Raw genomic sequence first — 56,666 nt, forward strand, 5'->3', positions numbered from 1 at the left:
GAACAGCGCCGCGACGACCACCGCCGCGCCCGCGGCCCAGTAGGTCCGGGACACGCGCCGCGCCTGCGGCGGGGTCACTTTTGGGCCAGCCCGTTGGTGCAGGCCGCGCCCGGCTCGGGGGTCTGCGGGCCCTGCACGTACTTGGTGAAGAACTGCGCCACCCGCGGGTCGGCGGCGTCGGCCACGGTCAGCTGCTTGCCCCACGCACTGAGCATGATCGTCCCGGCCTGCGTCTTGTCCGGGCTCATCAGCGTGTACGGGGTCTTGCGGACCTTCGCGGCCAGCGTGTCCACGTCGGCCTTGGCGGCCTTCTCGTTGTACGTCACCCAGACCGCGCCGTGTTCCAACGAGTGCACCGCGTTCACCTCGGGCAGCGGGTTGGGGTAGACGTCGCCGTCACAGTTCATCCAGCGCGGGTTGTGGTCACCGCCGACCGGCGGGTTCATCGGGTAGGTGACGGGGGTCTCGACGTGGTTGCGGCCCAGCGTCTTGGCGTCCCAGCTGCGCTCGCCGCTCACGGGCGCATTGCGGGACGCGGCGGCGTCCTTCTCCTTCTGCTTCTGGCTGATCAGCATCCAGGAACCGAAGCCGATGAGGGCTGCGACGACCGCGGTGGAGGCGGTGATCGCGATGATCTTGTTGCGCCGGTCGCGTGCTTTCTCCGCGCGGCGCATCTCGGCTATGCGGGCCTGTCGCGCGTTGGTGTCGGTGGTGGTCTTGCCGGACTTGCTGGCCATGTGCCCTGTTCCTTCTGCTGAGGGGGGTGGAATGCGGTTCCGCTACGAGGGGCGCGCGTCCGGCGCGCCCGACGGCGTCAGGTCCGCAGTACCTGGAGGGCGTGCAGATCGGGGGCGCGCGCGAGCGTCCCCGGTGCCCGGACCGGACCGGCGCACGCGGGGCGCGCGCCCACCACCGCCCCGGCCCCCACCGCGGCGAGGGCCGACGGCGGGACGGGCAGTACGGCAAGGGGCGTGTCGGAACGAGGGGAACAGCCCGGCAGCTCGGACGGGGCAACGCAGTCGGCATGGGCCGGGCCGCGCGCCGGGCCCCGCGCCGAAGCGTGTGCCGCACGGTTCGCCGATCCGCGCGCCGGGGAACGCGCCGCGCCCGTAGCCTGCTCCGTGCCGCGCGCCGTGCCGTGCTCCGGGTCGTGCGCCGGCGCGAGGGCCGCCCGGAACCCGTGGGCCGCCACGTTCCCCGCGCAGGGGAACGCGGCCCCCCACAGCAGCACCCCGAGGGCGAGCGCGGCGGCCACGGCGGCCGGTGCGACCGACCGGGCGGCACGCCGGGGCGGGGGACCGCCGTGGCCCCCGAGCTCCGTGTGCTTCCAGCCCCCCATGGCCGCAGATGGTAATGCTCATGACGGGCCCGAGGTCAGTGCGGGGGTGCCACGACCTTTCAGGGGTGCGTAATGTGGCGGAAACCACGGGTGGCGATACTGGGCCGGCCCGACAGTGCTCCCCCTCCGGGGGTCGGTGGTGCACACGCCGTCTGAACTGCGAGGATGAAGGCATGGACAAGCAGCAGGAATTCGTCCTCCGGACGCTCGAGGAGCGCGACATCCGCTTCGTGCGCCTGTGGTTCACCGACGTGCTGGGCTTCCTGAAGTCCGTCGCGGTCGCGCCCGCGGAACTGGAGCAGGCCTTCGACGAGGGCATCGGCTTCGACGGCTCCGCGATCGAGGGCTTCGCGCGGGTCTACGAGTCCGACATGATCGCCAAGCCGGACCCGGGCACGTTCCAGATACTGCCGTGGCGCGCCGAGGCCCCCGGGACCGCCAGGATGTTCTGCGACATCCTGATGCCGGACGGCTCCCCGTCGTACGCGGACCCCCGCTACGTCCTCAAGCGCATCCTCAACAAGACCTCCGACCTGGGCTTCACCTTCTACACCCACCCGGAGATCGAGTTCTTCCTGCTCAAGGACAAGCCGCTGGACGGCACCCGGCCGGTGCCCGCGGACAATTCCGGCTACTTCGACCACACCCCGCAGAACGTCGGCATGGACTTCCGCCGCCAGGCGATCACCATGCTCGAATCGATGGGCATCTCGGTCGAGTTCAGCCACCACGAGGGCGCCCCCGGCCAGCAGGAGATCGACCTGCGCTACGCCGACGCGCTGTCCACGGCCGACAACATCATGACCTTCCGCCTGGTCATGAAGCAGGTCGCCCTGGAGCAGGGCGTCCAGGCCACCTTCATGCCGAAGCCGTTCTCGGAGTACCCGGGCTCGGGCATGCACACCCACCTCTCCCTCTTCGAGGGCGACCGCAACGCCTTCTACGAGTCGGGCGCCGAGTACCAGCTCTCGAAGGTCGGCCGCTCCTTCATCGCCGGCCTGCTCAAGCACGCCGCGGAAACCGCCGCCGTCACCAACCAGTGGGTGAACTCCTACAAGCGCATCTGGGGCGGCTCGTCCCGCACCGCCGGCTCGGGCGGCGAGGCCCCCTCGTACATCTGCTGGGGCCACAACAACCGCTCGGCCCTGATCCGAGTCCCGATGTACAAGCCGGGCAAGACCGGCTCCTCCCGCGTCGAGGTCCGCTCGATCGACTCGGGCGCCAACCCGTACCTCACGTACGCCGTCCTCCTCGCGGCGGGCCTCAAGGGCATCGAGGAGGGCTACGAACTCCCGCCCGGCGCCGACGACGACGTCTGGGCCCTCTCCGACGCCGAACGCCGCGCCATGGGCATCGAACCCCTGCCCCAGAACCTCGGCGAGGCCATCTCCTTGATGGAACGCAGCGAACTGGTCGCCGAAACCCTCGGCGAGCACGTCTTCGACTTCTTCCTCCGCAACAAGAAGCAGGAGTGGGAGGAGTACCGGAGCGAGGTCACCGCCTTCGAGCTCCGCAAGATGATGCCGGTGCTGTAGCCGCCGAGCGGATGCGCCGAAGGCCCTGCCTCCCGGGGATCGGGGGGTGGGGCCTTCGGTGTGGCGGGGGTCAGGGGCGGGGGGTGGGGAGGGGGAAGACCGCCGGGTGCCAGGTGGGGCGCGGGGTGCCGATGGGCGGGGTCGTGGTGGTGTGGAGCGCGGCGTCGAGGCCGAGCACCGCCGTCGTGGCGCCGCCCGTGCGGTCGAGGCCGGCGGACGGGGCGCCGGTGTAGAGCATGGCGGACTCCACCCAGGCCGGCGGGCCGCCGATCGAGGTGGTGCTGACGGTACCGGTGTCGGCGCGGCCCGCCATGAGCCGGCCCGCTACGCCGACCGCGCCGTAGCCCGCCCGGCCGCCGGCCTCACTGATGGCGGACACCTCCGGCTTGCCGGGGCCGGCCGTGACCAGGGCGCTGCGGACCACGCCGGAGTCGGGGCGGCGGAAGTAGAGCCGGACGCCCGCGGCGTCGGGGACCGCCGTGATGGGGACCGTGGTGGCGGGGAGGTTCGTCTGGAACGGTCCCTGGAGGGGGGCGTCCGGGGCGGCCTGGGTCCAGGCGAGGACGGAGGTGGTGGTGGTCCCGTACACGTGGCGGCGGCCCGCGGTGTCCACCGCCACCACCGGGTCGCTCTGCAGGTCGGCGCCGCCCAGGTGCTGCCACTCGCCGAAGGCGCCCGAGGGCTGCTGGACGGCGGCGCGCAGCGTGCGGTGGGAGTCGCGCAGGTACACCGTCAGGCGGCCGTCCGCGCCGACCACCGCCGCGGGGGCGCTGATCGCCGAGGTGCCGGTCTCGTCCGTCGCCTCGGGGGTGCCGAGCGACTGCCAGGCGCCGAAGGGGCCGCCCGGCGTCGACTGGGTGAGGGTGACGACCTCGCGGAGGTAGTCCTTGCCCCGCCGGCCGAAGGAGGTGCGGGTGGCGACGACCGTGATCCGGCCGTCGGGGAGGCGGGTGGCGAAGACGCCGGGGTCGATGCCCTCACCGGGCAGCAGGGTCGGGCCGGTCCAGTTGCCGGAGGGCTCCCGGGTCCAGAGGGCAAGCCGGCCGTCGAGCGCCGCGAAGGCGTAGAGCCGGCCGAGGGCGCCCTCCGTCATCCAGGAGGTGTTGTCGGCGCGGGCGTAGCGCAGCGACTGGGCCCAGTTGCGGCCGGTGGGGCTGCCCGCGACCTTCCGGTCGCCGCAGCCGGCGACGCTGCCACAGTAGTTCTCGTGGTCGAGCCAGGCGTAGGTCTTGAGGTAGCCGATCTTCGTCTCGGCCGTCTGCGGGTCCAGCGCGTGCGGGAGGCTGCCGGTGTGGTAGCCGAGGTAGTTCTGGATGGCGAAGTGGGGGCGGTCGCTGATCTGGCGAGCGTACGCGGCGTACCCGGCCTGCACGAAGCGGGCGCCGTACATGTGGTCCTGGTGGTCGGTGTACTTGCCGGAGAGTTGCTCCCGGCCGGGGGTCGGGTCCTGCATCCGTATCGTCGTCGGACGGTACTTCGTCAGGACCCCGGCTATGACCTGGACCACCTGGTCCTTGGTGTACGTGAACGGCTGTGTGACGGGAGAGCCCGAGGCGAGCTGGGCCTCCAGGGCGGGTATCTCGCCGTTCCACAGGCCGCGCAGGCTCTCGGGGGTCTCCGCGGTGGTGGTGCGGGCCTCGCGCAGTTGGAGCCAGACCAGGTTGATCTGCGGGTGGCCGACGAGGACGTCGACCTCGGCCTGGCCGCCGCCGACGGTGGGTATGACCGTACGCTGCCACGCGCTGGTGCGGTCTCCGGTCACCATCTGCGCGTACGCGCAACGTATGCCGTTCTGCCGGGCCTCCGCGTAGTGCGCGCGGTCGGCGGGCTGCTCCGGGTCCTTGGCGGCGCCGCCCGCGGCCTCGTTGCGGCCGTCGGCCTCGCCGGAGGTCAGGTAGACGGTGGTGAGCGGGATGCCCGCGGTCAGGGACCGGCTGAGGTCCGGGTTCATGAAGAAGAGGTCGTCGTCCGGGTGGGCCACGATCTGGACCACCGCTCCGGCCGTGGTGCTCGCGGGTACGACGGGCGCGGCGGGGTGCTTGTCCTGGCTGGCCTCTGCCGATGTCTGCTCGCCCGAGGCGATGGCGAGTACGCCAGTGGTGCCGACCGTCAGGACGGGCAGCAATGCGGCAGCCATCAGCAGGCGGCGGCGGGTCATCGGCATGGTCACGCCTTGGGGTCGTTCCGGGCGGGAAGAACCGCTAAGCGGTCACTCAAAGAGAGGTCAATCCGGGCGACTTGGTTCATCGATGTCGCCGATGACTCGTGCTTTCCGAAAAACGACCGGATGTGATTGTGCCTTGCGCGGGTTCGATCGAGGCAATTGCCCGCCATGCGGACGCCTTTGTCCCGTCCAGTGGGCCAACTTACGTCACCGTATGCGGCGTTGAAGACGTTATGTGCCACTTGTCCCGTTTGTGTTGATTTCAGCTGTATGGGGCTCGCCGGCACCGGCCCGCGCACGGGCCCCGACCGGGGTACGCACCGCCCCCGCGCCGCCCGGCCGAGGCACGTTTGCGCCGGTCACCGCGATGGGTGGCGTCCCGACGGGGCGCCGGGGCGACCGGCGCGCCGTCCGACATCGCGGCGCCGCCGGCGCGCGGACCACCGAGCCTGTGAGGTTGTTCACGTCGACCCCGCCCACCGGAAGCGGGCGCCGCCCTTCCGCCGGGGCCGGCGCGCCCCGCGCCCCGGTGAGCCGCCCGCCCGCTCCGGCTAGGCTCGGCCCAGGCCGGCCGGGCCACCCCCGGCAGCGACGCACGCGCGGGAGGCGGCGGGATGACAGTCCCGGGACGCAGGAGCAGCACCTTCATCCGGCTGCTGCGGAGCGGGTTCACCGACCCGTCCGCCGCCGCCCGGCTGCTGGAGAGCGCGGTGCTGGCCTCCGTGCGCACCGATCCCGTGCTCCTCGACGCGCTCGGGGGCACCGCGGACCCAGACCTGGCCCTCCTCGGGCTCGTCCGGCTCGCCGAGGCGCAGCAGCCCGACGAACTGCCCGTGCTCCTCGACACCCTGCTCAGCGCCAAACCGCTGCGCGACCGGCTGCTCGGCGTACTCGGCGCCTCGGAGGCCCTCGCCGACCACCTCGCCCGCCACCCCCGCGACTGGCACGCCCTGGTCACCTACGAAGCCGTCGACCTCCACCCGGGCCTCGCCGACTTCGAACGCGGCCTCGCCGACGCCCACGACCCGGTCACCCTGCGCATCGCCTACCGCCGCTGCCTGCTCTCCATCGCCGCCCGCGACGTCTGCGGCACCATCGACCTCGCGGAGACCGCCGCCGAACTCGCCGACCTCGCCACCGCGACCCTCCGCGCGGCCCTGCGCATCGCGAGCGCCGCCGCCCCCGAGGACGCGGCCCGGTGCCGTCTCGCCGTCATCGCCATGGGCAAGTGCGGCGGCAACGAACTCAACTACGTCTCCGACGTGGACGTCATCTTCGTCGGCGACGCGACCAAGGGAACCGACGAGGGCAAGGCCATCCAGGCCGCCACCCGCCTGGCCTCCCACCTCATGCGGATCTGCTCCGAGACCACCGTCGAGGGAACCATCTGGCCCGTCGACGCCAACCTGCGCCCCGAGGGCCGCAACGGCCCGCTGGTGCGCACCCTCGCCTCCCACCTCGCCTACTACCAGCGCTGGGCGAAGACCTGGGAGTTCCAGGCCCTGCTCAAGGCGCGCGCGGTCGCCGGCGACCCCGAACTCGGCGCCCAGTACATCGAGGCCATAACTCCGCTCGTGTGGCAGGCCGCCGAACGCGAGAACTTCGTGGCCGACGTCCAGAAGATGCGCCGCCGCGTCGTCGACAACATCCCCGCCGCCCAGGTCGACCGCGAACTCAAACTCGGCCCCGGAGGCCTGCGCGACGTCGAGTTCGCCGTCCAACTGCTCCAGCTCGTGCACGGCCGCAGCGACGCCACCCTCCACTCCGGCACCACCCTCGACGCCCTGCACGCCCTCGCCGCCGGCGGCTACGTCGGCCGCGCCGACGCCGCCCAGCTGCACGACGCGTACCGCTTCCTGCGCTCCATGGAACACCGCATCCAGCTCTACCGGCTGCGCCGCACCCACCTCGTCCCCGAGGACGAGAACGACCTGCGGCGCCTCGGCCGGTCCATGGGCCTGCGCACCGAACCGGTCGCCGAACTCAACAAGGCGTGGCGCCGGCACGCCTCCGTCGTCCGGCGCCTCCACGAGAAGCTCTTCTACCGGCCGCTGCTCGACGCCGTCGCCCAGCTCACCCCCGGCGAGACCCGCCTTTCCCCGCGCGCCGCCGGCCAGCGCCTCGAAGCCCTCGGCTACGCCGACCCGGCGACCGCCCTGCGCCACCTCGAAGCCCTCGCCTCCGGCGTCAGCCGCAAGGCCGCCATCCAGCGCACCCTGCTGCCGGTGATGCTCGGCTGGTTCGCCGACTCCGCCGACCCCGACGCCGGACTCCTCAACTTCCGCAAGGTCTCCGACGCCCTCGGCCGCACCCCCTGGTACCTGCGGCTCCTGCGCGACGAGGGCGCCGCCGCCGAGAACCTCGCCCGAGTGCTGTCCGCCGGGCGCCTGGCCCCCGACCTGCTGATGCGCGCGCCGGAGGCGGTCGCGCTGCTCGGGGACCCCGAAGGCCTCCGGCCCCGTACGCACGAGGCGCTCGAACAGGAGGTCCTGGCGGCCGTCGGGCGGGCCGAGAACCCCGAGACCGCCGTCGCCGCGGCCCGCGGGGCCCGCCGCCGGGAGCTGTTCCGTACCGCGGCCGCCGACATCATCGCCTCCTACGGTACGGAGGACAGCCCCGCCGAAACGGACCACGGCGCCCTCGTCGACCGGATCGGCCGGGCCGTCTCCGACCTCACCGCGGCCACCATCGGCGGAGCCCTGCGAGCCGCCGTACGGTCCCACTGGGGCGAAACGCTGCCCACCCGCTTCGCGGTCATCGGTGTCGGCCGTTTCGGCGGGCACGAGCTCGGTTACGGCTCCGACGCCGACGTCCTGTTCGTCCACGAACCCCGCGAGGGCGTCGACGAGCAGGAGGCCGCCAAGGCCGCCCAAGCGGTGATCGCCGAGATGCGCAGGCTGCTCCAGCTGCCCACCGCCGACCCGCCGCTGCTCATCGACGCCGACCTGAGGCCCGAGGGGCGCTCGGGCCCGCTGGTGCGCACCCTGGCCTCCTACGCCGCGTACTACCGGCGCTGGTCCCTGACCTGGGAGAGCCAGGCCCTGCTGCGCGCCGAGCCGGTCGCGGGCGACCCCGAACTCGGCTCCCGCTTCATCGAGTTGATCGATCCGATGCGCTACCCGAAGGACGGCCTCGGTGAGAACGCGGTCCGCGAGATCCGCCGGCTCAAGGCCCGCATGGAGACGGAACGGATGCCGCGCGGCGCCGACCCCACCCTCCACACCAAACTCGGCCGCGGCGGGCTCAGCGACGTCGAGTGGACGGTCCAGCTGACGCAGATGCGTCACGCCTGGCACGAGCCGGGCCTGCGCACGACCCGGACCCGCGAGGCCCTGGCCGCGGCGCAGGCGGCGGGTCTCGTCCCGGCCGAGGAGGCGCAGATCCTGGACGAGGCCTGGGTGCTGGCCACCCGCGTCCGCAACGCCGTCATGCTGGTCCGGGGCCGCGCGGGGGACACCTTCCCCTCCGAGGCGCGCGAACTGGCCGCCGTGGGCCGCTACCTCGGCTACGCGGAGGGCACGGTCGGCGAAATGCTCGACGACTACCGCCGTATCACCCGTCGCGCGCGGGCGGTGGTGGACGAGCTGTTCTACGGCGGCTAGCCCGCGCTCCCCTGGCCCGCTCCGGCCGGGCGCGCCGGGCGGGGCGCCGGTGGCCGGGTGGTGGACCGGTCGTTGGGGGTCAGCGCTCCGACAAGCCGCGCGCGTAGGTGAGGAACGCCGTCAGGGCCAGTTCGAACGCGGCGTCCGCGCGGGCGGGGCCGACCGCGGCCAACGCGCCGGCCAGCAGCGGGGTGCGCGGCGACGGCTCCCACACGGCCTGGGGCGCCGCCACTGGCGGGTCGGGGGCGTCAAGTTCTTCATGGACGGCACCGTCGAGGGAGGCGCAGCCTGGCTGGAACACGCCGACTGCCACGGCCAGGGCACGGCCGCCTTCTGGCCGGACCCCGAGGCCTACTCCCACGCCGTACGCGTCCTCGACGCGGCCGGGGTGGGCACCGCGACCCACGCCATCGGCGACGCGGCGGTCCGGCACGTCCTCGACACCGTGGCCGCCCTGGGCCCGCAGGCCCGGATGCGGCACCGCGTCGAACACATCGGGACCGTTCCCGACGACCGGCTTCCCCGCTTCGCGCAGCTGGGCGTGATCGCCTCGATGCAGCCCCCGCACACCGCGTACACCCGCGCCGACCACACCGACGAGTGGTCCAGGCGCCTCGGCGACGACCGGGCCCGCCGGGCCTGGCGCTGCCGGGAGCTGCGCGACGCCGGCGCCGTCCTCGCGCTCTGCTCGGACTGGCCCATCGCCCACCACGACGCCCGCCAGGTCCTGGCCACCGCCAGGAGCCCGCGCGGCGCGGCCGCGGGCGGGCCCGCCCTGACGGGGCTGATGGCGCTGGAGGGCATGACCTCGCACGCCGCTTCGGCGGCCGGGGAACAGCGGGTGGGGGGGCAGGATCGCCGCCGGGTACCGCGCGGACCTGACGGCCTTCGCGCTCGACCCCGTGCGGTGCTCGCCGGACGAGCCGGCGCAGGCCCCGATCCGGCTCACGATGTCGGGCGGTCGCATCACGTACCGGGAATAGGGGCCTCTCACCTACCGGGAGTGGACGAACCGCCCCCGGGCCGCCCGGTGAGCCCCGGCGCGGGGAAGCGTGGAGGTAGGACGACCTAGCGTCGGAAGCGGTGCACCAGCGCGGCCGTCACCGGGTGCGGGTCCGTGGCCCGGGGGCGGCGCGGCAGGCGGTGGGGGAGGGAGCGGTACCAAAGGCCCGAGACCGCGTACCCGAACGCCAGGCAGAGCATGCCGCCCGCGGCGTCCAGCCAGAAGTGGTTCGCGGTGGACACGATGACCACCAGGGTCGCCGCCGGGTACAGCAGTCCGAGGACGCGTGCCCACGGGGCGGACGCCACGGCGAAGATCGTCAGCCCGCACCAGAGCGACCACCCTATGTGCATGGACGGCATCGCCGCGTACTGGTTCGACATGTGCTTGAGGTTCCCCGAGGCCATCGAACCCCAGGTGTGGTGGACGAGCACCGTGTCGACGAAGTGCCGGCCGTTCATCAGCCGGGGCGGCGCCAGCGGGTAGAAGTAGTAGCCGAGCAGCGCCACGCCCGTGGTCGCGAACAGGACGAAACGGGTGGCGGCGTAACGACCGGGATGGAAACGGTAGATCCAGACGAGTACGCCGATCGTCACGACGAAGTGGAGCGTGGCGTAGTAGTAGTTCATGCCCACGATCAGCCACGTCACGGAGTTGACGGCGTGGTTGACGCCGTGCTCCACGGCGATGCCGAGCGTGTTCTCGGCCCTCCAGATCCAGTCGGCGTTCGCCAGCGCGGCCGCCTTCTGCTCCGGCACCGCGTTGCGGACCAGCGAGTAGGTCCAGTAACTGATCGCGATCAGCAGGACCTCGAACCAGATCCTCGGGCGACGCGGCGTCCGCAGACGGGCGAGGAGAGAGCCCTGCGACCCCGGGCGGGTCTCCTGCTCGGTCACGATGGGTGACGAGACGTCCGTCCGGGTTTCCAGTGTCTTCACGCTCGCTTCACCCATGGGGAAAGAGTCTGCCAGATGGCTTCCTGCCCACGATCATCCCTCGGGACGGTCTTGAGCGCAGCCGCTCAGCCCTGGGGAGTAGACGCACCCCTTACGTGGCCCGCCGCTGCCTGGGCCCGGAAGCGGTCGATCCGCGCACCACCAGCTCCGGCAGGAACACGAACTCGCTGTGCGGAGCCGGTGTACCACCGATCTCCTCCAGCAGCGTGCGGACCGCCGCCTGCCCCATGGCCTGCACCGGCTGCCGGATGGTGGTCAGCGGCGGATCGGTGAACGCTATGAGCGGGGAGTCGTCGAAGCCGACCACCGACACGTCCTGCGGCACCCGCAGCCCCTGCTGCCGCGCCGCCCGGATCGCGCCGAGCGCCATCATGTCGCTCGCGCAGACGATCGCCGTGCAGCCCCGCGAGATCAACGCGGCCGCGGCGGCCTGACCGCCCTCCAGCGAGTACAGGGAGTGCTGGACCAGCTCCTCCGTCTCGGCGTCGCCCAGACCGAGCCGCTCCCGCATGCCGAGGCGGAACCCCTCGATCTTGCGCAGGACCGGCACGAACCGCTTCGGACCGACCGCCAGGCCGATCCGGGTGTGCCCGAGGGCGCTCAGGTGCGTCACGGCGAGCTGCATCGCGGCCCGGTCGTCGGGGGAGACGAACGGGGCCCGCACCTTGTCGGAGAAACCGTTGATCAGTACGAAGGGGACGCCCTGGCCGCGCAGTTGGTCATAGCGGCCCATGTCGGCGGTGGTGTCGGCGTGCAGCCCCGAGACGAAGATGATCCCGGAGACCCCGCGGTCGACCAGCATTTCCGTCAGCTCGTCCTCGGTGGACCCGCCGGGCGTCTGCGTCGCCAACACCGGCGTGTACCCCTGCCGCGTCAGCGCCTGACCGATCACCTGGGCGAGCGCCGGGAAGATGGGGTTGTCCAACTCGGGGGTTATCAGCCCGACCAGACCGGCGCTGCGCCGGCGCAGCCGTACGGGCCGCTCGTAGCCGAGCACGTCGAGCGCGGCCAGCACGGACTCGCGGGTGCCCGCGGCCACACCGGGCTTGCCGTTGAGCACGCGGCTGACTGTGGCTTCGCTGACCCCCGCCTGGGCTGCGATGTCGGCTAGCCGTGCGGTCACGGCATTGGACTGTACCGGTCGCACGTCACAATGCCCACCACGTGCACGACTCCGCCGGCAACAGCGCCGTGCGCCCGTCCGTCTCCACCGGCGCGCTCGACAGCACGGGCCGCCCGGGCGCGGGCAGTTCGAGCGGCGCCGGCCGGCTGTTGAGGGTGCAGGCGAAGCCGGGCCGGGTGAACAGGAGCACCCCCTCGGGCGCCGGTAGCCACGTCAAGGCGCCGGCGTCCGGCGAGCCCAGCCCCGGCAGCGCGCGGCGCAGCTCCAGCGCGGCCCGGTACAGCTCCAGCGTCGAATGCGGGTCACCGGTCTGGGCGGCGACGCTGAGCCCCGCCCAGTCCGCCGGTTGCGGCAGCCAGCTGCCGCCGGGGCCGAAGCCGTACGGGGGCTCCTGGCCGGACCAGGGCATCGGGATGCGGCAGCCGTCGCGCAGACCCTCCTGCCCGGCCGAGCGGCGGAACGCCGGGTCCCGGCGCACGGCGTCCGGCAGGTCCACCACCTCCGGCAGGCCGAGCTCCTCGCCCTGGTACACGTACGCGGAACCCGGCAGCGCGAGCATCAGCAGCGCGGCGGCCCGCGCCCGGGCCAGGCTCCCGTACCGGGTCCGGTGCCGTACGACGTCGTGGTTGGACAGCACCCACGTCGTCGGCGCCCCCACCGACGCGGTGGCCGCCAGGGACTCGTCGATCACCGTCCGCATCGCCGCCGCGTCCCACGGGCAGTTCAGGAAACGGAAGTTGAAGGCCTGGTGCAGCTCATCGGGCCGGACGTACAGGGCGAGCCGCTCGGAGGTCGGCGCCCACGCCTCCGCGACCCCGATCCGCGCGCCGTCGTAGGAGTCGAGCAGCCGCCGCCAGGAGCGGTGGATCGCGTGCACGCCGTCCTGGTCGAAGAACGGCAGCGGCTGGGTGCCGATCAGCGTCGCCTGCGCGCCGTGCCCGATGTCCGGCAGGCCGGGGGCCTTGACCATCCCGTGCGCCACGTCGACCCGGAACCCGTCCACGCCGAGGTCCAGCCAGAACCGCAGGACGGAGGCGAACTCCTCGGCCACCTCGGGGTGGTCCCAGTCGAGGTCGGGCTGCTCGGGCGCGAACAGGTGCAGGTACCACTGGCCGTCCGCGACCCGGGACCACGCCGGCCCGCCGAAGACGGACTCCCAGTCGTTGGGCGGCAGCGAGCCGTCCGCCCCGCGCCCCGGTCGGAAGTGGTAACGGGCGCGCGCCGCTGGGTCGGTGAGGGCCTCGCGGAACCAGGGGTGCCGGTCCGAGGTGTGGTTCGGCACCACGTCCACGATGACCCGCAGCCCGAGGTCGTGGGCGGCCCGGACGAGGTCGTCGGCGTCGGAGAGGTCACCGAAGAGGGGGTCGACGGCGCGGTAGTCGGCGACGTCGTAGCCGCCGTCCGCCTGCGGGGAGACGTAGAAGGGGGTCAGCCAGACGGCGTCGACCCCGAGCCAGGCCAGGTGCGGCAGCCGCTCGCGCACGCCGCGCAGGTCGCCCACGCCGTCGCCGTCGCTGTCGGCGAAGGAGCGGACGTACACCTGGTAGATGACGGCATCGCGCCACCAGCCGCCGTTCGCGGTCCCGTCGCTGGAAGCGCTTGCAAGCCGGGACGCGGTCAGCTCATGGGTCATATCGGGGTCAACGCGAGCACATGGCCCCTGGTTGCGGGCCTGACGACTCGAAGGTGGGTCGCACGAACAGCAAGCCGCGGCAACCGTACGGACACACGGATGTAACGATCACCAACGCTTGCAGAAAATTGCCGCAAGGTCTTTCGGTCGGCTTTCAGTCTTGTTACGTTCCTGGCAACTCGGGACCGCGAGGGCGCGGCCGGGATCATCGAAGGAGTTCATATGCGGCGTGGCATAGCGGCCACCGCGCTGGTCGCGACCCTGGCACTCGCGGCGACGGCTTGCGGCGGTGGTACCAAGGACAACGGCGGCGACACCCAGTCCGGCGGGGAACTCTCCGGGACCGTCACGTGGTGGGACACCTCCAACGACGCGGAGAAGGCCAGCTTCCAGAAGATCGCCGAGGCGTTCACCGCGAAGCACCCGAAGGTCACCGTCAAGTACGTCAACGTGCCCTACGGCGACGCCCAGAACAAGGTCAAGAACGCGTTCAGCAGCGGTTCCGAGGCCCCTGACGTGATCCGCGCCGACGTCGGCTGGGTCGCCGACTTCGCCTCACTCGGCTACCTCGACGAGGTCCCCGCCGACACGGTGAAGAAGGTCGACGCCGAGTTCCTGCCCCAGGCCGCGGCCAGCGGCAAGTACGAGGGCAAGACGTACGCCGTCCCCCAGGTCATCGACACCCTCGGCCTCTTCTACAACAAGAAGATGCTCGCCGACGCCGGCGTCCAGCCCCCCAAGACGCTGGAGGAGCTCAAGACCGCCGCCGCCGCCATCAAGGCGAAGACCGGCAAGGCCGGCCTGTACCTGCGCGGCGACGACTCCTACTGGTTCCTGCCGCTGATCTACGGCGAGGGCGGCGACCTCGTCGACGCGAAGAACAAGACGGTCACCGTCGACAACCCGGCGGGCGTCAAGGCCTTCAAGACGGCCCGTGACCTGGTCACCTCCGGCGCGGCGATCACCAACGCCACCGACGGCTGGACCAACATGCAGACCGCCTTCAAGTCGGGCGAAGCCGCCATGATGATCAACGGCCCCTGGGCCGTGGCCGACACCTACGCGGGCGACCAGTTCAAGGACAAGGCCAACCTCGGCGTCGCGCCCGTCCCGGCCGGCTCCGTCAAGGCCGGTTCCCCGCAGGGTGGCCACGACCTCGCCGTCTACGCCGGTTCCAAGAACCGCGCCGCCTCGCACGCCTTCGTCGAGTACATGACCTCGCAGGAGGTGCAGGTCCAGTCCGCCAAGGAGCTGAGCCTGTTGCCGACCCGCACGGCCGCCTACGAGCAGCCGGACGTCAAGTCCAGCGAGATGGTCCAGTTCTTCAAGCCCGCCGTGGACAAGGCCGTCGAGCGTGCCTGGATCCCGGAGAACGGCTCCCTCTTCGAGCCGCTCAAGGTCGAGTACACCAAGGCCATCACCGGCGCGGCGACCCCCGAGGACGCGGCCAAGGCGGCCGGAGTCGAGTTCCGCAAGATCCTCAAGGGCTGGAAGTAGAGAAGAAGATGGCTGCTCACACCAGCCAGTCGGTGGCGAAGGCCGCGGACGACGAGGGCGCCGAAGCCCTCGCCGTCCGCGGCCGGAGCCGCAGGACTGACGACCGCGGGGGAGCGAGGCGCGCCCTCGCCACCCACTGGTACGCCTGGGCCATGATCGCCCCGGTGGTGCTCGTGCTCGGCGTGATCATCGGCTGGCCGCTCGTCCGGGGCGTCTACCTCTCCCTGACCGACGCCAACGAACGCAACGTCGGCCGCACCATCGGCGCCAACCACATCGAGGCCACGTACAAGTTCGTCGGCCTCGACAACTACGCGGACGTCCTCGCCGACCCGGTGTTCCTGCAACGGCTGGTGTGGACCGTCACCTGGACCGTCCTGTGCGTGTCGATCACCTTCGCGCTCGGGCTGGCCCTGGCCACCATGCTCAACCGCGAGTTCCGCGGGCGCGCCGCCTACCGGATGGCGCTGATCCTGCCCTGGGCCGTCCCCGGCTTCGTGTCCGTCTTCGCCTGGCGGTTCCTCTTCAACCGCGACAGCGGCATCCTCAACAAGCTCCTCGAAGGCGGCGGGATCTCCGCGATCCCGTGGCTCGACGACCCCACCTGGGCCAAGGTCTCCGTCATCGCCGTCAACGTCTGGCTCGGCGTCCCCTTCATGATGGTCGCCCTCCTCGGCGGGCTGCAGTCCATCCCCGGCGAGCTCTACGAGGCCGCCGAGATGGACGGGGCCGGCCCCTGGCAGCGGTTCCGGCACATCACCTTGCCCGGACTGCGCGCGGTGAGCATGACGGTGATCCTGCTCTCCACCATCTGGACCTTCAACATGTTCCCGGTGATCTTCCTGCTGACGCGGGGCGGCCCCGGCGACTCCACCGAGATCCTCGTGACCCAGGCCTTCCGCGAGGCCTTCGTGGCCAGCCCGCGAGACTTCGCCGGCTCCGCCACCTGGGGCGTGCTGATCCTCGCCCTGCTCATGATCTTCGCGCTGGTCTACCGGCGCTCGCTGCGCAAGCAGGGAGAGGTGTGGTGACGACCGTGACGACCCCGCGCACGACGAACGCAGGCGGCAAGGCCCCGCGCGGCAGGGGGCAGCGCTCCCCGCTCGCCTCGGCGGGCCTGCACATCACCTTGATCGTCGCCTCCGTGATCGCCGTCTTCCCGGTGCTGTGGGTCCTGCTGACCTCCGTCAAGCCCGCGAAGTTCGCCATCTCCACGGACTTCGTGAAGGAACCCACCCTCGACAACTACCGCTACCTGGTGGAGTCGACCTCCTTCTTCACCTGGTTCGCGAACTCCGTCCTCGTCGCCGGGATCACCACGGTCCTCGGCGTGTTCATCGCCGCCACCACCGGCTACGCGGTCAGCCGGTTCAAGTTCCCCGGCATGAAGCCGCTGATGTGGACCCTGCTCATCACGCAGATGTTCCCGATGGCCATCCTCATCGTCCCGCTCTACAACCTCATGGGACAGCTCGGTCTGCTCAACCAGCCGATCGGCCTGGTCATCACCTACCTCACCATCGCCGTGCCGTTCTGCGCCTGGATGATGAAGGGCTTCTTCGACACCGTCCCGATCGAGATCGACGAATCCGGTCGCGTCGACGGGCTCAACCCCTTCGGCACCTTCTGGCGCCTCATCCTGCCCCTGGCCAAGCCCGGCCTCGCGGTCACCGGCTTCTACGCCTTCATCACCGCCTGGGGCGAAGTCGCGTACGCCTCCGCGTTCATGGTCGGCGACGAGCACCTCACCCTCGCCGGGGGCCTGCAGACCTTCGTCACCCAGTACACCTCCAACTGGGGTGCGATGAGCGCCGCTTCCGTCCTCATCGCCATCCCCGCGGCGTTCTTCTTCCTCTTCGCCCAGCGTCACCTCGTCGCCGGGATGACGGCGGGCGCGACCAAGGGCTGACCACCCTGCCCGCTTCCCGTTCCGGCCCGACCTCTCCAAGGACACCATGACCCAGCACCTCGCCGACGCACTCCCCGCCCCGACCGCCACGCGGCCCGGCTGGTGGAGAGAAGCGGTGATCTACCAGGTCTATCCGCGCAGCTTCGCCGACTCCAACGGGGACGGCATGGGAGACCTCGAAGGCGTCCGCAGCCGGCTGCCCTACCTCAAGGAGCTGGGCGTCGACGCCGTCTGGCTCAGCCCCTTCTACGCCTCCCCGCAGGCCGACGCCGGCTACGACGTCGCCGACTACCGGGCCATCGACCCCATGTTCGGCACCCTGCACGACGCCGACGCCGTGATTCGCGAAGCCCACGCGCTGGGCCTGCGCATCATCGTCGACCTCGTCCCCAACCACTGCTCCGACCAGCACGAATGGTTCAAGCAGGCGCTGCGTGAGGGGCCGGGCAGCCCGCTGCGCGAACGCTTCCACTTCCGCGCGGGCCGGGGCGCGGACGGCTCGACGCCGCCGAACGACTGGGAGTCGATCTTCGGCGGGCCGGCCTGGACCCGGGTGCCGGACGGCCAGTGGTACCTGCACCTGTTCGCACCCGAACAGCCCGACTTCAACTGGGAACACCCCGCCGTCCAGGACGAGTTCCGCTCCATCCTGCGCTTCTGGCTCGACCTGGGCACCGACGGCTTCCGCATCGACGTCGCGCACGGCCTCGTCAAGGCCCCCGGCCTGCCCGACCTCGGCCGCGACGAACAGCTCAAGCTGCTCGGCAACCAGGTGCTGCCCTTCTTCGACCAGGACGGGGTCCACGAGATCTACCGGTCGTGGCGCAAGGTGCTCGACGAGTACGCGGGCGACCGCATCGGAGTCGCCGAGGCGTGGACGCCGAGCGCGGACCGCACCGCGCTCTACCTGCGCCCCGATGAGCTGCACCAAGCCTTCAACTTCCACTACCTGAACACCGGTTGGGACGCGGACGCGCTGCGCGCCACCATCGACGACTCGCTCGACGCGATGCGCCCGGTGGGGGCGCCGACGACGTGGGTGCTGTCCAACCACGACGTCGTACGGCACCGGACCCGGTACGGGAGCCTGGCCCGGGCGCGGGCCGCCGCGCTGCTGATGCTCGCGCTGCCGGGTTCCGCGTACGTGTACCAGGGCGAGGAGCTCGGCCTGCCGGAGGTGGTGGACCTGCCGGACGCCGTGCGCCAGGACCCGTCGTTCTTCAAGGAGAACGGTCAGGAGGGGCTCCGGGACGGCTGCCGCGTACCGATCCCGTGGTCCGGGACCGAGGCGCCGTACGGCTTCGGGGAGGGCGGCAGCTGGCTGCCGCAGCCGGCCGACTGGGCGGCGCTGAGCGTCGAGGCGCAGACCGGTGACCCCTCCTCCACGCTGGAGCTGTACCGGGCGGCGCTGCGCATCCGCCGCGAGCGGGCCGAGCTCGGTGCGGGCGACGCGGTGGAGTGGCTGGAGGCGCCGGCCGGCGTCCTGGCCTTCCGGCGGGGCGGGTTCGTGTGCACCGTCAACACGACGGGCGATGCCGTACGGGTGCCGGCGGCCGGCCGGGTGCTGCTGGCCAGCACGGACCTCACCGAGCCGGGTCTCCTCCCCGCCGACAGCGCGGTGTGGTGGCTGGGGTGACTTCCCCGTTGCGGCTGACGGACATCGCCGCGCAGGCCGAGGTCAGCGAGGCGACCGTCAGCCGTGTGCTCAATGGCAAGGCGGGCGTGGCGGCCGGCACCCGGCACAAGGTGCTGGCCGCCATGGACCTGTTGGGCTACGAGCGGCCGGTGCGGCTGAAGCGCCGCAGCAACGGCCTGGTGGGGCTGCTGATCCCGGAGCTCACCAACCCCATCTTCCCGGCGTTCGCCCAGGTCATCGAGCAGGCGCTGGCGGGGCACGGGTACACGCCGGTGCTGTGTACGCAGACGCCGGGCGGGGCCACCGAGGACGAACTGGTGGAGCAGTTGGAGGAGCGGGGCGTCACGGGGATCGTCTTCCTGTCCGGCCTGCACGCGGACGCGTCCGCCGATCCGGCGCGCTACCAGCGGCTCGCGGCGCGCGGGGTGCCGTTCGTGCTGATCAACGGTTTCAACGAGGCCGTGAACGCCCCCTTCATCTCCCCGGACGACCGGGCGGCGGCGGACATGGCCGTGCGCCACTTGGAGGACCTGGGACACCGGCGGATCGGGCTGGCCATCGGGCCGACCCGGTACGTGCCTTCGGCGCGCAAGGAGCAGGGGTTCTTGGCGGCGGTCCCGGGGGCGGAGGCCGAGGGCCTGATCCAGCGCACCCTGTTCACCGTCGAGGGCGGCCACGCGGCGGGCGGCGCCCTGCTGGAGCGCGGGTGCACCGGGATCGTGTGCGGCAGCGACCCGATGGCGCTCGGGGTGATACGGGCGGCGCGCGAGCGGGGGCTCAGGGTGCCGCAGGACGTGTCGGTGGTCGGCTTCGACGACTCCCCGCTGATCGCCTTCACGGACCCGCCCCTGACGACGGTCCGCCAGCCGGTCCGCGCGATGGCGACGGCGGCGGTCGGAGCCCTCCTGGAGGCGGTCGCCGGCACCCCGGTCCAGCGCACGGAGTACGTGTTCCAGCCGGAACTGGTGGTCCGCGGCTCGACGGCCCAGGGGCCGGGGGAATAGGGCGGCTGCGGCCCGTCGGACCCGAGGCCCGCCCCGCGCCATATCGGCGCCGGGCGGGCCTCGGCCGTGCGTACGGACCTCCGGTCAGGCCGGGGAGCCGAGGAGGGCCGAGGCGGCTTGCAGGGGGGTGAGCCTCGGGGCCGGGCGGGGCCCGGCTTCCGTACGGCAGGTGAAGCCGAGTGCCGTCATGGCCCGGGTGACCTCCGCGGAGCTGAAGTCGCGACGGTCCTGGCGGGTGACGACCTCGCCGACCTGCTTCACGGGGTACTGGCGTCGGCCGACGATGACCGAGTCACCGGTGACCGGTTCGGGCTTGACGCCCTTCATCGCTTCCAGCACACCGCTCTTGGTGAGCTCGAAGGGGAAACGGGCGATGACGCAGCGCATGGGACCTCACAGGGGAGTGGGAGGGGACGATCGGGACTGCTGTGAGTGGTTCTACGCCGCCGTGCCGAACGACCGGCGGCGTGCGCCGCCGCGGCGGGACGCGCCACCGCGGGAGGTGCGGGCGGCGGGCGGCGCCGTGATGGTGACGGGGACGCCGGAGGGGGCCTGGGCGCCGGTGATGCGGTTCAGCTCCGCCTCGCCCGAGCGGACCTGGGTGGTCTGCGGGGTGATCCCGGCGGCGGCCATCAGGCGCACCATGTCGCGGCGCTGGTTGGGCGTGACGAGGGTGACGACGCTGCCCGACTCCCCGGCGCGGGCGGTACGGCCGCCGCGGTGGAGGTAGTCCTTGGGGTCGGTCGGCGGGTCGACGTTGACGACGAGGTCGAGGTTGTCGACGTGGATGCCGCGCGCCGCGACGTTCGTGGCCACGAGGACGGTGACGTGCCCGGTCTTGAACTGCGCGAGGGTACGGGTGCGTTGCGGCTGGGACTTGCCGCCGTGCAGCGCCGCGGCGCGCACACCGCTGTTCAGCAGGTCCTGGGTGAGGCGGTCCACCGCGTGCTTGGTGTCCAGGAACATGATCACGCGACCGTCGCGGGCGGCGATCTCGGTGGTGGTGGCCTGCTTGTCGGTGCCGTGGACGTGGAGCACGTGGTGCTCCATCGTCGTGACCGCGCCGGCCGAGGGGTCCACGGAGTGCACGACGGGGTCGGTGAGGTAGCGGCGGACCAGGAGGTCGACGTTGCGGTCCAAGGTCGCGGAGAACAGCATCCGCTGGCCTTCGGGGCGCACCTGGTCGAGGAGGGCGGTGACCTGGGGCATGAAGCCCATGTCGGCCATCTGGTCGGCCTCGTCGAGCACCGTGATGGCCACCTGGTTCAGCCGGCAGTCACCGCGGTCGATGAGGTCCTTGAGGCGCCCGGGGGTGGCGACGACGACTTCGGCGCCGCCGCGCAGCGCGCTCGCCTGCCGGCCGATGGACATGCCGCCGACGACGGTGGCCAGCCGCAGTTTCAGCGAGCGGGCGTAGGGGGTGAGGGCGTCGGTGACCTGCTGCGCCAGTTCGCGGGTGGGCACGAGGACCAGCGCGAGCGGCTGACGGGGCTCGGCGCGCTGTCCCGCGGTGCGGGCCAGCATGGCGAGACCGAACGCCAGGGTCTTGCCCGAGCCGGTGCGACCGCGGCCCAACACATCGCGTCCGGCGAGGGTGTTGGGAAGCGTCGCGCCCTGGATCGGGAACGGTACGGACACCCCTTCGGCGCCGAGGGCGGCCAGCAGTTGCTCCGGCATGTCGAGATCGGCGAAGGCGTCGACGGCCGGCAGCGCCGGAGTGATCGACTTCGGCAGGGCGAACTCTCCCTGGACCGCGGCGGGCCGGCGGCCGTAGCCACCCCCGCCGCCCGGACGACCCGTGCCGCCGGAGCGCGCGGGGGCAGGCGAGCCGAAACGGCTGCCGCGCCCGGCGAAGCCGCCGGTGCTGCGGGTGCGGGGAGAGCGGTCGTTCGTGCGTGTGCGGTTCATGCTGAACCTTCCTCGATACGGAGCGGCACGCGTCGAGGAAATTCAGCAGCGGAATATTCGCGCGAATTCACAGGAACGAGCCGATGGAATGCGAACGGCGGTGGCGGCGTCGAATGCCGACCGAAATGCCGTGTGGGCGCCGGCATGGATGCCGGGAGTGCTACCGCCATTCGGGCGGGAAATCCGGGGGGAGTGATGCACCCGGTGCGTGCTCGCGCGGGCCGGCGGAGGCGGGCGGAGACGGGGGGTAACGCAACGAGCCGGGGCCCGCACCCCAAGGTGCGGGCCCCAGCTGCGTGGTGATGCGTCAGCGTCAGGCGGTGACGATGTTCTCGGCGGTCGGGCCCTTCTGGCCCTGCGCGATGTCGAAGGTCACCTTCTGGCCTTCCTGGAGCTCGCGGAAGCCCTGGGAGGCGATGTTCGAGTAGTGGGCGAACACGTCAGGACCGCCGCCCTCCTGCTCGATGAAACCAAAACCCTTTTCGGCGTTGAACCACTTCACGGTGCCATTAGCCATGTTGAATCTCCTTCGGGGCACAGCCCAGAGTCCGCACTGTGCGGATCTCAAGTCGCCGCGATGATCGCCCTCCCGGAAATTTCCGGCACACAGAAGCCTTCCGCCGGATTTTCACCCGGCGGGTGGGACTGAAAGTTTGGGAACCACAACTGCAACTGAAATCACAGTAGCACGGTATCGCCGAGCAGGTGTCGGGAAAACGTCCGGGCTCGCCTGGAGGGGGGAAATGCTCATCGGGTCCGCTCCGCAATTCTGTGCTTGCCGCGACAGGTATGAGGGAAATTCCGGGTCGGATTTCCCCCTCCGTTGACTTCGAAATTCGGGGCCCGTGGCGGCCGGGGCCCGGGCCCCGGCGGGGTCGCAGGCCCCCCGGCGGGCGGGCGCGGCGCCGAGGCGGGCGCCGAGAGGGTCGCGAGTGCGCTCCCCGGGTCGACACGCGTAGGAAACATTTCTGCAATCTCTTGCGCAAGGTCTTGCAGGCGGTCCTTCCGGCACCTACGGTCGCTGCAATCCCCGCCTGTTCGATGCCTGTTCCCCCTCTGTTCTGCGCCTCTTCCGCCAGGAGGACCCCCCATGCCCGTTATGCCGCGCATCCCCAGAGCCCTGCTCGCCGGCGCCGTGCTCGCCGCCGCGAGCGTCACGGCCACCGCTCCCCACGCGGTGGCCGCCGCGCCCGGGGGGAAGGACGTCACCGCCGTGCTGTTCGAGTGGCGGTTCGACTCCGTCGCCAAGGCCTGCGCGGAGCGCCTCGGGCCCGCCGGGTACGGGTACGTCCAGGTGTCGCCGCCGCAGGAGCACATCCAGGGGGCGCAGTGGTGGACCTCGTACCAGCCCGTCAGCTACAAGATCGCCGGGCGGCTCGGTGACCGGGCCTCCTTCAAGGCCATGGTGGACGCCTGTCACGCCGCCGGGGTGAAGGTCGTCGCCGACTCCGTCGTCAACCACATGGCCTCCGGTGACGGGACCGGGACGGGCGGCACTTCGTACACGAAGTACGACTACCCCGGCCTGTACTCCGGCTCCGACATGGACGACTGCCGGGCCACCATCTCCAACTACCAGGACCGGGCCAACGTGCAGAACTGCGAACTCGTGCAGTTGGCCGACCTGGACACGGGCGAGGAGTACGTGCGCGGTCGGATCGCCGGGTACCTCAACGACCTCCTCTCGCTCGGGGTCGACGGGTTCCGGATCGACGCCGCCAAGCACATGCCCGCCGCCGACCTGGCGAACATCAAGTCCCGGCTGACCAACCCGAACGCCTACTGGAAGCAGGAGGCGATCTACGGCGCCGGCGAGGCGGTCTCGCCCACCGAGTACCTCGGCAACGGCGACGTCCAGGAATTCCGCTACGCCCGCGACCTCAAGCGGGTGTTCAAGAGCGAGAACCTGGCGTACCTCAAGAACTTCGGCGAGGCCTGGGGCTACCTCCCCTCGGGGCAGGCGGCCGTCTTCGTCGACAACCACGACACCGAGCGCGGCGGTGACACCCTCAACTACAAGGACGGCTCCGACTACACCCTCGCCAACGTGTTCATGCTGGCCTGGCCCTACGGCTCTCCCGACGTCCACTCCGGCTACGAGTGGACCGACAAGGACGCCGGTCCGCCGAACGGCGGCGCCGTGAACGCCTGTTACACCGACGGCTGGAAGTGCCAACACGCCTGGCGGGAGATCTCCTCCATGGTCGCCTTCCGCAACGCGGCGCGAGGTCAGGCCGTCACCGACTGGTGGGACAACGGGGGCGACCAGATCGCCTTCGGGCGCGGCGCGAAGGCGTACGTCGCCATCAACCACGAGGGCTCGCCCCTGACCCGGACCTTCCAGACCTCCCTCCCGGCCGGCGCCTACTGCGACGTGCAGAGCGGGCGGACGGTCACCGTCGGCACCTCGGGCCAGTTCACCGCCACCCTCGCGGCCGGTACCGCGCTCGCCCTGCACGTCGATGCGCGCACCTGCGCCGGGACTTCCGCCCGGTCCGCCGCCGGTGCCTCGTTCGCCGTCACCGCCACCACCGTCCCCGGCCAGAACGTCTTCGTCACCGGTGACCAGGCCTCCCTCGGCAACTGGAACACCGCCGGCGCCCTCAAGCTCGATCCGGCGGCCTACCCCGTCTGGAAGCTCGACGTCACGCTCCCGGCCGGGACCGCCTTCGCGTACAAGTACCTGCGCAAGGACGCGGCCGGGAACGTCACCTGGGAGAGCGGTTCCAACCGCACCGCCACCGTGCCCGCCGACGGCAAGGTCACGTTGACCGACGCCTGGCGCGGCTGACCTTCCCCGTCCCCTCCAAGGAGATCCGCAGTGATACGCCCCGTCGTCGCAGGAGTGCTCGCGGCCGCCCTGGCCGTGACGTTCCTGCCGGCCCTTCCGGCGGCGGCCGCCGCCAAGGCGCCACCACCCCCGCCCTCGGACGCGAAACTCGCGGCCGAGCCCGCCCGACACGACCTGACCCGGGAGCAGTTCTACTTCGTCCTGCCCGACCGGTTCGCGAACGGCGATCCGCGCAACGACCGGGGCGGGCTGACCGGCAGCCGGCTGGAGACCGGGCTGGACCCGACGGACAAGGGCTTCTACCAGGGTGGTGACCTCAAGGGGCTCACGGACCGGCTCGACTACATCAAGGGGCTCGGCACCACCGCCATCTGGATGGCGCCGATCTTCAAGAACCAGCCGGTTCAGGGCGCCGGCAAGGACGCTTCCGCCGGGTACCACGGCTACTGGATCACCGACTTCACGCAGGTCGACCCGCACTTCGGGACCAACGCCGACCTGGAGCGGCTGATCGACACGGCGCACAAGAAGGGGATGAAGGTCTTCTTCGATGTCATCACCAACCACACCGCCGACGTCGTGGACTACCGGGAGGGGTCCTCCACCTACCTGTCGAAGGGCGCCTTCCCCTATCTGACCAAGGACGGGGTGCCCTTCGACGACCAGGACTACGCCGACGGGAAGAGGAAGTTCCCGGCGACCGGCCCCGGCTCCTTCCCCCGCACCCCCTTCGTCCCCGAGGCGAAGAAGAACGTCAAGGTCCCGGCCTGGCTCAACGATCCGGCGATGTACCACAACCGCGGCGACTCGACCTTCGCGGGCGAGTCCGCCGAACAGGGTGACTTCTCCGGCCTGGACGACCTGTGGACCGAGCGTCCCGAGGTCGTCACCGGGATGGAGAAGATCTACGAGAAGTGGGTCGCCAACTTCGCCATCGACGGGTTCCGCATCGACACCGTCAAGCACGTCGACACCGCGTTCTGGACCCAGTGGGCGACCGCGCTCGACGCGTACGCGGCCCGGCACGGCAGGAAGAACTTCTTCATGTTCGGCGAGGTGTACTCCGCCGACACCGCCGTCACCTCCCCGTACGTGACCCGCGGCCGCCTCGACGCCACCCTCGACTTCCCGCTCCAGGACGCGATCCGCGCCTACGCCTCGCAGGGCGCGGCGGCCGGACGGCTGGCCTCCGTGTTCGCCGACGACTACCGGTACACCACCGACAAGGCCAACGCCTACGAGCAGGTGACCTTCCTCGGCAACCACGACATGGGCCGCTTCGGTTCCTTCCTGAAGCAGGACCGGCCGGGGGCCGGGGAACAGGAACTGCTGGACCGCTACCGGCTCGCCAACGAGCTGTTGTTCCTCTCCCGGGGAAACCCGGTGATCTACTCCGGTGACGAGCAGGGCTTCACCGGCTCCGGCGGTGACAAGGACGCCCGCCAGCCGATGTTCGCCACCGGCATCGCCGATTACCTGGACGACGACCAACTCGGCACCGCCCGCACCCACGCGAGCGACGCCTACGATCCGCGGCACCCGCTCTACGAGGAGATCAGCGCTCTCTCGAAGCTGACCAAGGACCACCCCGCCCTGCGCGACGGCGTCCAGAGCGAACGCCTCTCCGACGGCTCCGTGTACGCCTTCGCCCGTACGGACACCCGCGGCCGTACCGAGTACCTGGTGGCCGCCAACAACGGCGACCAGCCCCGCACGGTCACGCTCGACGCACCCGCCGGCGCCCTCTACCGCACCCTCTACGGCGGCTCCGCCACCCCGCGCGCCGACGCCGCCGGGAAGCTCACCGTCACCGTCCCCGCCCTCGGCTCCGTGGTCCTCCAGGGCACGACCCCGCTCCCCGCCCCCACCGGCCGACCCGCCCTCACCCTCAAGGCCCCGGCGGCGGCCACCGGCACCGTCGAGATCAGCGCGGACGTCACCGGCGGCGGCCCGAACCGCGTCGTCTTCGCCGCCCAGACCGGCACGGACAAGTGGCAGGTCCTCGGCTCCGCCGACCACGCCCCGTACAAGGTCACCCAGACCGTCACCGCCCCCGCCGGAACGCCCCTGCGCTACAAGGCCGTCGTCATCGACGCCGCCGGACGCACCGCGAGCGCCCTCGCCGCCTCGACCGCCGGCCAGGCCCCACCCGTCGACGTCCCGACCGCCACGCAGCGCGAGTACGCCGTCGTCCACTACCACCGCCCCGACGGCGACTACGCGAACCGGCGGCTGTACGCGTGGGGCGACCTCGCGGACGGCGAAGCCACTCCCTGGCCGGCCGGACACGACTTCACCGGCCGCGACGCGTACGGCGCCTTCGCCTACGTCCGGCTGAAGCCCGGCGCGTCCTCGATCGGCTACCTCGTCATCGACAAGGACGGCAACAAGGACGTCACCGCCGACCGCACCCTCGACGTCACCAAGTCCGGCGAGGTCTGGCTGGAGCAGGGCCAGGACGCCGCCCGCACCGACCGCCCCGCCTACCCGCCCCAGGACACCACCAAGGCGGTCCTCCACTACCAGCGCCCCGACGGCGCCTACGACGGCTGGGGCCTGCACGTCTGGACGGGGGCCGCCACCCCCACCGACTGGGGCAAGCCGCTCCCGCCCGTCCGTACCGACTCCTACGGGGCCGTCTACGAGGTCCCCCTCGCCGCCGGCGCCACCAGCCTGAGCTACATCCTCCACAAGGGCGACGAGAAGGACCTCCCCACCGACCAGTCCCTCGATCTGAGGGCCACCGGCCACGAGGTGTGGATGCTGGGAGGGCGCGAGAAGTACCTCCTGCCGCAGCCCGCGGGCTCGGCCGCCGCCCTGGACCTCACCAAGGCCGAGGCCGTCTGGATCGACCGCGACACCGTCGCCTGGAACGCCCCCGAGGCGGCCGCCTCCGTACAGCTCCTCGCCTCCCGCGAAGGCGCCGTCACCACCGAGGGCGGCGTCCTCCACGAGGGCGGCGCGCAGTGGCTGCGACTGGGCCGCTCCCAGCTCACCGCCGCCCAGAAGCAGAAGTTCCCGCACCTCGCCTCCTACGCCGCCTACACGATCGACCCCCGCGACCGCGACCGCGTACGGGGCGCCCTGCGCGGGCAACTCGTCGCGAGCGCCCGCGCCGCGAACGGCGCCGTCCTGGCCGCGACCGGAGTACAGCTCGCCGGGGTCCTGGACGACCTGTACGCCACCACCACCGCCCTCGGCCCAGTCTTCAAGGACGGCCGCCCCACCCTGTCCGTATGGGCGCCCACCGCCCAGCAGGTCTCCCTCGAACTCGACGGCCGGACCGTCGCCATGCGCCGCGACGACACCACCGGCGTCTGGTCGGTGCGCGGCGAGCGGAGCTGGACCGGCAAGCGCTACCGGTACGCCGTCACCGTCTGGGCGCCGACCGTCCGCCAAGTGGTCCGCAACCTGGTCACCGACCCGTACTCCACCGCCCTGACCACGGACTCCACCCACAGCCTGGCCGTGGACCTCGCCGACCCGAAGCTGGCACCTTCCGGCTGGCGCGAGCTGCGCAAGCCCGCGCCCGTACCCTTCACCTCCGCGCAGATCCAGGAACTGCACATCCGCGACTTCTCCGTCGCGGACCGCACCTCCGCCCACCCCGGCCAGTACCTGGCCTTCACCGACACCGCCTCGGCCGGTATGCGGCACCTGCGCGAGCTGGCCGCCTCGGGCACCTCGTACGTGCACCTCCTGCCGGCCTTCGACTTCGCCAGTGTCCCGGAGAAGCCCTCCGACCGCACCGAACCGACCTGTGACCTCAAGGTCTACGCCCCCGACTCGGAGCAACAGCAGGCCTGCGTGGCGGCGGCGGCAGCCAAGGACTCCTACAACTGGGGCTACGACCCGCTGCACTACACCGTTCCCGAGGGCTCGTACGCCGGCGACCCCGACGGCACCGCCCGCACCGTGGAGTTCCGCCGCATGGTGCAGTCGCTGAACGGCGCCGGGCTGCGCACCGTCATGGACGTGGTCTACAACCACACGGTGGCGGCGGGCCAGTCCGACAAGTCCGTCCTGGACCGCATCGTGCCCGGCTACTACCAGCGGTTGCTCGCCGACGGCAGCGTCGCCACCTCCAGCTGCTGCGCCAACACCGCGCCCGAGAACGCCATGATGGGTCGGCTCGTCGTCGACTCCGTCGTCACCTGGGCCAAGCAGTACAAGGTGGACGGCTTCCGCTTCGACCTGATGGGCCACCACCCGAAGGCCAACATCCTGGCCGTGCGCGCCGCCCTCGACTCCCTGACCGTCGAGAAGGACGGCGTGGACGGGAAACGGATCGTGCTCTACGGCGAGGGCTGGAACTTCGGCGAGGTCGCCGACGACGCCCGCTTCGTCCAGGCCACGCAGAAGAACATGGCCGGCACCGGCATCGCCACCTTCTCCGACCGCGCCCGCGACGCCATCCGCGGCGGCGGCCCCTTCGACGAGGACCCGCGCGTACAGGGCTTCGCCTCCGGTCTGTTCACCGACCCCAACGCGGCCGCCGCGAACGGGAGCCCCGAACAGCAGCGGGCCCGGCTCCTGCACGACCAGGACCTGATCAAGGTCGGACTGACCGGCAACCTCGCCTCCTACGCCTTCACCGACAGCACCGGCCGCCACATCAAGGGCTCGGAGCTCGACTACAACGGCGCCCCGGCCGGGTACGCGGCAGCCCCCGGCGACGCCCTCGCCTACGCGGACGCCCACGACAACGAATCGCTGGCCGACGCCCTGACGTACAAGCTCCCGGCCGGGACGGCGCCCGCCGACCGGGCCCGGATGCAGGTCCTGGCCCTGGCCGTCACCACCCTCTCGCAGGGCCCGTCGCTGTCCCAGGCCGGGACCGACCGGCTCCGCTCCAAGTCCCTGGACCGCAACTCCTTCGACAGCGGGGACTGGTTCAACGCCATCCACTGGGACTGCCACGACGGCAACGGCTTCGGCCGGGGCCTGCCGCCCGCCGCCGACAACCGCGCCAAGTGGCCGTACGCGAAACCCCTGCTGACCACCGCGGCACCCGGCTGCGCGGAGATCGACGGCGCCTCGGCCGCCTACCGAGACCTGCTGCGCATCCGGACGACGGAGCCCGCCTTCGCCCTCACCACGGCCGAAGCGGTCCAGTCGGGAGTGGCGTTCCCGCTGTCGGGCACGGCCGAGACGCCCGGGGTGATCACGATGACCGCCGGTGACCTCGTGGTGGTGTTCAACGCCACCCCCACCGCGCAGACCCAGCGCGTGGCGGCCCTCGCCGGCGCCGCCTACGCGCTGCACCCGGTGCAGGCGGCGGGCGCCGACGGCACGGTCAAGCAGGCGACGTACGACCCCGGCACGGGCGAGTTCAAGGCTCCGGCCCGCTCGGTCGCCGTCTTCACCCGGGCCCGTTCCTGACGGGCGCCCCACGCCCGTCGACGCGGCGGTGCCGGCCATGGTCCGGCACCGCCGCGTCGACGTTCCTCAGCGCCTCAGCGCCTCAGCGCCTCAGCGCCTCAGCACCTCAGCGCGTCACCGCGGACCGCGTCAGACCCAGATGCGTACGGCTTCCATCTGCCGCGACTGGCCGGTGGTGCCCACGTACACCGCGTTGCCGCTCACCGCGTTCAGCCAGCCGTAGCCCGCGACATGGGCCTGGGCCGTCACCGACCCGGAGCCGACCTGGACGCCGAGCGCCTCCATGCGCCGTGACTGGCCGGTGGTGCCGACCGTGACGGCCGCGCCGTCACCGGCGCACGCCCAGCCCTGCCAGCCGATGTCGGCGAGGTGCGCGTTGGCGCAGACGCCGCCCGTGCCGCTGGTCGCGATCACCGCGGCCTCCATGCGTCGGCCCTGCCCCGTCGTCCCGGCCACCGCGCCGTCGCACACCGTCGACTGCCAGCCGACGTCCTGCACATGGGCCGCGTAACACACCACGCGGGCGTTCGGGGTGAGCGTCCGCTGTCGTGCGGCCGCCGCCTCCACCTCCCGGACCACCGAGGCCGGCGCCCGCAGCGCCGTACCGCCCCCGCTCACCGAGGTGCCCGCCGGAGCCGGCGCCGACGGCTGTGCCTGGGCCTGCGCCACACCCGTGGCCCCCAGCGCACCCGCCAACGCCACGGCCAAGACGACACTCGCGGCCTTCACGGAATTCTTCATGGCATTCCCCTCCTGGTACCGACTGGTCGCGCCCATCTGTACTGGCGGCCCGCGGCGCGCGGCAACCGGTTGGGGGCGCCACGGCCGAGAGGGGACGTGGCATGGCGCACCGGGTGTGGTTGTGGCGGGGGCAGGTGCTGTGCCTCCCCGACGCCCGTGAACGCCTCAGACGTCCAGGCGCCGCTCCAGCAGGATCACGCCGTAGACCCGCCCGTCCGCGGCCTGTTTGGACGGGAACTCCCCGACGACCCGGTACCCCGCGCCCCGGTAGTAGCTCAGCAGCCGGGGGTTGGTCGAGACGCAGTCCAGCCGCGAGCGTTCCCGGCCGGTGCGGGCGATCCGCCACTCGGAGTGTTCGAGCATGCGTCGGCCCGCGCCAGGGGGCGCGGCCTCGCGCTCCACCATCAACCGGTGCACGTAGCCGGCGACGGGCGGCTGCACGCCCCAGGCCTCTTCGTCGGACCACCACAGCTCGTATGCCCCGACCACCCGGCCGTCGGCGTCCTGCGCCAACCACACCTCGCCGTCGCGCATCCGCGCGCGGAAGTGCGCCGCGTCCTTCTCGCCGGGCTTCCACTCGTCGATCCCGTGCTTGCGCATCCACCGGGCGGCCTGGTCGTACAGCTTCACCAGGGTGCCGGCGTCCTTCTCCTCGGCCTGGCGGAACAACATCCCGTCGTCAATGATCACGCGGGCATTATCACGCGGGGTACGGGCCACGTCATGATCACGTCATGATGACGTGGCGCCCGGTACCAGCGCCGCCAACCGCCCCACGAGCAGACCGAACGGCCCGTCGGCCGGCTCCGCGGACAGGATGCGCACCAGGATCCGCGCCATCTCCTCGTCGTAGGCGGCGCTCACGGCGGCCAGCGCGGCGAAGTCGTGCACCAGTTGCAGTTCCAGCTCCGAGCGCGGGATGCGCCGGCCGTCCAACCAGATCAGCGCGGTGGACTCGGCGAGCGACACCCACGACCGCACGACGAGCTCCAGCCGGGCGGGCGGAGCGTCGGCCGAGACGCCCAGGTGCTTGAGGATCTCCTCGTACGCGGCCTGGCGGACCTCGTCGATCATCGCGTTGGCCCTGCTGCTGCCGACCGCCGGGCCGCCCCGCATCAACGCCGAGAAACCCGGCCCGTGTTCGTCGACGAACGCGAAGAACCGCCCCATCACCCGCAGCAGCCGAGCCCCGAGCGGTCCCTCCTGAGGTTCCACGAACCGCAGCGCCAGCTCGTCGGCGGCCCGGCGCAGCGCCGCCTCGTACAGGCTCAACTTGCCGGGAAAGTAGTGGTAGACGAGCGGCCGCGATATGCCCGCGGCCGCCGCGATCTCGTCGATCGACACGTCGTCGGGAGACCGGTGGCTGAACAGCTCCAGGGCCACCCCGATCAGCTGCTGCCGCCGCTCCTCGACACCCATCCTGCGCCGCACCCCGGTTGTCATGCGGACACCCTACTTCCACTCCGGCGCGGGCCTCGGCGGGGTGGCCGGCCGGGTGTTCGCGCCGCTACGCGTCCAGGACCAGGTGGTCCGAGGCGGCGCGGGAGACGCACAGGAGCATCGAGCCCTCGCGTCCGGCGTCGGTGAGGAGCTCGTCGCGGTGTTCCACCTCCCCCTCCAGCACCCGGTGTCGGCAGGTGCCGCAGAAGCCCTGTCGGCAGGAGTACGGGGTGTCGGGCAGTACGCGGCGCACCGCCGTCAGGGCGCTTTCGTCCGCCGCGACCTCGACCGTGCGCCCGGAGCGGCGGAGTTCGACCGTGAAGGGCTTAGCCTCGCCCGCGGGCGCGGAGGCGGTGAAGCGTTCCAGGTGCACGGCCGAAGGGTCGGGGGTGACGGCCAGGACCGCGGAGATCAGCGGCTCCGGGCCACAGCAGTAAACCGCGGCGGCGGGGGTCGAGGAGAGCGCGCTCAGGTCCGGCAGGCCCGCCTCGTCCTCGGGGACGATCGTGACCCGGTCCCCGTACACGGCGAGTTCGGCGAGGAACGGCATCGACGCGCGGGTGCGCCCGCCATAGAGCAACGTCCAATCGGCCCCCGCCGCCGTGGCCGCACGCAGCATCGGCAGGATCGGGGTGATGCCGATCCCGCCCGCCACGAACGCGTACGCCGGGGCCGGCACGAGGGGGAACCGGTTGCGGGGCGCCCGCAGTCGCAGCCGGGCGCCCTCCACCAGCGTGGCGTGCGCCTCGCGGGAACCGCCGCGGCCGTCCTCGATCAGCCGCACCGCGATCGTGTAGCGCCCCGCGTCCGCCGGGTCGCCGCACAGGCTGTACTGGCGCACCGACCCCGACGGCAGTACGAGGTCCACGTGCGCCCCGGGAGTCCAGGCGGGCAGCTCCGGCGATTCCAGGGTCAGCAGCACGACGCCCTCCGCGGGCTCGCTCCGCTCGACGACCGGGACCCGCAGCAACCGGCGCGGGGAGTGGCCCGAGACCGGGACCTCCAGGGCCGGCAGCGGCCACAGGGGGGAGCGTCGGATGCGCCGGCGGAGCGCGCGCCGGGTGAGGAACGCGGCGCCGGCCGCCGCCGTGAGCGTCAGGGCGCGCCTCATGCCCGCACCCCGCCGTTCGCGCCGGGCGAGGTGGCGAGGTAGGCCACGGCCTGGGCCGTCGAGCCCTCCTGCGAGGGGTGGTAGGTGCGGGAGAGGTAGGTGGGGATGGACTTGAGCATCGAGCCCGTCGAGGGGAGGACGCCCTGCTGTCCGGCCCGGAACAGCTGACCGAACGAGGCCTTGGCCGCGGGGAGTTCGGGGTCGTTGTCCATGAAGAAGCGGGCGCCCCGCTGCCAGAGGAACGTCAGGGCCGCGAAGGCCGTCGCCCAGGTCCGCACCCGGCGCCGGTAGCCGCCGTCGACGTGCATGAACAGGTCGAAGGCGACGGCGCGGTGCTCGACCTCCTCCGCCCCGTGCCAGCGCAGCAGGTCCAGCATCATCGGATCGGCGCCCCGGCGGTCGAGTTCGTCGGCGTTCAGGACCCAGTCGCCGAGGAACGCCGTGTAGTGCTCGACCGCCGCGATGATCGCGACCCGTTCCATCAGCCACCACTTGCGGGCCCTGCCGGGGGGCAGGGTCCGGTCGCCCAGCAGCTTCTCGAAGAACCAGTCGACCTGCGCCGTGTAGGGGGTCGGGTCCAGGCCGAGCCGCTTCAGATGCGGGAGCACGTCGTCGTGGGCGGCGGCGTGCATGGCCTCCTGGCCTATGAAGCCGACGACGTCCGCGCGCAGCCGCTCGTCCGTGATGTACGGGAGCACCTGCTTGTAGACGTGGACGAACCAGCGCTCCCCGGCGGGCAGCAGCAGGTGCAGCACGTTGATGGTGTGCCCGGCGAACGGGTCGCCGGGGAGCCAGTGGAGGGGGGTGTCGTCCCAGGAGAAGGACACGTTCCGCGGCTGGAGGCCCATGTGCTCGTACAAGCCCGGGTGTTCCGACGCCACGGGGGCGGGCGCGTGCGGCGTATTAGACATGGCGTCAATGTACTGAGGGGTAGGGTCGAGGAGAAGCCCTCTGCGCCGGGATTTTCCGCACGGCCGCCCGGGCCGGTCCGCACGGCCGTCGCGGGCCGGTGCCCAGGACACCGCCCGGGCCCGGGTTCGCGCCGGCCGTCGCCTTCGCCCGTCGCCTTCGTCAGCGCAGGGCTTCCGCCTTCGTGCCGTCCGTGAGCCTGCCCGAGAGGTCGACCTGCGCTCCCTGCGTCGCCTTCACCGCGAGCCGGTTCCCGTTCGCGCTCCCGTTCACCCCGCCCCCGGCCGCGGAGAGGGAGGTGAACTGGGCGCTGCCCGCGGCCAGCACGTACCACTGGCCCCCATTCGACTTCCACAGCACGCCCGCGAGTACCCGGGGCTGCCGGGGACCGCACGCGGGGGAGCCCTCCGCCTTGGCCGCCTGGGCCGCGAGCGGCGCGCCCGGAGCCAGGAACTGGGCCTGGACCCGGTCCGCGGTGCCCTGCCAGGTCTCGGCCCGGCTGCACAGCCAGGTCGCCGTCCCGTCCCCCTCGGGCAGCGGCTGCTTCGCGTACGTCCAGGCGTTGACGGTGCGCACCCCGTGCGAGCGGACCGAGGGCAGCAGGCACGCCGTCCGCGACCACTCGCCCAGCTCGGCCGCCTCCGTCACGTCGCGCTCGGCGCCCGGCGCGCCCGAGGTCAGCCGGACCGGGGTCAGTTCACCGAGGTCCGTCACCAGCCGGGTGGCGCCGTCGCCCGTCAGGGCCAACGCGTTCCAGCTCGTACAGGTGCCCGTCGGGGCGGGTCCGGGTACCGGCGGCGTCATCCCGTCCGGGGTCAGCTTCAACGCCGAGGGCGACTCGTCCGGCTTGAGCAGGTCCCGCAGCGCGGCGCCGAGCACCCAGGGGGCCGTCAGGTAGCGGACGTTGCCGTCGACCCGGCTGAGCACCAGGGCCGTCGCGGAGTCCGCGGACGCCCCGTCCGTGCGGGCGAAATCGAGGGCGGCCCCGGCGGTGCCGCCGCGGGGCTCGGCGTAACGGACCACGCGTAGACCGTCGTACAGCAGGACCACCACGGCCTGGTCCACGGCCCCGGCGAACAGCAGTTGCGGCGGGCCCATCGGCGGCCCCGACGGCGTTCCGGGCGTGGCCGAGACGACCACCGAGCGGCCGGGGCGGGCCCACACGGCGAGCGCCCGGCGCAGCAGCGCGGTGTCGTCGGCGCGGTCGCCGCGGGCCGGCCAGGCGGAGAAGTCCGTACGGGAGGAGGTGCGCCAGAGGGTGGGCGGGACGCGGACCAGTTGCCCGGGGTCGAGTGCCTGCTCCGCCACGGCGTTCTTCGCGTACGGCGGGGCGGCGGGCCCGTCCGAGCCCCAGCCGCCGCCCGGCAGCGCGAGCAGGGCGCCGCACACCGCGAGGGCGGCCGCGGCGGCGATCCCGGCCCGGGTGAACCGGCGCCGCCGCAAGAGATCGGTGGGCCGGGCCTGGAGCACGCACGGATCGAACTCGGGGGAGGCGAAGAGGGCGTCGTGCACCGGGTCGCCGGACTCCGCGACCGCCCCCGTCGGGTTCGCCACCCCCGCGTCCGCGAGCATGCTCAGGACGTCGGGCTCCGCCAGCCCCTCCAGCGCCCGCAGCACGCAGGCGGCGCGCCCGGGACCGCTCAGGGTGGTCAGCCACTGGTCCAACGCCAGCTCCTCGGCCCCGCCCGAGCGCGGGAACAGCCGCAGCCCCCACACCTGGGGGAGCAGCCGGGGCAGCTGTCCCCGCAGCGGGAGTGCCCGGAAGGTGAACGGGACGCCCGCCTCCAAGGCGGAGCGCAACACGCGCAGCCGCACGTACGGGTACCCCGACTCGGGGCCCTCCAGGCCGTCCCGCTGCGCCGGGACCCCACCGCGCACGGCGGCGTCATCGCTGCCCCGGCGACCGCGCGGCAGGGCCCGCTGGGTCAGCGAGTGAGCCGTGAGGACCCGTCGGTTGCGCCCGAGGGAGGGCGGCAGCACCAGGTAGGCGAGCCGCACCAGCCGCGGGTAGTGCTCGACGATGGCGGCCTCGGCCTGCTCCAGGCCGGGCGTCAGGGGAGGCAGGGAGCGGGTGGCGGTATCCGGCGCAGTCACGTTCAGCAGAACGAGCGAATCGTCGGATGGTCACCCGCTTCCGCGCACCCGTTCGGGCGATTCCGCGCCGCGCCCGGCGGCCCGGCGCCTCAGGCGATCAGGTGGGCCCGCAGCGCCTCGACGGTCTCGTCGGGAACGCCGAGCCCCTCCCGCACGTACTTCTCCATGGAGCCGTAGCGGGTGGCGACTTCCTCCAGCGCCGTCTGCAGGTAGGAGGGGAACACCCCGATCAGCGCCAGGGCGATCTCGGGGTCCCCGCCGGCCGCCGTGAAGCCTTCGATCATGGGCGCGAACGCCCGCTTGACGGCCGGGTTCACCGACATGTATTCGGCCATGAGGGTGTCGTCGTCCGCGCCGAGCAGCGAGAGGATGACGGTCGCGCCCCACCCCGTGCGGTCCTTGCCCGCGGTGCAGTGGAACAGCAGCGGGCCGGCCTGCGGATCGGCGGCCTCGGTGAGCAGTGACCGGTAGGCGGCGTGCGCGGAGGTCGAGTTCACGAAGGACCGGTAGACGTCCCCGAAGATGGCCTGCGCCTTGCCCCCGCCCAGGTGCTCCTCGGCCACGATCGGGTCCGCCATCAGGTCCTTGAGCCGCGCGGCCGGGGGCATCTTCCCTATGCCGGCCTGCAGGCGGTCCGCCAGTACGTCACGTACCAGCAGCCGCGCGCCGGTCGGCAGCCGGTCCGGGTGGTCGGCGCGCTCGACCTCGCCGCGGAAGTCGATGACCGTACGGATGCCCAGCGCGGCCACCGCGGGATCGGCGTCCGGGTCGAGCCGGTCCAGCGCGCCGGAGCGCAGGACCAGCCCCGGGCGGACCGTGCGGTCGCCCGCGAGCGGAGTGCCGCCGAGGTCGCGGAGGTTCGCGACGGTGGTGGAGGGGGTGGCGGTCATCGGGCGGCTCCGGCTGGTGTCATACGTGTCTGGTGGGACCGATTTTCTGATGATTCGCCCCGGAAGGACAATCGACGGCCAGGGAGAGGCCGATGCCGATCCCCAGCGCGACCAGGTGTCCGACGTCGGTGAAGGTGCGCCCGGGCCGGAACACCGGTCGGGCGGCGAGGGCCAGGAGCCCCACCCGGGCGGCGCCCCGTACGGACCCGCGCGGCAGCGCCGAGGTGAGCGCCCCGAGCACGGCGTTGAACCCGTGGCTGGTTCCCACGTCCAGGGCCCGGCGCGTCTCCCGGTCTGCCCCGCGCCGCAGCGCCCCGTACACGAGCAGGGTCGCGGCCGCGTGCCCGAACAGGAACACCGACGCCGTCCACCAGGCGCCGTACGCGTACTCCGCGTACCCGAGCACCGCGACCAGCAGCAGCGCGTAGGGCGGCGGCATGGGCTCCTCGACCGTGAAGGCGCTGCTGAGCAGGGTTTCCCAGCGGCCCGCGTCCAGATTGTCGACGTTCGTCGAGCAACGGCGCAGCACCCGGTCCCGCGTCCGCGGGCCCAGCCGCTCCAGCACGTACGCACCGAGCTGGACCCCGCCGGTGTAGACGACCCCGAGCGGCACCGACCACGAGGACGGCGACCAGGAAGACGGCGACCAGATGGACGGCGACGACGACCACGGCAGCTGTTTCACCCGACCATGATCTGACACGGCCTCCTCGCGGCGGGCGTCGGGGCCATGGGAGCATGAGCCGGACATGTCTGACTCCCGCGCGCCGATGCGTGCCCTGCGGGCCGCGATGTTCGCGGCGGTGTGCGTCTCCCTGGGCGCGGTGGGGCATTCGTCCATGTCCGGTATGAATGTCCCCGCTTCGGGGGTCCTGTCCTCCTTCGCGGTGATCGGCACTCTCGCCTGGCTCGCCGCCGGGCGCCGCCGGGGCCCGCTCGCGATAACCGCCGCCCTGCTCGCCGTACAGGGGGCGCTGCACCTGGCCTTCACCGGGAGCCGGCTGACCGGGCCGGATTCCGCCACCGCGCCCGCACGGGTGCCCACGCACCACATGGCGGGCATGGACATGAGCGCCATGGGCGCCGACAACCCCGGTATGGCGGACATGACGGGCATGGCCGGTCACGGGCGGGGCGGTCTCGGCATGATCGCCGCGCACGTCCTCGCCGGGGTGTTCTGCGCCGCCTGGCTGGCCTGGGGCGAGGCGGCCGTGTTCCGGCTCGCCGCGGCCCTGGGAGCCACCGCGCTGCTCGCGGCCCGACCGCTCGCCCGCGCGCTCGTACTCCTGCGCACCCGAGTGGCCCCCGTACCGGCACCGGCCGGGTACCGCGCCCCGTACGGACCGCCGCGCCGGCTGCGCGGGGCGGTGCCGGCCCACACCGTCGTCCGGCGCGGGCCCCCGGTCCGGCGAGACACCCGAGCAACGGCCCCCGGCCGGCCCGTCCCCGCCTGAGAGGCGCGGGCGGCGAGGCCAGGGGCCCGTCACCCATGTCTTCGCCAACTCTCAGGACACCCATGTCTTTTGACGAACTCCAAGCCGATCCCACGCGGACGGCCGAAGCCCCTCCCTCCGGCACGCGCGCCGACGAACCGACCACGCGCACCCCGGGAGCCTGGGCCGCGCTGCGTCCGCTGCTCCTGCGGACGCACTTCTACGCCGGGCTGCTCATAGCGCCGCTGCTGTTCATCGCCGCCGCCACCGGGCTGCTGTACGCCGGCTCCTGGCAGGCCGAGAAGATCCTCTACTCCGACGAGCTGACCGTCGCCCGCGTCGGAGACCACGCCCTGCCGCTCGGCGACCAGGTCCAGGCGGCCAAGGGGGCCGCGCCGAAGGGCGAGGTCGTGGCCGTGTGGCCCGCGCCCGACGCCGAGGCGACCACCCGGGTGATCATGAACAGCCCGGGCCTCGCGGACGACGAGACCCTGACCGTGTTCGTCGACCCCTACACGGCGGACGTACGAGGGCAACTCACCACCCACGGTGACGCGCTGCCGCTGCGCGCCTGGTTGAGCGGGCTCCACGCCGACCTGCGGCTCGGCGCGTTCGGCCGCGCCTACAGCGAACTGGCCGCCAGCTGGCTGTGGGTGGTCGCGCTGGGCGGCCTCGCGCTGTGGATCGGCCGCCGCCGCAGCCACAGGGCCCGTCTCGTCCTGCCCGACCGCGCCGCGACCGGCCGCCGCCGGACCCTGTCCTGGCACGGGGCGGTGGGCCTGTGGGCCGCTGCCGGACTCGTCGCCCTCTCCACCACCGGCCTGACCTGGTCCAAGTACGCCGGTGAGAACATCGGGCAGCTCCGGGAAGGCCTCGGCGGCGCCACTCCGTCCGTCTCCGCCGCACTGTCCGGGAGCGCCGGCGCCGACGGCGGGGACGAGCACGCCGGGCATGTCATGACCGAGGGCATGGAGATGCCCCTGCCGCCGTCGACCGCTGACATCGGCATCGACCGCGCCGTGGCCGCCGCCCGGGCCGCCGGCGTCACCGAGTCGCTCCGCGTGACCCTGCCCGCCGCGGGCAAGGGCTACGTCATCAAGGAGGCGGACAAGCAGGTGCCCGTACACCTCGACTCCGTCGCCGTCGACCCGGCCGACGGCAAGGTCATCGATGAACTGCGCTTCGCCGATTACCCGTTGCTCGCGCAGATGACCCGCTTCGGCATCGACCTGCACATGGGCCTGACCTTCGGGATCGTCAACCAACTGGCCCTGGCGGCCCTGGCCGTGGCGTTGATGTTCCTCGTCTTCTCGGGATACCGGATGTGGTGGTTGCGGCGGCCGACCAAGGAACGCGTGTTCTCGGCCGGTCGCGCCCACCCGCGCGGGGTGTGGCGCAAGCTGCCCGTGACGCTGTTGCCGCCGCTCGCGGCGGCGACGGCGCTGGTGGGCTGGTTCGTGCCGATGCTGGGCATCAGCCTGGTGGCCTTCCTGGCGGTCGACGTACTGCTCGGCTTCCTCGCCCGCCGCCCGGCCGGCGTCTAGAGCCCGATGGGCGGGTGGGCCCGTACGCGCCTCCTCGCGCGTACGGGCCCACCCGCCGGCTCGGCGGCCGTCGGCTCAGGGGGCGTACTTGTAGCCCACCCGGCGTACGGTCTGGATCGCGTCGCGGTGGGCCGCGCCCAGCTTGCGGCGCAGCCGGGCGATGTGGACGTCGACCGTCCGGCCGTCACCGACGTGGCCGTAACCCCAGACCGTGGTGACCAACTGGTCCCGACTGTGCACCCGGTGCGGGTGAGCCACCAGGTGGGCCAGCAGCTCGAACTCCAGGTACGTCAGGTCCATTGCCCGGCCGTCGACTTCGGCGGTGCGCCGCGCCGGGTCGATCCGTACGAGGGCGTCGCCGGTGGTGTCCGGGGTCGCGGGGGCGGTCTTCGCCGGGGCGGGAACGGAATGCGGGGCGAAGGCGATCGGGGGCTGCTGATCGGCGGGTACGAGGACCAGGTAGCCGACCATCGGCGGGTGTCCGGGCAGCGCCGGCAACGAGTGCTGGGGCGCGGGCAACCAGGTGGCGCCGGGCGGGAGCAGGTCCACCACCCGGGCCACGTCGTCCCGGTCCACGGCGCGCAGCCGATGGCGGGGACCCGGTGGATAGGTCAGGGGGGCGGAGGTCGCAGCGGATGCGGCAGAAGCGATGGAGTGGGTGTTCGCCATGAGTGGTCAGCTCTTTCACGCGGAGTGGTCGGCAGGAGACGTACGTACGTCGTCGTTGTCGTACCGCGCAGACCGAAGGCCCCGGGGAGGGTTTGGTGGTGGGGTCCCGGTGGCTTTAGAGGGCCGGCGCGTTCTCCGCGCGGCAACACACCCGGTCGAAATCGTGATCCTGACGGGACGGCCAGAACGGCTCCAGGTCGCTGCGACCTGACGAGGTGTGCGAGGGGCTGGCCATGGGCGTCATTCAAGCAGATGTGCGGGGCCCGGGGCAGAGTGCGTCTCACTCTGTGGATCAACATCTCACATTCCGTCAATCCGATGGGGTGAAACCGCACCTAACCAGGCAAAAGGGCGGGTTCTCGAACCCGGTCCGGGCAGCCCCCTCCCGCCTTTCGTATCGCATGGTGGGCAGATTCGTCCCGGCCGGCCGACGGCGGCGCCCCGGACGACGGCGTACGACGGCGCCCGTCGACCGGGTGTGGTCGGCGGGCGCGCGGCGTGGGGCTCCGGTGCGGTCGGGGAGCGGTCAGACGAGGCGGTCCCTCTCCAGGCCGGTGCAGCAGGTGTCGGTGATCAGACGGGTCACCACGTACGGGTCCACGTTGGCGTTCGGGCGGCGGTCCTCGATGTACCCCTTGCCGTCCTTCTCCACCTGCCACGGGATGCGGACCGACGCGCCCCGGTCGGAGACCCCGTAGCTGAACTCGTTCCAGGGCGCCGTCTCGTGCAGACCCGTCAGGCGCTCGTCGATGCCGGCGCCGTAGTTCTTCACGTGGTCCATCGGCTTCGAGCCCTCGCCCAGGGCCTCGCAGGCCGAGATGATCGCGCGGTAGTCCTCGCGCATCGCCTTGGTGGAGAAGTTGGTGTGCGCGCCGGCGCCGTTCCAGTCGCCCTTCACCGGCTTGGGGTTCAGCGTCGCGGAGACGTTGAAGTCCTCGGCGGTGCGGTACAGCAGCCAGCGGGCGATCCACAGCTGGTCGGAGACCTCCAGCGGACCGACCGGACCGACCTGGAACTCCCACTGGCCGGGCATGACCTCCGCGTTGATACCGGAGATGGCGAGTCCCGCCGCGAGGCAGTGGTCCAGGTGCTTCTCGACGATCTCGCGCCCGAAGATCTCGTCCGAGCCGACGCCGCAGTAGTAGCCGCCCTGCGCTGCCGGGAAGCCGTTCACCGGGAAGCCGAGCGGGCGGGTCCCGTCGAAGAAGGTGTACTCCTGCTCGATGCCGAAGATCGGCTCCTGCCCGGCGAACTTCTCCGCGACCGGGCGCAGCAGCGCGCGCGTGTTCGACTCGTGCGGGGTCATGTCGATGTTCAGCACCTCGCACAGCACCAGTACGTTCGCCCCGCCGCGGATCGGGTCCGGGCAGGAGAAGACGGGCTGGAGCACGCGGTCGGAGGCGTGCCCCTCGGCCTGGTTGGTGCTCGAACCGTCGAAGCCCCAGACCGGGAGCGCGTCCCCTTCGGCGAGGATCTTCGTCTTGGAGCGCAGCTTCGCCGTCGGCTCGGTGCCGTCGATCCAGATGTACTCAGCCTTGTAGCTCACGGGCCCCATCCTTCGGTACGTCGCTCCGGCGCCGACCCCGCGCTCGCGGCGGGTTGCGGCACTGCTCTGCCGATCGAAGCGTGCCCCTTCGCGATTTCTCTTCCGTTGCCCGGTTGTGAACCCCGTGTTACCGGGGTTTACACCGCAGGTGGGGGTGGTCGTGCGGGTCGGGGGCGGGGCACCCGTACGGGTGCGGCAGACTGGGCAGGTGAGCATTTCGTACGATTTGAACTCGTCCGTCGATCCCGTTCCGCAGGCCGACGGCGGCCCCCGCCTCCGGGTCGGCCTGCTCGGCACCGGCCCGTGGGCGCACCGCACCCACGCCCCCGCCCTCGCCGCCCACACCGGGTCCGACTTCGCCGGAGTGTGGGGCCGGCGCCCCGAGGCGGCGGCCGAGCTGGCTCGGGTCCACGGCGTGAAGGTGTACGAAGACCCCGACGCGCTGTTCGCGGACTGTGACGCCGTGGCCTTCGCCCTGCCGCCGGACGTGCAGGCGCCGCTCGCGGTGCGCGCGGCCGCCGCCGGGTGCCACCTGCTGCTCGACAAGCCCGTCGCGACGAACGTCGAGGAGGCCCGCGCGGTCGCGGACGCCGCCGCGCGGTACGGCGTGGCCTCCGTCGTCTTCCTCACGCTCCGCTTCGCGGAGCCGACCGCCTCCTGGGTCGAGGAGCAGGCCGGGCGGAGCGGCTGGTTCACCGCTTCCGCCCACTGGCTCGGCGCGGTCTTCCCGCCCGATGGCGAGGCGAGCCCGTACGCCGACTCGCCCTGGCGCAAGACCAAGGGCGGCCTCTGGGACGTCGGGCCGCACGCGCTGTCCGTACTGCTCCCGGTGCTGGGCGACGTCACCGCAGTCTCGGCCACCCGCGGGTCGTCCGACGTGGTCCAACTCGCCCTGCGTCACACCTCGGGCGCGCTCAGCACGGCCGTGCTCAGCCTGGGCGCGCCGCGCGCCGCGGCAGGGGTCGGCCTGGAGCTGCGCGGCGCCGAAGGCGTCTTCGCCCTGCCCGACTGGAGCGACGTACCCGGCGCGTACGGCCGGGCGCTGGACGCGCTGCTCACCGCCGTCCGGACGGGGGAGCCGGATTCGCGCGGGGCGGAGTTCGGGGCGAGGCTGACGGAGATCCTCGCGGAGGCGGAACGTTCGGCGGCGGGCGCCTGACGCGGCTGCCGGGCGGGCGCCGGCCGGCTGAGGGCGCCCGGCCGTGTGGGGGGCGCGGCGCCGACCGGGGGTGATGCCGCTCAGGGTTGGTGTCGATCGGGGGTGGCGCCGATCGGGGGCGCGGCGGTCATTTGATGACGGCGTTGGCGACGATGATCACCACCCCGATCGCGGCGTCCGCAAGGCCGATGAGCAGCGCGCTGTGCCGCCGGTAGCCGACCCGCACGGCCGCGAAGGTCCCCCAGCCGAACAGCAGCGCGGTGTTCAGGAGGAGCGCGATGCCGGTCACCTCGTACTCGGGCCACCCCGTGAGCCCCGCGAGCAGCAGCAGTACGACGCTGGGCAAGGTGGCCGCCACCATGGGCCACTCCCGCCACACAACACGCCCGAGACCCGTCCACAGGTGTCCCGGGGAGCCCGGCTGATGACTGGTCATGTGGTGGGCGTAGCCGTGCGCGAGCGCCGCCGTCACGGCGGTGACCAGGACCCAGGTGGCGTCGTAGAAGGGCGAGTACTGCTCGCCCGTCCGCTCCAGCGCGGCCAGCAGCCCGCTGGCGAGGAGGGTCCCGTACACCCCGCTGAACGTCCAGGCGGCCCGGCGACGGGCCGGGGGCGGCGGGAGGGCGTGTTCCTGCGCTGATGCCATCGCGGTGGTCCTTTGTGCCGTATTAGGCGGGTATGTACTCCTTTTCCTCGGTCCAGGGTAGGGGGTCGGCGAGGGTCCGGGTCATGTGCGCGCCGGCAGGGCCGACCGAGCCGCCTCCTCGTCCGCGTTCGCCAGCCAGAAGTACACGGGCGACAGGGTGAGTTCGACGACCATCAGTGCCACCTGGAACCCGTGGGGCCATCCCTCGACCGCGATCGACAGCACGCGGGCGAGTCCGCCGAGCAGGAAGACGCCGATCAGCATGCGCACGGCCGCCGCCGGCACGGGCGCCTGGCGGGCCACCCACAGCCAGGTGAGCCCGTAGCCCGTGAAGATGGCGCCGAGGAACCGGCCGAGGCTGTCGACGGTCGCGCCCGCGTCCCGCGCGCCCGGGATCGCGGCGTTGCCGCCCACGACGTGGAAGAGTCCGATCGCCACGCACGCGATCCCCATCGCCCGCGCGAGCACCCTGAGTGCCCTCGCCTTGCCGCCCCTGTCGTCCCTGCCGCCCTTGCCGTCCATGCCGCACACCCCTCAGCCTTGGTTGACGCGTGTCTACTTAAGCTAAGGGCGGCTGGTAGACGTGTGTCAAGTAACCTGCGGGCGTGCCTTCTCCCACTCCCAAGCGCAAACGGCTCACACCGGCGGACCGCCGCGCCCAGCTCCTCGATGTCGGCGCACGCCTCTTCGCCGCCCGCCCGTACGACGAGGTGCTGATGGAGGAGGTCGCGGAGCGGGCGGGCGTGTCCCGCGCGCTGCTCTACCGGCACTTCCCGAGCAAGCACGACCTCTTCGCCGCCGTGTACCGGCGGGCGGCCGACGACCTGCTCGCCGAGACGCGTTTCGACCCGGACCGCACCCTCGTCGAGCAACTGGCCCAAGGTCTCGACGCGCACCTCGACTACTTCGTCGCCAACCGGCACGCCGTCCTGGCCGCCAATCGCGTCCTCGCCGGCGACCCGGTCATCCAGACGATCATGAACGAGGAACTGGACGCCCTCCGCGCAGGCTTGCTCACCGCCCTCCCGCTCGCGGACGCCGATGCCCGGGAGGCGGTCTCCGGCGTCCTGGGGAGCTGGCTCGTCTTCGTCCAGGTGCTCTGCGTGGACTGGCTCTCCCGGCAGACCTGCACGCGTGCCGAACTGCGGGACGTCTGCATCGGAGCCGTGGTGGGCGCCATCAGGCCCCTCCTCGGCTCCGACCCGGCCCCGGATTGGCCGCCGGCGCCCCGCTCCTGAGTGCCTAGCGGCGGGAGAGGGCGTCGCGGACCGCCTCCTCGGAGCGGGCCACCACCGCCGTGCCGTCCTCTGCGGTGATGATGGGCCGCTGGATCAGCTTCGGATGCGCCGCCAGGTGTGCGATCCAGCGCGAGCGCGCCTCCTCGGTCTCCTCGCGAGGCAGTTCCCGTACGCCCGTCTCCTTCGCCAGCGGATCGGAGGTCCGGGTGATGTCCCAGGGCTCCAGGCCGAGGCGGCCCAGCACCTCGCGGATCTCGGCCTCGGACGGTACGTCCTCCAGGTAGCGGCGCACCGTGTACTCGGCGCCCTCCGCGTCCAGCACGGTCAGCGCGCCACGGCACTTGGAACAAGCGGGATTGATCCAGATCTCCATGCCCTCCAGGGTAGCCAGGCACCGTCTGGCCAGGGGCGATTGTCAGTGGTCCCCCGTAAAATCGAGGGAGCACGACAGGAAGCCAACTACCGTTTGGGAGGCTGTAGATGGCCGCTGCCGCGATCATTTCGATGCCCAAGAAGAAGCCACTGCCGGCCGGGCTGCCGCGCGAGTGGTACGAGAACCACAACCGCCGTCTCAAGGCGATGCGGTTGGCGATATCCCTGCTCGACACGGGGACGTACGACACCAAGCGCGCCACCAACCGGAAGATACGGACGATGGCGGTCCGGGTGGGCATCCACCGTCCCTCCAACACCACCTGCCGGATGGTCCGCTCCTTCATCCGCGACGGCGGCTGACGCCCGGCGGCGGAGGCCGCCGGCGGGCGCCGGTAGGACCTACGGCTTTGGCTCCGCGTCGACCTCCGCCGCCGACAGCACCAGTACCGCCACGTCGTCCCCCGGCCCGCCCTCCGTGAAGGCCAGCAGGTCCCGCCACACCGCGCGCGGCAACCCCTCCGGTTCCCTCGCCAGCATCGGGACCCGCTGCGCCAGCGGGTAGAAGTGTCCGACGGCGTCGCGCGCCTCCGTGACCCCGTCCGTGTGGACGAGCAACCGGTCGCCCGGGAGCAGCGGGACCTCCGTGACGCGCGCGGGCGCCGGGACGGAGAGCCCCAGACCCAGCGGAGGGCCGGGCTCCGCGACCAGTTCGCTGGCCTCGAAGTCCCGGAGCAACAGCACCGGCGGGTGCCCGCAGGAGGCGATCCGCACCACGTCCCGGTCCGCCGGGAACTCCAGCAGGACCGCGGTCGCGAACAGCTCCGGGTGCTCGTCGGACCCGGTCGCCGCGTCCTCCAGGAGCCGCCGGTCCAGCCTGGCCGCCACCGCCTCCAGTCCGGGATCGTCCAGCGCCGCCTCCCGGAAGGCGCCGAGCAGCGCGGCCACCGTCCCGACCGCCGCCAGCCCGTGGCCCCGTACGTCGCCCACCACCGCCCGCACCCCGTACGGCCCGGCCCGCACGTCGAAGAGGTCGCCGCCCACCAGAGTGCCCCGCTGGGCCGCCCGGTAGAGGCCGTCGCAGCGCACCCGGCCCACCCGCTCCGGTACGGGCGGCAGCAGTGCGAGCTGCGCCGCCTCGGCGACCGTACGGACGCTGACCAACTGGGCGTCCCGACGGCGCCGGACCCAGGCGATGACCACGCTGAGCAGGCCGACGGTGGCCACCGTGGCCAGGTCGGTCCCGCGGGCGTGCCCGACGCCCAGCCGGTGCACGCCGAGCAGGACCAGGACCACGCCGGCGAAGGCGGCCGTGCCGGTGGCCCCGTACGAGAACGCGGCCACGGCCGGGATCGCGGCCAGGAAGTAGCCGAGCTCCGCGATGCCGGGAGTGAGCCACTGGACGCAGATCAGCGCCACCAAGGCCACCAAGGGCGCGGCCCGGGCCCAGCGGGGCGGCGGCGCGCCCCGGAGCCAGCCGGGCTCCTCGCGTCCGTGCATCACCCCTCCACCCTGGCTCCGGCGGACGGACGCCGCACGCCGGGTGGTGCCGAACGCGCCGGCGCCCGACAGTGGTGCCGTGACGGAAACGGCGGACACCCGCAGCTCGACGATCAGCAGCCGGTTGAACTGGCTGCGGGCCGGGGTGCTGGGCGCCAACGACGGGATCATCTCCACGGCGGGCCTGGTGGTCGGCGTGGCCGGGGCGACGACCGAGAGGGGGACGATCTTCGAGGCGGGGGTGGCCGGGCTGCTCGCCGGGGCGCTGTCCATGGCGGCGGGGGAGTACGTCTCGGTCAGCTCCCAGCGCGACTCCGAACGGGCCGCGCTGGAGACGGAGCGGCGGGAGCTGGTGGAGGAGCCGGAGGCGGAGCTGGAGGAGTTGACCGGGCTGCTCACGGACCGGGGACTGAGCCCCCGGCTCGCGCGGGAGGCGGCCGAGCAACTGACGGAACGGGACGCGTTGCGGGCGCACGCGCGGGTGGAGCTCGGGATCAACCCGGACGAGCTGGCCAACCCCTGGCACGCGGCCTGGGCCAGCCTGATCGCCTTCACGGTGGGGGCGCTGCTGCCGCTGCTGGCGGTCGTGCTGCCGGGGCCCTCGGCGCGGGTGCCGGTCACGGTGGTGGCGGTACTGGCGGCGCTCACGCTGTGCGGGGTGGTCAGCGCCCGGCTGGGCGGCGCCCCGGCGGGCCGGGCCGTGGTGCGGAACGTGGGCGGCGGGGCGCTGGCCATGGCGGTCACGTACGCGGTGGGGACGCTGCTCGGCAGCACCGGCTGACGGGCGCCGGGCCGTACGGCTCCCGGGTGACGGGGCGGCGACCGCCAGACCGCCGGACCGTCGGGCCCCGAACGGCCGGGGCGCGACCGCCAAGCCGCCGGGCGCCGGCAGCACGATCGCCAGCAGCGGCAGCAGCGCCCCGGACCGTCGGGCGGCACGCCGTACGCCCCCTTCGAAGCCGGCCACCGCCCCGACCCGCACACTGGGCCCATGCGAATCGCCGTCACCGGATCCAGCGGTCTCATCGGCAGCGCCCTCGTACGGGCCCTCCAAGCGGACGGGCACGAGGTCGTGCGCCTGGTGCGCCGCACACCCGCCCGGGACGGCGAGGCGATGTGGGACCCCGCGGGCGGGTACGTGGACCCGGCCGGGCTCGCCGGCTGCGCGGCCGTCGTGCACCTGGCCGGCGCCGGGGTCGGTGACCGCCGTTGGACGGCCGCTTACAAGCGGGAGATCCGCGACAGCCGGGTGCTCGGGACCGCCGCGATCGCCCGGGCCGTGGCGGCGATGGAGGTGCCCCCGGCCGTGCTCGTCTGCGGGAGCGCCATCGGGTACTACGGCGACACCGCCGACCGCACCGTGGACGAGGACGCCCCGGCCGGGGAGGGGTTCCTGCCCTCCGTCTGCGTGGAGTGGGAGGCCGCCGCCGCGCCCGCCCGGGCCGCCGGGGTCCGGACGGTGTTCGCCCGTACCGGCCTGGTGGTCTCCGCCGAGGGCGGCGCCTGGGGCAAGCTCTTCCCGATCTTCCGCGCCGGACTCGGCGGCCGGCTCGGCAGCGGTCGCCAATACTGGTCGCACATCTCGATGCACGACGAGATCGCCGCCCTGCGCCACCTCGTCGACACTCCGCGGCTGTCCGGCCCGGTCAACCTGACCGCCCCGGAGCCGCTGACGAACCGTGAGGTCACGGCCGCCATGGCCCGGGTCCTGCACCGACCGGCGGTGTTCGCCGTCCCGGCCCCGGCGATGCGCGTGGTGCTCGGCGAGTTCGCCCAGGACGTGCTGGGCAGCCAGCGGGTGCGTCCCACCCGCCTGTTGGAGTCGGGCTTCGTCTTCCGCTACCCCGGCATCGACGCCTCGATCCGCGCGGCACTGGCCGGGTAGGGCCGGTTTCGAAAGCGGCCCCGGCGGCCCGGGGGAGCGCCGGCCGCCCATGTGCGACCGTTCGTGACCCACATGCGACCGCGATGCGACCGGAGTTGTGCGCAATACCCCACAAGACTTGGGTTCTGCCGGAGCCGGAGTGGGGAAGGAGGACCCCACACAGCCGCGCCGACCTCGGGGAGGGGCACGTGCTCAGCAGCGCACACCACGCGGACGTAGTCATCGTAGGAGCCGGAGTCTCAGGACTCGCGGCCGCACACCACCTGATCGCCCAAGGGGTCACCGTCACCGTGCTGGAGTCCGCCGACGACCCCGGCGGCCGGATGGCCACCTCGTCGGTCGACGGATTCCGGCTCGACCGGGTCGGCCAGCTCCTGAACACCTCGTACACGGAGCCCGCCCGCACCCCCGGCCTGGACGCCCTCACCCTGCGCACCTTCGCGCCCGGCGTCCTCGTCCACGGCTCCGACGGCAGGCAGCAGCGCGCCGGGGCCCTGACCCCCGCCCGCGCGCTGGCCAGTGGCTCACTCGACCAGGCCCGGCTCAGCGCGGCCCTCGCCCGACTCGCCGCCCAATCCGAGGAACGCCTGCTCGCCCGGCCCGAACGCACCGCGCTCGCCGCCCTCGCCTCACGCGGTCTGCCCCCGCGCACCCTGGCGGCGGTGGTCCGTCCGCTCCTGGCCACCCTGCTGCGCGACCCGGACCTCACCACCTCCAGCCGGGTCGCCGATCTCGCGCTGCGCGGCTTCGCGCGGGGCCGGTTGGCCGTTCCCGAGGGCGGCGCGGCGACCCTGCCCACCCTGCTCGCCGCCGGGCTGCCGCCCGGCACCGTGCACACCGGGGTCCGCGTGCGGTCGGTGGCGACCAACCTGGTCACCACCGAGCGGCACGGCGACTTCCGCTGCCGCTCCGCCGTCCTCGCCACCGGCGCCCGGGCCGCCGCCGAACTGCTGCCCGGACTGCGCGTGCCGGCCTTCCACGAGGTCACCGTCCTGCACCACGCGACGCCCTCCGCCCTGCCCTGGGACGGCTCGCTGCTCTTGGACGCCGATCCGAGGTGGCCCGTCGCCCACACCACGGTGATGAGCGCGATCGACCCGACGCGCGCCCCCGCCGGACGCGGCCTGGTCACCACCACCGTGCACGGGCCGCCGCCGCCCGCCCGGACGGTCGCCTCCCGGCTCGCCCGGCTCTACGACACCTCCACCCGGGGCTGGGAGCTGCTCGCCGTCCACCACACCCCGGAGGCGGTGCCCGCCATGCCACCGCCGCACGACCTGCGTCGTCCCGTGCGCGTGCTGGCCGGGCTGTACGTGTGCGGGGACCACCGGGACTCCAACACCGTCGAAGGGGCCCTGCACTCCGCCCGCCGCGCGGCGGGCGCCGTCCTGCGCGACTTCGGCATCCCCGTTCCGGCCGCCACCGAGCGTCCGCTGCGGGCGGCGGCCTGAACACACCTGTCGGCCGGGTCGCGGCTCACGCCAGCGCCGCGACCCGGTCCCGGTAGGTCCGTACCGCCGGGGCGTCCCGGTACGGCTCCAGCCGGCGCTCGAAGTCCCGTACGTACTCCACCGCCCGCACCGAACGCATCTCCATCGCCTGCTGCGCCGCCTCCGCGCCGAGCGCGCAGGCATGGTCCAGCTCGCCCAGCCCCAGCCGCGCGGTGGCCAGCACCACCCGGCAGAACAGTCGTGAGCGCGCGTAGGCGGGGGCCCGCAGCTGGAGGGAGCGCTCCGCGTGCTGCGCCGACGCCCGGTACTGCTGGAGGTCCCGGTGGCAGTGCCCGAACTCGTCGGCGAGCTGCGCCTCGTCGAAGTCCCGGGCCCAGTGCGGTACGTCGTCGCCCGGGCGGGCCGCGCCCAGCGCCCGCTCGGCGCGCACCAGCGAGGCCGTCGCGGCCCTCACCTCGCCGAGCACCGCGTGCCCCCGCGCCTCCGACGAGTGCAGCAGCGCCTGCACCACGGCCGGCGGCCCCGACCCCACGCCCTGCTGGGCGACCCGGGCCAGCTGTACCGCCTCGCGCCCGTGGCCGAGGTAGACCGCTTGGCGGCTCATGGTGACCAGCACGTACGACCCGTACGGCCGGTCCCCCGCGGCCTGCGCGAGCCGCAGGGCCTGGACGAAGTACCGCTGGGCGAGACCGTGGGCGGCGATGTCGTACGAGGTCCAGCCCGCGAGCCGGGTCAGGTCGGCGGCGGCGGAGAACAGTCGCCTTCCGGTGGTCTCCCCGTAGGTCCCGCGGAGCATGGGCTCCGCCTCGTGCTCCAGGTACCGCACCAGGGCCTGACGGGCGTGCCCGCCGCCGTAGGCGTGGTCCAGGGCCCGGAACAGCTCGCCCACCGACCGCAGGGCCGCGATGTCCCCGCCCGTCACCCGCTGTCCCGGACCGCGGTCGACCTGCCGTTGCCGGGGCACCGAGGTCCTGCCCTGGAGGGGCACGCGGGCGGCGACACTGTCCGCGCCCCGCCCGACCCGCTCGTCGGCGCGGCCGATCAGCCAGTCCCGGCTGGGGACGACCAGTCCGGCCGGGGTGAACGCGATCTTGCGCAGCTCGGCGTGGGACCCGGAGTCCTTGCGCCACAGCCCGCTGGCGATGTCCACGGCCTCCTCGGGGGTGGCCGCGAACTCCAGGCCCGCGTAGACGGGCGCGCAGGCGTCCAGCCCCAGGTCCTGCGCCGAGAGCCGTCTGCCCAGGCGCCGGGTGAAGACCTCCGCGATCAGCGCGGGAGTCGTGCCGCGGGGCTGCTGTCCGCGCAGCCAGCGGGTCACGGAGGTCTTGTCGTACCGCAGGTCGAGACCGTGCTCCAGGCCTAGCTGGTCGACGCGGCGGGCGAGCCCGGCGTTCGAGAACCCGGCTTCGGCGATCAGCGCCGCGAGCTGCCGGTTGGGGACACGCTGGGCAGGTCGTTCCGTCATCGGCTCCACGGTTTCCTGACGTGACGGACCGGAGTCACCGGCCCTGTGAACGGCGTGAATGTAGCGGCGAACTCCGTGCTTACCGCCCGCTCTGTCCCACATTCATCCGATCGTGTGCAGAACCGGTCTGACCCTTTACGGACGCACCCCCTCCACCCGCATAGGCTGCGACCCATGACCCGCCGTTCCACCGAGGCGCAGTTCCCCGACGACTACGCAGAGTCCGCCGCCCCGCTGCCCGCCCCGCTGCCCGCGCCGGAGCTGACGGAGGCGGAGTGCCGCCGCTGCGGCACGTACATCGCGGGGCTCGACGGGCGGTACGCGTGCGGGGTGTGCGGGTGGGTCAACGATCACTCGGAAGGCCACCGACGGCTGCCGCGCGCGGACGAGGACCCGGACCGGCCGCCCAAGGGGAGGCGGCGGCCGAAACAACTGCCGGGGCCACCGACAAGGCCGCTGCCGGAGTCCTGAGGGGCCGCTGCCGGGGTCCTGAGGGGCCGCGCCGGGACCGCCGTACCCTTGCTGGTGCGATACGTGCACACAGCAGGTTCAACGAGGAGGCGCTGCGGTGACTGACCTTCGGTTTGTCCATCTGGGCTTCGGGCCGGATTACGTCGAGTACACCGAGGCCTGGGAAGAGCAGCGCCGCGTCCACGCCGCCCGCTTCGCGGACGAGATCGAGGACACCTGCCTGCTGCTGGAGCACGAGCCGGTCTACACGGCCGGCCGGCGCACCGACCCGAGCGAGCGCCCGCTGGACGGCACCCCCGTGGTCGACGTGGACCGGGGCGGGAAGATCACCTGGCACGGTCCGGGCCAGCTGGTCGGCTACCCGATCATGAAGCTGCCCCGGCCGGTGGACGTCGTCGCCCACGTCCGCCGCCTGGAGGACGCCCTCATCCGCACCGCCGCCGACTTCGGCGTGGAGACCTCCCGGGTGGAGGGGCGCAGCGGGGTGTGGGTGCTCGGGGACCCGGTGGAGGAGCGCCCGGCGCTGGGCGGCCTCAGCCTGGACTTCGACCCCCGTCTGCACGACGAGGAGTTCGACCCCCGACTGAACGGCCCCGAGTACGCCCCCTCCAACGCCGGACAGCGGCGCGAGGACCGCAAGCTCGCGGCCATCGGCATCCGGGTCGCCAAGGGCGTCACGATGCACGGCTTCGCGCTCAACGTGAACCCGGACAGCACCTGGTTCGACCGGATCATCCCCTGTGGCATCCGGGACGCGGGTGTGACCTCGCTCTCCTACGAACTGGGCCGCGAGATCACCATCGCCGACGTGCTCCCGGTCGTGGAGCGCCACCTCAAGGACGTCCTGGAGCACGCGGAGCTGCGGCCCCGGGAGGTAGAGCCGTCGGTCGGCTGACACTCGGGAATGGTCCCGGCGGCCCTCGGGTTGCCCGACGTAAGAGCGTATGAAATTACGGGCGTACCCTGGTGGGCGCCGAAGAATCGAAGTCACAGGGAGCCGGTCGTGTCCGCAGTCGCACCCGACGGACGCAAGATGCTGCGCCTGGAGGTCCGTAACAGCCAGACCCCCATCGAGCGCAAGCCCGAGTGGATCAAGACCCGGGCGAAGATGGGTCCCGAGTACACCAAGATGCAGGCCCTGGTGAAGGGCGAGGGGCTGCACACGGTCTGCCAGGAAGCCGGCTGTCCCAACATCTACGAGTGCTGGGAGGACCGCGAGGCCACCTTCCTCATCGGTGGCGACCAGTGCACCCGGCGCTGTGACTTCTGCCAGATCGACACCGGCAAGCCCGAGGCCCTCGACCGTGACGAGCCCCGCCGCGTGGGCGAGTCCGTCGTCACGATGGACCTGAACTACGCCACCATCACCGGCGTCGCCCGCGACGACCTGCCCGACGGTGGCGCCTGGCTGTACGCGGAGACCGTGCGCCAGATCCACCAGCAGACGGCGGGCCGCGAGAGCGGCCACACCAAGGTCGAGCTGCTGGCCCCCGACTTCAACGCCGTGCCGGAGCTGCTGGAGGAGGTCTTCGCCTCCCGCCCCGAGGTCTTCGCGCACAACGTGGAGACCGTGCCGCGCATCTTCAAGCGCATCCGCCCGGGCTTTCGTTACGAGCGCTCCCTCGACGTGATCACCAAGGCGCGCGCCTACGGCCTGGTCACCAAGTCGAACCTGATCCTCGGCATGGGCGAGGAGCGCGAGGAGGTCACCCAGGCCCTTCGCGACCTGCACGAGGCGGGCTGCGAGCTCATCACCATCACCCAGTACCTGCGGCCCTCGCCGCGCCACCACCCCGTGGAGCGCTGGGTGAAGCCGGCGGAGTTCGTGGAGCTGGCGAAGGAGGCCGAGGAGATCGGCTTCTCCGGCGTGATGTCCGGCCCGCTGGTCAGGTCGTCGTACCGGGCGGGACGCCTCTACCAGCAGGCGATGGAGAAGCGCGGCCGAGCCGGGGCGTAGCGGCGGAGAAGCGCGCGAACGTCTGACCGCCGACCGTGTGAAGTCCCGCACATGTGGCTACTAGTGGGTAACACCGCGCTGACGCGGCCCCTAGGCTCTGTATGTGAGAGCCCGGCGGGCCGCGTCGCCTTGTACAACGTGTCGATCACATTTGACCGGCCGGTCATGCCCTGGTAACACCGTTCAGTGACGATTGATCCACGCACCGCACACACCGACGCACACCGTTCCTCCCCGTGAGCACCGTTCCGTGAGCCGTTCCGTGAGCACTGTGAGCACCGTGAAAGGGATCGACATCATGCAGGCCGCGCCCGTACGCGCCATCGCCATCCCGACCTTCTCCGACGCCTTCCGCGGCATCGAATCGCTGCTCATGAGCGGCGCCCGCCGCAACGCGTGGACCGCCGTCCTCGAAGACCGCCGCAGGGCCAAGGACCGGGTCGAAACCGAACACGTACTGGAGGCCGCGGCGACCCGGACCCCGCAGGCCACGTAAACTTCGCCCTATGGCGAGGAAGTCAAACGCAGAGACTGCTGCGAACCCCGGGCGACTGAAGCAGATCGCCCTGACGTACAAGATGACGCGCAAGGCCGACCCGAAGGTCGGTCTGATCGTCGCGGGCGTGGGAATCGTCACCTTCGGTGTCTTCCTTGCGATCGGCTTCCTGATCGACCACCCGGTCTACCTGGGCATCCTGGGCCTCCTGGTGGCGTTCCTCGCGATGGCGATCGTCTTCGGACGACGGGCCGAGCGGGCTGCCTTCGGGCAGATGGAGGGGCAGCCGGGCGCCGCCGCGGCCGTCCTGGACAACGTGGGGCGGGGCTGGACGACCACCCCGGCCGTCGCGATGAACCGCAGCCAGGACATCGTCCACCGGGCCGTCGGCAAGGCGGGCGTGGTGCTGATCGCGGAGGGCAACCCGAACCGGGTCAAGAGCCTGCTCGCGGCCGAGAAGAAGAAGCTCGCCCGGATCATGCCCGACGTCCCCGTCCACGACTTCATCGTGGGTACCGGCGAGGGCGAGGTGCCGCTCAAGAAGCTCCGTACGACGCTGCTCAAGCTGCCGCGCGTACTGGCCGGCCCGCAGATCACGCAGGTCAACGACAAGCTCCGGGCCATGGGCGACCTCATGAGCAACATGCCGATCCCCAAGGGCCCCATCCCCGGCCGTGCCCGCGGTGGTCAAAGGCCGCCGCGCGGCTGATCGCCGACGGGCAGCACGCGAGGGTCTGGACGACCGGCGGCCGGCCCAGCCGGGTCAGTCGCCAGACCGTCCTCCAGTGCATCGGGCGCCGGGGGCCGCCGGAATTCCGCAGGCCCTCGGCGAACCCCGCGAACCAGGCCAGCAACCCTGACAAGGACCGGGTGTGGGCAACGGTCAGCGCCATCCACACGCCGAGGTAGACCGGCACCAGTGGGGCGGGCAGGTGCCGCTTGGCCGGCCAGACCCGGTTGCGGGCCGTCATCCGGTAGTAGACCGCGTGTCGGGCCGGGGAGGTCTTGGGGTGTTGGAGCACCAGCGCCGGTTCGTAGAGGATGTCCCAGCCGCGGTCGACCGCCCGCCAGGCCAGGTCGGTCTCCTCGTGTGTCAAGAAGAAGGCCTCTGGCCAGCCCCGGTCTCCTCGAGCATCGGCATCGACAGGGCGTGCCCGCCGCCCAGGAACGTCGTCACCAGACCGCGTCGCATCGGATCCCCGGCCCGCAGCCGGGGCACGTGCCGCCGCTGTGTGTGACCGGACTCGTCCGCGATCCGGAACGAGACGATGCCCAGCCGGCGGTCCGCCTCGTACAGGTCGGCGGTCCGCCGGAAGACGTCCGCCTCGGTCAACAGGCCGTCGTCGTCCAAGTCCACCAGGACGTCGACGTCCCCGAAATCCCGCAGGCGCCGCCAGGCGACGTTCCGGCCGCCGGACACCCCCATTTCTCCTCCAGCTCCACCCCGGTCACCCCACCACTTCCTGCCAGGGCCAAGTGAACGGCGAGCGTACCCCTGCCGAACCCAAGGTCCGGACGCTGTGAGGGGCCGTCGCGAGGGTGCGCTCATGCCGGCATTGCATACGAGACACGAGAGAGGGCCGCCCGGGAGGGGGTCACTCCCCGGACGGCCCTGTGTGTCTCGGTTGTCAGATCCGCACCTGGACGGCGCGGGCCAGTCGGTCGTGCAGGCCGCGGCCGTCACGGTCCCAGACCAGCGCCGGGATGACGAGGGCCAGCAGGACCGTGCGCAGCAGCACACGCGCGACGCCGAGGCGGCCGCCGTCTTCCCCGACCACCCGGAGGCCGAGAATCCGCTTGCCGGGGGTGAAGCCGACGGTGGCGACCGTCAGCACGGACAGGACCACGAAGACGGCCAGCGTCCAGTTGCCCGTGGCGCGCAGGTCGCCGTGCGTGATCAGCCCGTAGGCGATCAGCTGGCAGCCGACCCAGTCGATGGCGACGGCCCCGAGCCGGCGCCCGAACCGGGCCACAGACCCGGGCCCCGACTGGGGCAGGCCGAGGCGTTGGCCGCGGTAACCGAAGTCGACGCCCATGTCCTCGGCGGCCGCGCGGGGGCCGGAGAGCCACGATCCGATTGCTTGCCTGTTGTCCACTCGACCACGGTACCGGTGGCGCTCCATGCGACCTGGACGGGCCCCTGGTTAACTTGTGCGAAACAAATGGG

The 56,666-nt window shown here is 72.5% G+C and carries 49 protein-coding genes and 2 pseudogenes (1 of these 51 cut by a window edge); 23 read left to right on the forward strand and 28 right to left on the reverse strand.

Annotated features, from left to right (window positions below):
• The 3 genes from ACV7NM_RS22510 to ACV7NM_RS22520 all read right to left on the reverse strand — a co-directional run.
• A protein-coding gene (locus tag ACV7NM_RS22510) for a DUF305 domain-containing protein (RefSeq protein ID WP_463411963.1) crosses the window boundary here: on the reverse strand, positions 1-54 show its 5' portion. The gene continues 669 nt to the left of window position 1, outside the view; 54 of the gene's 723 nt are visible here — the first part of the coding sequence; the start codon lies at positions 52-54; its stop codon lies off the left edge, out of view.
• Between the two features lie 20 nt (positions 55-74).
• Positions 75-737 (reverse strand): DUF3105 domain-containing protein, encoded by a 663-nt coding sequence (locus tag ACV7NM_RS22515; RefSeq protein WP_463411964.1) that lies wholly within the window; start codon positions 735-737, stop codon positions 75-77.
• 77 nt (positions 738-814) lie between these two features.
• Positions 815-1,339, reverse strand: coding sequence for a hypothetical protein (locus tag ACV7NM_RS22520; RefSeq protein WP_463411965.1), 525 nt, complete (start codon positions 1,337-1,339; stop codon positions 815-817).
• A gap of 173 nt (positions 1,340-1,512) precedes the next feature.
• Here ACV7NM_RS22520 and ACV7NM_RS22525 point away from each other — a divergent pair, with 173 nt between their 5' ends.
• Complete coding sequence (locus tag ACV7NM_RS22525) at positions 1,513-2,874, forward strand: glutamine synthetase family protein (protein ID WP_463411966.1); 1,362 nt, start codon at positions 1,513-1,515, stop codon at positions 2,872-2,874.
• Between the two features lie 70 nt (positions 2,875-2,944).
• Here the strand turns inward: ACV7NM_RS22525 and ACV7NM_RS22530 are convergent, their stop codons facing one another.
• Complete coding sequence (locus ACV7NM_RS22530; RefSeq protein ID WP_463411967.1) at positions 2,945-5,038, reverse strand: PIG-L family deacetylase; 2,094 nt, start codon at positions 5,036-5,038, stop codon at positions 2,945-2,947.
• 614 nt (positions 5,039-5,652) lie between these two features.
• Here ACV7NM_RS22530 and ACV7NM_RS22535 point away from each other — a divergent pair.
• Positions 5,653-8,640 (forward strand): bifunctional [glutamine synthetase] adenylyltransferase/[glutamine synthetase]-adenylyl-L-tyrosine phosphorylase, encoded by a 2,988-nt coding sequence (locus tag ACV7NM_RS22535; protein WP_463411968.1) that lies wholly within the window; start codon positions 5,653-5,655, stop codon positions 8,638-8,640.
• Between the two features lie 79 nt (positions 8,641-8,719).
• On the opposite strand, the gene ACV7NM_RS22540 is transcribed toward ACV7NM_RS22535, so the two are convergent.
• Positions 8,720-8,872 carry a hypothetical protein gene (locus tag ACV7NM_RS22540; RefSeq protein ID WP_463414160.1) on the reverse strand — a complete coding sequence of 51 codons (153 nt, stop codon included), beginning with the start codon at positions 8,870-8,872 and terminating at the stop codon, positions 8,720-8,722.
• Between ACV7NM_RS22540 and ACV7NM_RS22545 the strand changes: the two are divergent.
• Positions 8,867-9,623: pseudogene (locus tag ACV7NM_RS22545) on the forward strand (amidohydrolase family protein); the annotation flags it as partial. The gene ACV7NM_RS22540 and the pseudogene ACV7NM_RS22545 overlap by 6 nt on opposite strands.
• An 85-nt stretch (positions 9,624-9,708) precedes the next feature.
• Here ACV7NM_RS22545 and ACV7NM_RS22550 read toward each other — a convergent pair.
• From ACV7NM_RS22550 to ACV7NM_RS22560, 3 genes are all read right to left on the reverse strand, one after another.
• Positions 9,709-10,596, reverse strand: coding sequence for a phosphatase PAP2 family protein (locus ACV7NM_RS22550; RefSeq protein ID WP_463411969.1), 888 nt, complete (start codon positions 10,594-10,596; stop codon positions 9,709-9,711).
• 94 nt (positions 10,597-10,690) lie between these two features.
• Positions 10,691-11,722 (reverse strand): LacI family DNA-binding transcriptional regulator, encoded by a 1,032-nt coding sequence (locus tag ACV7NM_RS22555; protein WP_463411970.1) that lies wholly within the window; start codon positions 11,720-11,722, stop codon positions 10,691-10,693.
• A gap of 25 nt (positions 11,723-11,747) precedes the next feature.
• A complete protein-coding gene (locus ACV7NM_RS22560; protein WP_463411971.1) occupies positions 11,748-13,355 on the reverse strand; it encodes a glycoside hydrolase family 13 protein in 1,608 nt (535 codons plus the stop codon).
• A gap of 222 nt (positions 13,356-13,577) precedes the next feature.
• Here ACV7NM_RS22560 and ACV7NM_RS22565 point away from each other — a divergent pair, with 222 nt between their 5' ends.
• Genes ACV7NM_RS22565 through ACV7NM_RS22585 form a run of 5 tightly spaced genes read left to right on the forward strand, consistent with a single transcriptional unit; the run spans position 13,578 to position 19,401 of the window.
• The gene (locus ACV7NM_RS22565; protein ID WP_463411972.1) at positions 13,578-14,852 is read left to right on the forward strand and encodes an extracellular solute-binding protein; all 1,275 of its coding nucleotides are present in this window, start codon (positions 13,578-13,580) and stop codon (positions 14,850-14,852) included.
• A gap of 8 nt (positions 14,853-14,860) precedes the next feature.
• The gene (locus ACV7NM_RS22570; protein ID WP_463411973.1) at positions 14,861-15,883 is read left to right on the forward strand and encodes a carbohydrate ABC transporter permease; all 1,023 of its coding nucleotides are present in this window, start codon (positions 14,861-14,863) and stop codon (positions 15,881-15,883) included.
• Positions 15,877-16,761, forward strand: coding sequence for a sugar ABC transporter permease (locus ACV7NM_RS22575; protein WP_463411974.1), 885 nt, complete (start codon positions 15,877-15,879; stop codon positions 16,759-16,761). Before ACV7NM_RS22570 ends, ACV7NM_RS22575 begins: the two co-directional genes overlap by 7 nt.
• A 46-nt stretch (positions 16,762-16,807) precedes the next feature.
• Complete coding sequence (locus ACV7NM_RS22580; RefSeq protein ID WP_463411975.1) at positions 16,808-18,397, forward strand: glycoside hydrolase family 13 protein; 1,590 nt, start codon at positions 16,808-16,810, stop codon at positions 18,395-18,397.
• The gene (locus tag ACV7NM_RS22585) at positions 18,382-19,401 is read left to right on the forward strand and encodes a LacI family DNA-binding transcriptional regulator (protein WP_463411976.1); all 1,020 of its coding nucleotides are present in this window, start codon (positions 18,382-18,384) and stop codon (positions 19,399-19,401) included. The genes ACV7NM_RS22580 and ACV7NM_RS22585 overlap by 16 nt, the downstream gene beginning before the upstream one ends.
• Before the next feature lie 84 nt (positions 19,402-19,485).
• Here the strand turns inward: ACV7NM_RS22585 and ACV7NM_RS22590 are convergent, their stop codons facing one another.
• The 3 genes from ACV7NM_RS22590 to ACV7NM_RS22600 form a co-directional block, all read right to left on the reverse strand.
• The gene (locus tag ACV7NM_RS22590; RefSeq protein WP_463411977.1) at positions 19,486-19,788 is read right to left on the reverse strand and encodes an SCO5918 family protein; all 303 of its coding nucleotides are present in this window, start codon (positions 19,786-19,788) and stop codon (positions 19,486-19,488) included.
• 51 nt (positions 19,789-19,839) lie between these two features.
• Complete coding sequence (locus ACV7NM_RS22595) at positions 19,840-21,309, reverse strand: DEAD/DEAH box helicase (RefSeq protein WP_463411978.1); 1,470 nt, start codon at positions 21,307-21,309, stop codon at positions 19,840-19,842.
• A 313-nt stretch (positions 21,310-21,622) separates the two neighbouring features.
• Positions 21,623-21,826: a cold-shock protein gene (locus ACV7NM_RS22600; protein ID WP_453354687.1), complete on the reverse strand. Its 204-nt coding sequence runs from the start codon at positions 21,824-21,826 to the stop codon at positions 21,623-21,625.
• Between the two features lie 573 nt (positions 21,827-22,399).
• On the opposite strand from ACV7NM_RS22600, the gene ACV7NM_RS22605 reads away from it, so the two are divergent.
• Both ACV7NM_RS22605 and pulA read left to right on the forward strand, forming a co-directional pair.
• The gene (locus tag ACV7NM_RS22605) at positions 22,400-24,100 is read left to right on the forward strand and encodes a carbohydrate-binding module family 20 domain-containing protein (protein ID WP_463411979.1); all 1,701 of its coding nucleotides are present in this window, start codon (positions 22,400-22,402) and stop codon (positions 24,098-24,100) included.
• Between the two features lie 30 nt (positions 24,101-24,130).
• The gene (pulA, locus tag ACV7NM_RS22610; protein ID WP_463411980.1) at positions 24,131-29,482 is read left to right on the forward strand and encodes a pullulanase-type alpha-1,6-glucosidase; all 5,352 of its coding nucleotides are present in this window, start codon (positions 24,131-24,133) and stop codon (positions 29,480-29,482) included.
• A gap of 129 nt (positions 29,483-29,611) precedes the next feature.
• Here the strand turns inward: pulA and ACV7NM_RS22615 are convergent, their stop codons facing one another.
• From ACV7NM_RS22615 to ACV7NM_RS22650, 8 genes are all read right to left on the reverse strand, one after another.
• Positions 29,612-30,223, reverse strand: a complete 612-nt coding sequence (locus ACV7NM_RS22615; RefSeq protein WP_463411981.1) for a hypothetical protein — start codon at positions 30,221-30,223, stop codon at positions 29,612-29,614.
• A 165-nt stretch (positions 30,224-30,388) separates the two neighbouring features.
• A complete protein-coding gene (locus ACV7NM_RS22620) occupies positions 30,389-30,913 on the reverse strand; it encodes an N-acetyltransferase family protein (protein WP_463411982.1) in 525 nt (174 codons plus the stop codon).
• A 42-nt stretch (positions 30,914-30,955) separates the two neighbouring features.
• Positions 30,956-31,666 carry a TetR/AcrR family transcriptional regulator gene (locus ACV7NM_RS22625; protein WP_463411983.1) on the reverse strand — a complete coding sequence of 237 codons (711 nt, stop codon included), beginning with the start codon at positions 31,664-31,666 and terminating at the stop codon, positions 30,956-30,958.
• Between the two features lie 64 nt (positions 31,667-31,730).
• The gene (locus ACV7NM_RS22630; protein ID WP_463411984.1) at positions 31,731-32,774 is read right to left on the reverse strand and encodes a PDR/VanB family oxidoreductase; all 1,044 of its coding nucleotides are present in this window, start codon (positions 32,772-32,774) and stop codon (positions 31,731-31,733) included.
• The gene (locus tag ACV7NM_RS22635) at positions 32,771-33,685 is read right to left on the reverse strand and encodes a metal-dependent hydrolase (protein ID WP_463411985.1); all 915 of its coding nucleotides are present in this window, start codon (positions 33,683-33,685) and stop codon (positions 32,771-32,773) included. The genes ACV7NM_RS22630 and ACV7NM_RS22635 overlap by 4 nt, the downstream gene beginning before the upstream one ends.
• A 160-nt stretch (positions 33,686-33,845) precedes the next feature.
• A complete protein-coding gene (locus ACV7NM_RS22640) occupies positions 33,846-35,786 on the reverse strand; it encodes a hypothetical protein (RefSeq protein WP_463414030.1) in 1,941 nt (646 codons plus the stop codon).
• 80 nt (positions 35,787-35,866) lie between these two features.
• Positions 35,867-36,667, reverse strand: coding sequence for a tyrosine-protein phosphatase (locus tag ACV7NM_RS22645; protein WP_463411986.1), 801 nt, complete (start codon positions 36,665-36,667; stop codon positions 35,867-35,869).
• A gap of 19 nt (positions 36,668-36,686) precedes the next feature.
• The gene (locus tag ACV7NM_RS22650) at positions 36,687-37,352 is read right to left on the reverse strand and encodes a rhomboid-like protein (RefSeq protein ID WP_463411987.1); all 666 of its coding nucleotides are present in this window, start codon (positions 37,350-37,352) and stop codon (positions 36,687-36,689) included.
• 64 nt (positions 37,353-37,416) lie between these two features.
• On the opposite strand from ACV7NM_RS22650, the gene ACV7NM_RS22655 reads away from it, so the two are divergent.
• Positions 37,417-38,121 carry a hypothetical protein gene (locus ACV7NM_RS22655; RefSeq protein ID WP_463411988.1) on the forward strand — a complete coding sequence of 235 codons (705 nt, stop codon included), beginning with the start codon at positions 37,417-37,419 and terminating at the stop codon, positions 38,119-38,121.
• Between the two features lie 62 nt (positions 38,122-38,183).
• Complete coding sequence (locus ACV7NM_RS22660) at positions 38,184-39,644, forward strand: PepSY-associated TM helix domain-containing protein (protein WP_463411989.1); 1,461 nt, start codon at positions 38,184-38,186, stop codon at positions 39,642-39,644.
• 75 nt (positions 39,645-39,719) lie between these two features.
• On the opposite strand, the gene ACV7NM_RS22665 is transcribed toward ACV7NM_RS22660, so the two are convergent.
• Both ACV7NM_RS22665 and glnII read right to left on the reverse strand, forming a co-directional pair.
• Positions 39,720-40,313, reverse strand: coding sequence for a winged helix-turn-helix domain-containing protein (locus tag ACV7NM_RS22665; protein ID WP_463411990.1), 594 nt, complete (start codon positions 40,311-40,313; stop codon positions 39,720-39,722).
• Between the two features lie 526 nt (positions 40,314-40,839).
• A complete protein-coding gene (gene glnII / locus ACV7NM_RS22670) occupies positions 40,840-41,859 on the reverse strand; it encodes a glutamine synthetase (protein WP_463411991.1) in 1,020 nt (339 codons plus the stop codon).
• 214 nt (positions 41,860-42,073) lie between these two features.
• Here glnII and ACV7NM_RS22675 point away from each other — a divergent pair, with 214 nt between their 5' ends.
• A complete protein-coding gene (locus tag ACV7NM_RS22675) occupies positions 42,074-43,018 on the forward strand; it encodes a Gfo/Idh/MocA family protein (RefSeq protein ID WP_463414031.1) in 945 nt (314 codons plus the stop codon).
• A gap of 127 nt (positions 43,019-43,145) precedes the next feature.
• Here ACV7NM_RS22675 and ACV7NM_RS22680 read toward each other — a convergent pair whose 3' ends face one another.
• Together ACV7NM_RS22680 and ACV7NM_RS22685 are read right to left on the reverse strand one after the other, a co-directional pair.
• Positions 43,146-43,664, reverse strand: coding sequence for a hypothetical protein (locus ACV7NM_RS22680; RefSeq protein WP_463411992.1), 519 nt, complete (start codon positions 43,662-43,664; stop codon positions 43,146-43,148).
• Positions 43,665-43,745: 81 nt separating this feature from the next.
• Positions 43,746-44,186: a DUF4345 domain-containing protein gene (locus ACV7NM_RS22685; RefSeq protein ID WP_463411993.1), complete on the reverse strand. Its 441-nt coding sequence runs from the start codon at positions 44,184-44,186 to the stop codon at positions 43,746-43,748.
• 83 nt (positions 44,187-44,269) lie between these two features.
• Here ACV7NM_RS22685 and ACV7NM_RS22690 point away from each other — a divergent pair, with 83 nt between their 5' ends.
• Entirely contained in the window at positions 44,270-44,902 is a 633-nt protein-coding gene (locus ACV7NM_RS22690; RefSeq protein ID WP_463411994.1) for a TetR/AcrR family transcriptional regulator, read from the forward strand.
• A gap of 4 nt (positions 44,903-44,906) precedes the next feature.
• Here the strand turns inward: ACV7NM_RS22690 and ACV7NM_RS22695 are convergent, their stop codons facing one another.
• A complete protein-coding gene (locus ACV7NM_RS22695) occupies positions 44,907-45,275 on the reverse strand; it encodes an ArsC/Spx/MgsR family protein (RefSeq protein WP_463411995.1) in 369 nt (122 codons plus the stop codon).
• 107 nt (positions 45,276-45,382) lie between these two features.
• Here ACV7NM_RS22695 and ACV7NM_RS22700 point away from each other — a divergent pair, with 107 nt between their 5' ends.
• Positions 45,383-45,637 carry a hypothetical protein gene (locus ACV7NM_RS22700; protein ID WP_463411996.1) on the forward strand — a complete coding sequence of 85 codons (255 nt, stop codon included), beginning with the start codon at positions 45,383-45,385 and terminating at the stop codon, positions 45,635-45,637.
• A gap of 39 nt (positions 45,638-45,676) precedes the next feature.
• Here the strand turns inward: ACV7NM_RS22700 and ACV7NM_RS22705 are convergent, their stop codons facing one another.
• The gene (locus ACV7NM_RS22705) at positions 45,677-46,774 is read right to left on the reverse strand and encodes a PP2C family protein-serine/threonine phosphatase (protein ID WP_463411997.1); all 1,098 of its coding nucleotides are present in this window, start codon (positions 46,772-46,774) and stop codon (positions 45,677-45,679) included.
• A gap of 79 nt (positions 46,775-46,853) precedes the next feature.
• On the opposite strand from ACV7NM_RS22705, the gene ACV7NM_RS22710 reads away from it, so the two are divergent.
• From ACV7NM_RS22710 to ACV7NM_RS22720, 3 genes are all read left to right on the forward strand, one after another.
• Entirely contained in the window at positions 46,854-47,555 is a 702-nt protein-coding gene (locus ACV7NM_RS22710) for a VIT1/CCC1 transporter family protein (protein ID WP_463411998.1), read from the forward strand.
• Between the two features lie 210 nt (positions 47,556-47,765).
• On the forward strand, positions 47,766-48,659 hold the full coding sequence (locus ACV7NM_RS22715) for a TIGR01777 family oxidoreductase (RefSeq protein WP_463411999.1): 894 nt from the start codon (positions 47,766-47,768) through the stop codon (positions 48,657-48,659).
• Between the two features lie 188 nt (positions 48,660-48,847).
• Positions 48,848-50,110 carry an NAD(P)/FAD-dependent oxidoreductase gene (locus tag ACV7NM_RS22720; protein ID WP_463412000.1) on the forward strand — a complete coding sequence of 421 codons (1,263 nt, stop codon included), beginning with the start codon at positions 48,848-48,850 and terminating at the stop codon, positions 50,108-50,110.
• 25 nt (positions 50,111-50,135) lie between these two features.
• Here the strand turns inward: ACV7NM_RS22720 and ACV7NM_RS22725 are convergent, their stop codons facing one another.
• Entirely contained in the window at positions 50,136-51,575 is a 1,440-nt protein-coding gene (locus ACV7NM_RS22725) for a regulator (protein WP_463412001.1), read from the reverse strand.
• A 174-nt stretch (positions 51,576-51,749) separates the two neighbouring features.
• Here ACV7NM_RS22725 and ACV7NM_RS22730 point away from each other — a divergent pair, with 174 nt between their 5' ends.
• The 5 genes from ACV7NM_RS22730 (at position 51,750) to ACV7NM_RS22750 (ending at position 55,208) form a co-directional block, all read left to right on the forward strand.
• Entirely contained in the window at positions 51,750-52,046 is a 297-nt protein-coding gene (locus ACV7NM_RS22730) for a hypothetical protein (protein WP_463412002.1), read from the forward strand.
• A 97-nt stretch (positions 52,047-52,143) separates the two neighbouring features.
• On the forward strand, positions 52,144-52,941 hold the full coding sequence (lipB, locus tag ACV7NM_RS22735) for a lipoyl(octanoyl) transferase LipB (RefSeq protein ID WP_463412003.1): 798 nt from the start codon (positions 52,144-52,146) through the stop codon (positions 52,939-52,941).
• A gap of 108 nt (positions 52,942-53,049) precedes the next feature.
• Positions 53,050-54,003: a lipoyl synthase gene (gene lipA / locus ACV7NM_RS22740; protein ID WP_463412004.1), complete on the forward strand. Its 954-nt coding sequence runs from the start codon at positions 53,050-53,052 to the stop codon at positions 54,001-54,003.
• A 298-nt stretch (positions 54,004-54,301) separates the two neighbouring features.
• Positions 54,302-54,499 (forward strand): SCO2195 family GlnR-regulated protein, encoded by a 198-nt coding sequence (locus tag ACV7NM_RS22745; RefSeq protein WP_136215599.1) that lies wholly within the window; start codon positions 54,302-54,304, stop codon positions 54,497-54,499.
• 10 nt (positions 54,500-54,509) lie between these two features.
• Positions 54,510-55,208: a DUF4191 domain-containing protein gene (locus ACV7NM_RS22750; RefSeq protein ID WP_463412005.1), complete on the forward strand. Its 699-nt coding sequence runs from the start codon at positions 54,510-54,512 to the stop codon at positions 55,206-55,208.
• A gap of 28 nt (positions 55,209-55,236) precedes the next feature.
• Here ACV7NM_RS22750 and ACV7NM_RS22755 read toward each other — a convergent pair.
• Positions 55,237-55,954, reverse strand: a pseudogene (locus tag ACV7NM_RS22755) (glycosyltransferase family 2 protein); the annotation flags it as partial.
• 173 nt (positions 55,955-56,127) lie between these two features.
• A complete protein-coding gene (locus ACV7NM_RS22760; protein WP_463412006.1) occupies positions 56,128-56,595 on the reverse strand; it encodes an RDD family protein in 468 nt (155 codons plus the stop codon).
• Positions 56,596-56,666 lie beyond the last annotated feature (71 nt).

The organism is Streptomyces sp. Tek67B01, assembly GCF_055231995.1.

Excerpts from the sequence above, each read along its gene's own strand:
- ACV7NM_RS22515 (WP_463411964.1), bottom strand. The coding sequence starts at position 737 with ATGGCCAGCAAGTCCGGCAAGACCACCACCGACACCAACGCGCGACAG.
- ACV7NM_RS22520 (WP_463411965.1), bottom strand. The coding sequence starts at position 1,339 with ATGGGGGGCTGGAAGCACACGGAGCTCGGGGGCCACGGCGGTCCCCCG.
- ACV7NM_RS22525 (WP_463411966.1), top strand. The coding sequence starts at position 1,513 with ATGGACAAGCAGCAGGAATTCGTCCTCCGGACGCTCGAGGAGCGCGAC.
- ACV7NM_RS22530 (WP_463411967.1), bottom strand. The coding sequence starts at position 5,038 with ATGCCGATGACCCGCCGCCGCCTGCTGATGGCTGCCGCATTGCTGCCC.
- ACV7NM_RS22535 (WP_463411968.1), top strand. The coding sequence starts at position 5,653 with ATGACAGTCCCGGGACGCAGGAGCAGCACCTTCATCCGGCTGCTGCGG.
- ACV7NM_RS22550 (WP_463411969.1), bottom strand. The coding sequence starts at position 10,596 with ATGGGTGAAGCGAGCGTGAAGACACTGGAAACCCGGACGGACGTCTCG.
- ACV7NM_RS22560 (WP_463411971.1), bottom strand. The coding sequence starts at position 13,355 with ATGACCCATGAGCTGACCGCGTCCCGGCTTGCAAGCGCTTCCAGCGAC.
- ACV7NM_RS22565 (WP_463411972.1), top strand. The coding sequence starts at position 13,578 with ATGCGGCGTGGCATAGCGGCCACCGCGCTGGTCGCGACCCTGGCACTC.
- ACV7NM_RS22570 (WP_463411973.1), top strand. The coding sequence starts at position 14,861 with ATGGCTGCTCACACCAGCCAGTCGGTGGCGAAGGCCGCGGACGACGAG.
- ACV7NM_RS22580 (WP_463411975.1), top strand. The coding sequence starts at position 16,808 with ATGACCCAGCACCTCGCCGACGCACTCCCCGCCCCGACCGCCACGCGG.
- ACV7NM_RS22590 (WP_463411977.1), bottom strand. The coding sequence starts at position 19,788 with ATGCGCTGCGTCATCGCCCGTTTCCCCTTCGAGCTCACCAAGAGCGGT.
- ACV7NM_RS22595 (WP_463411978.1), bottom strand. The coding sequence starts at position 21,309 with ATGAACCGCACACGCACGAACGACCGCTCTCCCCGCACCCGCAGCACC.
- ACV7NM_RS22600 (WP_453354687.1), bottom strand. The coding sequence starts at position 21,826 with ATGGCTAATGGCACCGTGAAGTGGTTCAACGCCGAAAAGGGTTTTGGT.
- ACV7NM_RS22605 (WP_463411979.1), top strand. The coding sequence starts at position 22,400 with ATGCCCGTTATGCCGCGCATCCCCAGAGCCCTGCTCGCCGGCGCCGTG.
- ACV7NM_RS22615 (WP_463411981.1), bottom strand. The coding sequence starts at position 30,223 with ATGAAGAATTCCGTGAAGGCCGCGAGTGTCGTCTTGGCCGTGGCGTTG.
- ACV7NM_RS22625 (WP_463411983.1), bottom strand. The coding sequence starts at position 31,666 with ATGACAACCGGGGTGCGGCGCAGGATGGGTGTCGAGGAGCGGCGGCAG.
- ACV7NM_RS22630 (WP_463411984.1), bottom strand. The coding sequence starts at position 32,774 with ATGAGGCGCGCCCTGACGCTCACGGCGGCGGCCGGCGCCGCGTTCCTC.
- ACV7NM_RS22635 (WP_463411985.1), bottom strand. The coding sequence starts at position 33,685 with ATGTCTAATACGCCGCACGCGCCCGCCCCCGTGGCGTCGGAACACCCG.
- ACV7NM_RS22645 (WP_463411986.1), bottom strand. The coding sequence starts at position 36,667 with ATGACCGCCACCCCCTCCACCACCGTCGCGAACCTCCGCGACCTCGGC.
- ACV7NM_RS22655 (WP_463411988.1), top strand. The coding sequence starts at position 37,417 with ATGTCTGACTCCCGCGCGCCGATGCGTGCCCTGCGGGCCGCGATGTTC.
- ACV7NM_RS22660 (WP_463411989.1), top strand. The coding sequence starts at position 38,184 with ATGTCTTTTGACGAACTCCAAGCCGATCCCACGCGGACGGCCGAAGCC.
- ACV7NM_RS22665 (WP_463411990.1), bottom strand. The coding sequence starts at position 40,313 with ATGGCGAACACCCACTCCATCGCTTCTGCCGCATCCGCTGCGACCTCC.
- ACV7NM_RS22680 (WP_463411992.1), bottom strand. The coding sequence starts at position 43,664 with ATGGCATCAGCGCAGGAACACGCCCTCCCGCCGCCCCCGGCCCGTCGC.
- ACV7NM_RS22685 (WP_463411993.1), bottom strand. The coding sequence starts at position 44,186 with ATGGACGGCAAGGGCGGCAGGGACGACAGGGGCGGCAAGGCGAGGGCA.
- ACV7NM_RS22695 (WP_463411995.1), bottom strand. The coding sequence starts at position 45,275 with ATGGAGATCTGGATCAATCCCGCTTGTTCCAAGTGCCGTGGCGCGCTG.
- ACV7NM_RS22700 (WP_463411996.1), top strand. The coding sequence starts at position 45,383 with ATGGCCGCTGCCGCGATCATTTCGATGCCCAAGAAGAAGCCACTGCCG.
- ACV7NM_RS22705 (WP_463411997.1), bottom strand. The coding sequence starts at position 46,774 with ATGCACGGACGCGAGGAGCCCGGCTGGCTCCGGGGCGCGCCGCCGCCC.
- ACV7NM_RS22715 (WP_463411999.1), top strand. The coding sequence starts at position 47,766 with ATGCGAATCGCCGTCACCGGATCCAGCGGTCTCATCGGCAGCGCCCTC.
- ACV7NM_RS22725 (WP_463412001.1), bottom strand. The coding sequence starts at position 51,575 with ATGACGGAACGACCTGCCCAGCGTGTCCCCAACCGGCAGCTCGCGGCG.
- ACV7NM_RS22730 (WP_463412002.1), top strand. The coding sequence starts at position 51,750 with ATGACCCGCCGTTCCACCGAGGCGCAGTTCCCCGACGACTACGCAGAG.
- ACV7NM_RS22745 (WP_136215599.1), top strand. The coding sequence starts at position 54,302 with ATGCAGGCCGCGCCCGTACGCGCCATCGCCATCCCGACCTTCTCCGAC.
- ACV7NM_RS22750 (WP_463412005.1), top strand. The coding sequence starts at position 54,510 with ATGGCGAGGAAGTCAAACGCAGAGACTGCTGCGAACCCCGGGCGACTG.